Below are 56,439 nucleotides of genomic sequence, written 5' to 3' on the forward strand. Positions count from 1 at the left end.
TAGCTAAATGACGAAGCCAATCCCCAAAAGTCCGTTCTACCCCAAAAGCCACCTCGTGGCCGCCAGCGGGGTGGCCGCACTCTTGAGTCTGGCCTTGCTCGTGTTTCCCTCTCAGCAGGTCGAGGCGAAACGCACTTCCATCAATCTGGATGTTGAACAGGACGCCCGGCGCGTCGTGCAGGGTCAGGATGACCTGAGGGAGCAAGTGCTCGCAGATACTCAAGCCGCGGACACCCAGTCCCCCTCCCCCTTTGCCCAGGTCGCCCCTGAGCAGACGGAAGCTCAGACCGCCGAGGAAGCGCCTGCCGAAGAGGAAGTTGCCGCCACCGAGAGCGTCGAGCCGCAGTGGAAGACCGAAACCGTGCGCAAGGGCGACACCCTCTCGACCCTGTTCGAGCGGGCTGGCCTTGCCGCTGCCGTGGTGCACGAGGTGCTGGCCAGCAGCAAGGAAGCCAAGAAGCTGACCCGCCTGCGGGTGGGCCAGAAAATCGAGTTCCAGCGTGATCACTCAGGTGACCTGCTGGCGGTGCGCACCAAGCTCACCGCGCTGCAGACTCTGTCGCTGGTCAAGTCCGACCAGGGCTATGAGGTCGAGCACAAGACCGTTACCCCGGACATCCGCAAGGCCTATGCCCAGGGTCGGATCAGCAGTTCGCTGTTCGCCTCGGCGCAGAAGGCCGGACTGTCCCATGACATGACCATGGCGCTGGCCACCATCTTCGGCTACGACATCGACTTCGCGCTGGACATCCAGGAAGGCGACGAATTCGAAGTGGTCTACGAGGACAAGGTGGTCAACGGCAAGCACGTCGGCTACGGCAACATCCTGGCCGCCCGCTTCGTCAACAAGGGCAAGGCCTACACGGCCGTGCGCTACACCGCCAAGAACGGCACCACCAACTACTACACGGCGGAAGGCGGCAGCATGCGCAAGGCCTTCATCCGTACCCCGGTGGAGTTCTCGCGGATCAGCTCGCGCTTCACCATGGGCCGTTTCCACCCGGTGCTGAACAAGATGCGCGCGCACAAGGGCGTCGACTATGCCGCGCCCACCGGTACGCCGATCCATGCCACCGGCGACGGCAAGATCGCCAAGTCCGGTCGCGAGAATGGCTACGGCAACGTGGTGATGATCCAGCACGGCAAGACCTACACCACCGTCTATGGCCACATGAGCCGGATCGCCAAGGGCATGCAGGCCGGCGCCTCGGTGAAGCAGGGCCAGGTGATCGGCTACGTGGGCATGACGGGGCTGGCTACCGGTCCGCACCTGCACTACGAATTCCGCATCAATGGCAACCACGTCGATCCACTCGGGGTGAAACTGCCGATGGCCGATCCCATCGCCAAGAACGAGATCTCGCGCTTCCTGGCCCAGAGCCAGCCGCTCATGGCCCGCATGGACCAGGAGCGGGCGTCGCTGCTCGCGATGAACAAGCGCTGAGATGGAGCGCTACCTGGGGGTGATGTCAGGCACCAGTCTGGATGGACTGGATATCGCCCTGATCGAGCAGGATGAGCGGACCCGTTTCGTCGCTGCCCTGGGCGTGCCCATGCCGGACGCGCTCCGCCGCGAGCTGCTGGCGCTGTGCGCGCCCGGCGACAACGAGATCGAGCGCATCGCCCGGGCCGAACAGGCCTGGGTCGGGCTGGCTGCCCAGGGTATCGCCGAACTGCTGGCGCAGCAGGGACTGACGGCCGCGGATATCCGCGCCGTGGGTAGCCATGGCCAGACCATCCGCCATCTGCCGGCGCAGGGCTACACCCTGCAGATCGGCGATGCCGCCCTGCTGGCCGAACTGACCGGCATCGATGTCATCGCCGACTTTCGCCGCCGCGACCTGGCCGCCGGTGGCCAGGGCGCGCCCCTGGTCCCGGCCTTCCATGCCGATCTCTTCGGCCTGGACCGCCCGCGCGCGGTGCTCAATATCGGCGGCTTCAGCAATGTGACCCTGCTGGCGCCGGGTCTGCCGGTACGAGGCTTCGATTGCGGACCGGGCAATGTGCTGCTGGATGCCTGGATCCACCACAGCCAGGGGCGGCTCTTCGACGCCGATGGCGCCTGGGCCGCGCAGGGACAGGTCGTACCGGCGCTGCTGCAGGGGCTGCTGAGCGATCCCTTCTTCGTGAAAAGCGGACCAAAGAGCACCGGGCGCGAGCATTTCAACCTGCCCTGGCTGCAAGCGCATCTCGCCCAGCATGAGGCGCTGGCTTCGGCCGATGTTCAGGCTACCCTGGCCGAATTGAGCGCCCGCAGCATCGCCGACAGCATCCTGGCAGCCCAGGTGGTGGACGAGGTGCTGGTCTGTGGTGGGGGGGCGCACAACCGGGATCTGATGGCGCGTCTGGCGCGGCTACTGGCGCCGGCCAAGGTGCAGAGCACCGCAGCCTATGACGTCTCGCCGGACTGGATGGAAGCCATGGCCTTTGCCTGGCTGGCCCAGCGTTTCTGCGAGCGCCTGCCCGGCAACTGCCCGGAAGTCACCGGCGCCCGCGGCCTCCGTGTCCTGGGTGCGCTCTATCCGCACTAGGCCAGAGGCTGTGCAAGGTCAGATGGAGAAGGACTGACCGCAGCCGCAGGTGGTGGCGGCGTTGGGGTTCTTGATGACGAAGCGCGAACCCTCCAGGCCTTCCTGGTAATCCACCTCGGCGCCGGCCAGGTACTGGAAGCTCATGGGATCCACCACCAGGTGCACGCCATCGCGCTCGATGACGGTGTCGTCATCGGCGGAATCTTCATCGAAGGTGAAGCCGTACTGGAAGCCCGAGCAGCCGCCACCCGTGACGAAGACGCGCAGCTTCAGGCGGGGATTGCCCTCTTCCTCGATCAGGTTCTTCACCTTGCTGGCCGCGCCCAGGGTGAACTGCAGGGGGGTCGGGGTGAAGGTTTCAATGGTCATTGCCGTAGTCTCCCGGCTTGCGCCGAACACAATTCAGTCAGGAAATTATCCGCTTGCCCGAGCAAAAGGGTCAACTATTGCACGACCACGGGAGCCTGGCCGAGATGGCCGGAGTGAATGACTTGCCGGCAGCGCCACTCTAATATCGCGCCGCCCGATGACGCCGATTGATAAGGAGAACGCCCCGATGCTCTATCTTTGGTTGAAAGCCTTCCACCTGATTGCCCTGGTCTGCTGGTTCGCCGGCCTGTTCTATCTGCCGCGCCTGTTCGTCTATCACGCCCAGAGCAGCGACGCCGTGAGCCATGAGCGCTTCTGCCTGATGGAGCGCAAGCTGTACCGCGGCATCATGCTGCCGGCGATGATCCTGACGCTGGTGTTCGGCATCGGCCTGCTGGTGATCAACCCGAGCTGGCTGACCCAGGGCTGGATGCACACCAAGCTGGCGCTGGTGGTGGTGCTGATCGGCTATCACCATGTCTGCGGCGCCATGCGCAAGAGATTCGAGCGCGGCGAGAACAAGCGCAGCCATGTGTTCTATCGCTGGTTCAACGAGGTACCGGTTCTGGTGCTTATCGCCATCGTCATCCTGGTGGTGGTCAAACCCTACTAGGTGCGCGGTAGATCCGCCGGCGACCGGCGTTTTCCTGGAGAAAGCAGTATGCAGCGTTATGCCCTGGTAACCGGTGCCTCGTGCGGGATCGGCCTGGCCCTGGCCGAGGCCCTGGCGCGGCGGGGTCAGCCGCTGATCCTGCTGGCGCGGCGCAAGGACAAGCTGGAGAGCATCGCCGCCGAACTGGCCCAGCGCTTCGACGTGGAGGTGCTGTACCGGGTCTGCGATCTGGCGGAGCCGCTGCACCTGACCGGTCTGCTGCACGAACTGGAGCAGAGCGAGAGAGCCATCGGCCTGCTGGTCAATTGCGCCGGGATCGGCAGCGGCGGGGATTTTCTCGCCGCCGACTGGCCGCGGGTGCAGGAGCAGCTGGAGCTGAACATCCTGGCGCTCACCCGCCTGTGCCATGCCCTGGGCCAGCACATGGCGATCCAGGGGGGCGGCCAGATCCTCAACGTCGCCTCGACCGCGGCCTTCCAGCCCATTCCCTACATGAGCAGCTATGCGGCGACCAAGGCCTATGTGCTGCACTTCTCCGAGGGCCTGCGCGAGGAACTCAAGAAGCGGGGGGTGTCGGTGTCGGTGCTCTGCCCCGGCCCGACCCGTACCGCCTTCTTCAAGAACGCCGGGCTGCACACCGGGCGCATGGAGCAGGGCAAGCTGCTGATGTCCGCCGAAGAGGTGGCCCTGGCCGCGGTGCACGGACTGGAAAGACGCCAGGCGGTGATCGTCCCGGGCTGGCGCAATCGCCTGGGCAGTCTGCTGCCCCGCTTCTTCCCCCGCGCCCTGGTGCGTTCGGCCGCGGTGCGGATCGGCAAACTCTTTCAACCCGCGTAAGGGTGATCCCGCCGGCGGCACCTGACCCCGGGCGGCAGCCGCTGGTACACTCGGGGTCTATTCAGCCAGCAGGAGATCGACGTGGATTGTCTGTTCTGCAAGATCGTCGCCGGGGACATTCCGGCCAAGGTGCTCTACGAGGACGATCAGGTCATGGCCTTCCATGACATCGCCCCGCAGGCGCCCGTGCACTTCCTGGTCATTCCCAAGAAGCACATCGCGACCCTGCACGACCTCAGCGAGGCCGATGACAAGCAGCTCGCCGGCCATATCCTCTTCACCGCCCAGCGCCTGGCGCAGGAACAGGGTTGCGAGGAAGGCTTCCGCGTGGCGATGAATTGCAACGCCCTGGGTGGCCAGACGGTCTATCACATCCATATGCATGTGCTGGGCAAGCGGCAGATGACCTGGCCTCCGGGCTGAGCCACGTTCTGTCCTCCCTTCGCCCGCCAAGGAGATCACCTTGAGATCCAAGCGCCTCTACTCCCCCCTCGATCGACTGCTTATCCAGGCGGATACCGCCTTGCGTACCCTGACGCCCTTCAGTGGCGCTCCCACCCGCAGCTCGCCGGCCATTCCGCTCAAGGACGCCGAACTGAGCGACGAGGAACGCCGTCACGCGGCCGGCCTCATGCGCATCAACCACACCGGCGAGGTCTGCGCCCAGGCGCTGTACCAGGGTCAGGCGCTGACCGCCAAACTGCCGGAAGTGCGCGAAGAAATGGAAAAGGCGGCCGACGAAGAGATCGATCACCTGGCCTGGTGCGAGCAGCGCATCCGCGCCCTGGGTGAGCGTCCAAGCCTGCTCAATCCCCTCTTCTATGGCCTGTCCTTCGGGATCGGCGCCGGTGCCGGCCTGATCAGCGATCGCCTGAGCCTGGGCTTCGTCGCGGCTACCGAGGATCAGGTCTGCCGCCATCTGGACGAGCACCTGGACAAGCTGCCGGCGGCCGACGCCAAGTCCCGCGCGGTGCTGGAACAGATGCGCAGCGACGAAGAGCAGCACGCCGAACATGCCCTGGCGGCCGGTGGCTGGCGCTTCCCCGCGCCGGTCAAATACGGCATGAGCTTGGTCTCCAAGGTGATGACCAAGACCACCTACCGTATCTGACCTGCAGCTGGCGCCCACGAAAAAGCCCTGCCTTGGCAGGGCTTTTTGCTGTTCGGACGACTAGATGTCGAAGAAGACCGTTTCCTGCGGGCCCTGCAGATGGATGTCGAAGCGATAGGCCAGGCGGCCATCGATCTCGCAGCGATGCGCCAGCAGGGTGGCCCGGCGTTCCGGCTCCGGCAGGTTGTAGACCGGGCAGCGGGCGTTGGCCTCGGCTTCATCGTCGAAGTAGAGGCGGGTCTGCAGGTGGATGTTGATGCCGCGGGCGAACAGGGTGACGTTGATGTGCGGCGCCATGGGCTGGCCGCGCTGGTCCTGGACCTGGCCGGGCTTTACGGTGTGCAGCGTCCAGTCGCCGGCATCGAAGGTGGTGGCTGTGCGGCCGAAGCCGTTGAAGGCCTTTTCCACGTCGTAGACCGGATCGTAGTGGCCCTGGTGATCGGCCTGCCAGAACTCCAGGAAGGAGTCGCGCACCAGGTTGCCGTTGCCATCGAACACCTGGCCGGTGAGCAGGATGTGCTCGCCCGGCGCGCCGGGCTTGGCCAGCTGGTTCCAGATCTCGACCTCGCGGGTGGGGTTGCCGGCGGCGGCCAGGGCCAGGCCGATATGCACATAGGGGCCGGCGGTCTGGGAGGGGGTTTCCGGCAGCAGGTCGTGGCGGTTGGGGGTCATGTCGGCGTCCTCAGTGGTGTTCGAAGAACGTCTGCCGCGCGCCGCGGGTGACGATGTCGAAGCGATAGGCCAGGCAGTCCATGGGATTGGCCATGCTCATGTCCAGGCGGGCGATCAGAGTCTGGACGGCGTCGGGATCGGCGATGGACTTGACGATGGGGCACAGCGGGATCAGCGGATCGCCCTCGAAGTAGAGCTGGGTGATCAGCCGGGTGGCGATGGCCGGCCCCATGACCGAGACGTGGATGTGCGCCGGACGCCAGTCGTTGCTGCCGTTGCGCCAGGGATAGGGACCCGGGCGGACGGTACGGAAGACATAGTTGCCCTGGCTGTCGGTACGGGTGCGGCCGACGCCGCCGAAGTTGGGATCGAGCGGTGCCAGGTAGACGTCGTTCTTGTGCCGATAGCGACCGCCAGCGTTGGCCTGCCAGATCTCCACCAGGGAATTGGGCACCGGCTTGCCGAACTGGTCACGCAGGGTACCGAACAGGATGATGCGTTCGCCCTGGGGCAACTGGCCGGTGCCGAAGTTTAGCAGCAGGTCGTTGTCGTGCGGTCCCAGCGGCAGCCGCGATAAGTCCGGGCCACTGCGCTCGGAAGCCGTCTGGTGCTGCAGGCTGACCAGCGCCTGGCGCGGCGAGCGGGGAATCGAGGATTTGTAGGCGGGCGTATAGGCCTGGGGATGCCAGGTGCGATCACGGGCGACGTAGCGAACGTCGTGGGGCTTGTTATGCATTGGAATGCTCCACGGAAGGATCGGGGCCAAAGGCTGGCTGATCCCAGTGTGGCCCAGGGCGCCGCCTGGCTGAATTGAAAGCTGCGCCCTTACCCATAACCTAATGGTTAAGTGTCAACTCGCCGGCCACCTCGCGCAGGACCTCGCAGAATCTCTGGGTTGCCAACGACAGGGGCACGCTGCCATTGCGGCAGATGCCGACCGAACCCCCGGCTTCGCGCACGCCAAGCTCCACCTCCACCAGTTCGCCGCTGGCCAGGTCGCGGCGTACCGCATCGAGCGGGGCGATCCACAGGGCCTCGCTCTGGCGGACGTACTGGCGGCTGAGGGTCGGCGACAGGGTTTCCAGCCGCTGGGGACTGAGAGGAATGCCGCACTGGACGAAGAGACTCTCGGCGTGGCGGCGGATGGTGGTCCCGGGCAAGGGCAGCACCAGGGGATAGCGCGCCAGGGTCGCCAGGTCCGCCGGCAGCGCCTGGCTCAACGGATGTCCCGGGCGCACCACCAGGGTCAGGGCCTCGGTATAGAGGTGTTCGAAGTCGAGGCCATGGATGTCCGGGCTGTCGGTCATGCGGCCGACCACCAGATCCAGGTCGCCGACGCGCAATTGTCCGAGCAGATAGGCGCTGGGACCGGTGGCGACGTTGACGATCAGCTGGCGATGACGGTCATGCAGGCGCATCAGGACCTCGGGCAGCACCTGGCTTTCGACCGTCGACAGGACCCCGACCCGCACCAGGCCGCCGGCCTCGCCACCACGCACCAGTTGCATGCCCTCGCGCAGGGCCTGGACGCAGGGACCGGCGTGGCGCAGGAACAGCAGGCCCGCCTCGGTCAGGGTCACCTCGCCCTTGCCGCGCTCGAACAGGCGCACCTCGAGGATTTCCTCGAGTTCGCGGATGGTCTTGGAGATGGCCGGCTGGGACACGGCGATGGCATCGGCGGCCTTGGCGAAGCTGCGCTGCTGGGCGATCTCCAGAAAGCACAGCAGGTGGCGAAACTTGATACGGTTGTCGAGATTCATGACGCTCTCAAGGCAAGGCACGGGCCAGAGACTACCACCCGGCGGTCACGGAAAACCCTTGGAGTCAGCAGGGGCATCCTTTGCTACAGTGCCGCCTTGTCTTCCGAGATCTCTCCATGTCGATCCGTGCCCAGCAGAAGCTGCAAACGCGCCAGGCGCTGCTGGAATCGGCACGCCTGCTGATGAACAGCGGCCGCGGCTTCGGCAGCCTGAGCCTGCGCGAGGTGAGTCGCCAGGCCGGGATCGTGCCGGCGGGTTTCTATCGCCACTTCGCCGACATGGAGAGCTTTGGCCTGGCGCTGGTAGCCGAGGTGGGCGACACCTTTCGCGACGCCCTGCGCCAGGTGCGTCATCACGAACTGCAGCAGCGCGGCATGATCGAGGCCTCGGTGGAGATCTTTCTCGGCGCCGTGAGCGACAACCGCGATCAATTCCTCTTTCTCGCCCGCGAGCAATACGGCGGCTCCCTGGCCGTGCGCCAGGCCATCGCCGAGTTGCGCCAGCGCATCACCCAGGACCTGGCCCGTGACCTGCTCGCCCTGGGTCGCCTGCCCCACCTGAGTCCGTCGCAGATCGATGTCCTCGCCGACCTGGTGGTGAAGACGGTGTTCGCCACCCTGCCGGAGCTGATCGATCCCCCACCCCTGACCACACCGCCGCCGCTGTGGCCGGCGGCGAAGATGGTGCAGCAACTCAAGCTGATCCTGATCGGCAGCAAGCATTGGCGGCGCGGCGAGCGCGCAAACGCCCCAAAAGAGGGCGTTGCTCTGCTAGCCGATGCAATGGCGCACCAAATAAGAGCGACCTGAACGCCAGGTTAACTCATGGCGCCCCAGAACCAGGCGACTTGCGCGCCTTGGCAGGCACCTTGCTGTAGAGCTGGGCAAAACTGCCAAGAGTCCTGCCATGCTGGTCGTCCAAAGCCGCTGCGCGCCCCGGGATACCTGGGACGCCGAACTCCACCTCACCTACGACGCCCGCAGCAAGAGTCGCCTGAGAGCCACCACCAGCGCTGGCGAAGACGTCGGCCTGTTTCTCGAACGCGGCCAACCGCCGCTGGCCGATGGCGACTGCCTCGAAGCCCGCGATGGCCGCATCGTGCGGGTCGTCGCCCGCCCGGAAAAGCTGCTGCACGTGACCTGCGCCAGCGCCTTCGAACTGACCCGCGCCGCCTATCACCTGGGCAATCGCCACGTCGCCCTGCAGATCGGCGACGGTTGGCTACGGCTGCTGGACGACTATGTGCTCAAGGCCATGCTGGAGCAGCTCGGCGCCCGGGTCAGCGAGATCGAGGCCGGCTTCCAGCCCGAGCACGGCGCCTACGGCGGCGGTCACCATCACTCGCACCATGGCGAGGAAGGCTTCAACTACGCCCCCAAACTGCACCACTTCGGCGTGCGCACGTGAATTCGCCCTTCGCGCTGCTGCGCCTGGCCAGTCCCCAGTTGCCAATTGGCGGCTACAGCTATTCCCAGGGACTGGAACTGGCCATCGACAGCGGCCTGATCCGCAGCGCGGCGGAGGCCGAGGTCTGGCTGCGCGACAATCTCGAACTCAATCTGGCGCGCTTCGAAGCGCCGCTGCTGCTGGCCCATTGCCAAGCCGCCGCGGCGGGCGACTGGACGCGTCTGAGCGAGCTGGCCGACCATCATCGTGCCAGTCGCGAGACCGCGGAATTCCAGCTGGAAAGTCGCCAGACCGGCTATTCCCTGGCGCAACTGCTGCTCGGTCTGCCGGAGCTGGATGACAGTAGCCGCCGCCTGCTCGGCGAACTGGCCCCGACCTTTGCCCTCGGCTGGGCGCTGGCCGCCCGCGCCTGGGCGATCGCACCGCGAGCGGCGCTGGACGCCTGGCTGTGGACCTGGCTGGAAAATCAGCTGGCGGTGCTGATGAAAACCCTGCCGCTGGGCCAGCAAGCGGCCCAGCGCCTCACCTCCCTTCTGCTGCCGACCCTGACCGCCGTGGCCGAGCAGGCCGCTGACCTGCCCGAAGCGCACTGGGGCGGCGCCCCCTTCGGCCTGGCCCTCAGCAGCATGGCCCACGAGCGGCAGTACAGCCGCCTGTTCCGTTCCTAGGAGATCCCCTGATGACAACTCAACCCCTGCGCGTCGGTATCGGCGGACCGGTCGGTTCCGGCAAGACTGCTCTCACCCTGGCCCTCTGCCGCGCCCTGCGCGAGCGCTACAACCTGGCGGTGGTGACCAACGACATCTACACCCGCGAAGACGCCGATTTCCTGGTGCGCAACGAGGCCCTGGCGCCCGAGCGCATCCTGGGCGTGGAGACCGGTGGCTGTCCGCACACCGCCATCCGCGAAGACGCCTCCATCAACCTGGAAGCGGTGGACCAGCTCAACCGCCGCTTTCCCGGCCTGGACCTGATCCTGGTGGAATCCGGTGGCGACAACCTGTCCGCCACCTTCAGCCCGGAGCTGTCCGACCTGACCCTCTATGTCATCGACGTCTCGGCCGGTGACAAGCTGCCGCGCAAGGGTGGCCCCGGTATCTGCAAGTCGGATCTGCTGGTGATCAACAAGATCGACCTGGCCGAGCAGGTCGGTGCCTCCCTGGAGGTGATGGATCGCGACACCCGCAAGATGCGTGGCGACAAGCCTTTCGTCTTCAGCAATCAGAAGACCGGTCTGGGACTGGAAGAGATCATCGCCTTCATCGAGAAGCAGGGTCTGCTGACCGCCGCCTGAGTCCAGGAAACCATCCCAAGGAGCCCCCATGAAACACGCCAAGATCTTCGCCACCGCCGCCCTGCTGCTCGCCCCGGCCCTGGCCTTCGCCCATCCGGGTCATGCCGAGAACGGCCTGGCCGCCGGGGTGCTGCACCCCCTGACCGGTCTCGACCACCTGCTGGCCATGCTCGCCGTAGGACTCTGGGCCGCCCAGCAGCAGGGCAAGGCGCGCCTGGCGCTGCCCTGCACCTTTGTCGGCACCATGCTGATCGGCGGCCTGCTGGGCTTCGCCGGGCTGGAGCTGCCCTTGCTGGAGACCGGCATCGCTGCCTCGGTGCTGTCCTTGGGTCTGCTGGTGGCCCTGGCCGCCCGTCCGCCGGTGGCCGCCGCCGTCGGCCTGACCGCCGCCTTCGCCCTGTTCCACGGCGTGGCCCATGGTCTGGAATTGCCGGAAATGGGCAATCCCTGGGCCTATGCCGCCGGTTTCGTCGCCGCCACCGCCACCCTGCATGCTCTGGGCTATGCCGTGGTGCGCTACCTGCCCCAGGCGGCCACGCCGCTCGTGCGACTCGCCGGCGTCGCCACGGCCGTGGCCGGGGGCTGGCTGCTCGCCGCCTGATCCGTCAGGCGATCCCCAGCTGCTGGCGTAGTCGCGCCAGCACACCCTCTTCCGCCACCGCCGGCAGTTGCGCGGTATAGCCGCCAAAGCCGGCGAAGCGTGTGGCGAAATCCACCTCGAGCACGAATCTGTTGTCGAACTGCTGCGACGCCAGGGGTGCCAGCACCTCGGCCGTATAGGTGTCGCGCGGATCGCTGCCCAGCCGCACCGGCAGGTCGCCACTCTGCTGGCGATAGGCGACCCAGGGCGAATAGGTGAAGGCCTCCAGTCGGCCCCGCGCCAGGTCCAGTTCCAATAGGCGCAGCAGGCCGTTGCCGCCGGCGTATTCGGTCTGGTAGTTGATCAGCAGGAGATCCACCGGATTGCCCAGGTCATTGGTCATCCGCAGGTGACCGCTGCCGTGGTTGTGGCCGTTGAGGGTGAGGAAGATCTGGTCGTTGCGGCGGATCAGCCGATTCCACAACCGTACCCCGGTGTCGTTGCGCCGGGTGGAAAGCACCGGCTGGCCGTTCACCAGGTCGACGATGTTGTGCGAGGCCAGGATGGTCGGCAGGTGCGGATAGCGATCCAGCATGCCCTGGGCCCAGTCCAGACTCTGGTCCGAGGGGCACCAGTCCAGGGTCAGCAGCAGAAAGCCCTGCCCCAGCGCCGAGAAACGATGGGCCTCGTTGAGACCGGTGACGTCGCGTTCGATGAAGGTGGCCTGGCGCGCCGCCCGCTCACGGCCGAAATACTGGGTGAAGAGTTCGCGACCGTCACGCAGGCGGTCCTCGGTGTAGAGCTCGACGACATCATGGTCGCCGGTCATGACGCTGTAGGGCACCCCGGCCTGTTCAAGGCGTGCCATGGCGTGACTGGCCAGGGCCCACTCGCCGCGCTGCTCGGCGTTTTCCACCAGATCGCCCAGGTGCACCACGAAGGGCAGGTTCAGCGCCGCGGCGTTGTGCGCCAGCCAATGGGTCTGGGCATGAAAGGCCAGCGCCGGTGGATAGCCCAGGTGGCCATAGCGCTCCACCCGCCGGCCGTTGGGTTGCATCTCGTGGTTGTTCTCACTGTAGTACTGGGTATCGGGGAGGACGCCGAGCACGAAGCTGCTGCGCGACGGCAGCGGCGCCAGAGGAGCGAAGGCATGCCGCTCGAACCAGTGGGCGCGGTGTTCCGGCAGGCCGTAGCGCTGGGTCGGCTTGCAGGCGGCCAGCAGCGGCAGACCGGCCAGCGCCAGGCACAGCCGGCGACGTTTGAAATCGGGCGAATCGGTCATCACAGCGGCCTCAGGGCAGGTAGTAGGCCTGCCAGCGATTGTCGTTGAAGCGCCCTTCCAGCACCGGCTGGCGGCTGGCCAGCGGCGTGCCGGCCAGGGCCGCCTGGCTGTCGGCATCGAGCAGCACATAGGCGGGTCGGGTGACCTGGGCGAGCTGCCCTGCCTGGCCGATATCGATAAAGGTCGGCAGGGGCACGTCGTAGTCGAGATTCATCAGGTAGCGGAAGGCCTTGGTGTCCTGGCCCAGGCCAAAGAACACCAGTTGCCCCGGTTCACCCTGGCGCAGGCTTTCCAGGCGGGTGACGAAGGCGCGGGTGTCGTAGCGCAGCGCCTGCATCGGATCCAGCGCCAGCACCACCAGCAGCCATTGCGCCAGGGCCGCCGCGGCCAGGGGCATGCCCAGGCGGAAAGCCCCGCGCTCGCGCCAGGTGGCCACCAGGGCGAACAGCGCCAGGATGGCGAAGGCACCCAGCAGGAAACGCAGGTCCAGCTCGGGCCACCAGCCGGCGGCCTGCAGCCGGGGTTGCTGCAGCTTGACCAGCGCCCCGAGCACCAGCGGAAAGATCACCAGCAAAGGCAGGAACAGCCGCCGTACCCAGGCCAGGGCGCCCTGCCCCTGCAGCAGCACCCAGGCGCCGAGAGCCGCGCAGGCCGGAATGGCCGGCAGGATGTAATAGGGTTTCTTGAAGGTGGGAATCGACAGGGCCACCACGATCAGCGCGGCGAAGCCGGCTAGCTGGAGCAGCAGGCGACTGTCCGCCTGCGCCTGGCGCTGCCGCCAGTGGTGTCTCAGCGTCGGCAGGGCCAGCAGCGCCAGGGGAAAGGCCGGGGCGTAGCGGTAGAGGCCCAGCTGCAGGAAGTACCACCAGGGATAGCCGGCACCGTCGGTGTCGTCCAGCCGGCCAGAGACCTGCATGCGGATCACGTCCTCGACGAAGGGCATACCACCGGTACGCCAGGCCAGGCCGAACAGCAGGGCGCAGCACAGCATCAGCACCAAGGCGCCGACCAGGCCGTAGCCGAAGCTGCGCCGCCAGTCGCCCTGCACCAGCCAGTAGACGCAGACCACGCCACAGGGCTCGATCAGGCCCAGCGGCCCGCGCACGGCGAAGCCGGCGGCCATGCACAGGAACACCAGGCCGCGCCGCCAGGACAAGCCGCGCTGGTCGGCGCTCCACAGCAGATAGAAGCAGCCCAGTGCCGCCAGGGTGACGAATTGATCGAGGCAGATGGAGCGCGCCTTGGCCAGGAAGCCATTGGTGAGCAGCAGCACCAGCACCGCCAGCAGGCCCCAGGCGCGGGACCGCTCGGCCAGCAGGCGATAGAGCAGCCCGACGATGGCCGCCGAGGCCAGGGCGGTGGGAATTACCGTGGCCAGGCGATTGACCTCGCCGAACAGCTGGGCGAAGACGTCGATCAGCAGGGTGGAGGTGGCGGGGTAGTCGGGGTAAGGCTGTCCGTAGCTGGTCGGGAAGGCACTGGCGCCGTGGCGAAACATCTCCTGGGCGAAGAGTGCGAAGCGGCCGTCGAAGCCGATGAAGGGCTGCTCCCACAGACCCAGGGTGAACAGCGGCACCGCCAGCAGACACAGCGCCAGGCTTTCGAGGCGCAGGCGCGCCGGACTCGGGATGGACGACACGCGGCAGGACTCCGGCAGGCTGGGAAGGACGGGCTCGCGACCCGGCGCCACTATCGCCGAACAACCTTAGGGATCGCTGAAACCAGGCTGACGGCAGGCTGACAGAAGCCGCAGGACAGAGCGGTTCGGCCGCGAGGCGGTGGCGACTATGCCGCTGCATTGAAAATTTTTCATGACAGCTGCATCCAGGGCGTCGGCTGCCGGGTATAGCCCCTACAGTCCAGTCGACTGTGCCCCTCTCAATCCGGAGCAAGCGCATGAACAACACCTATAGCCGTTGCAGCATCCTGGCCCTCACCGCCCTGCTGAGCACCCCGCTGCTGGCGCAAGGCGAGTTGCCCGAAGCCGTCCGCGTCCCCGCCGGCAACAGCCTGATGCTGGAAACCGTAGGCAAGGGCACCATCGTCTACGAGTGCCGCGACAAGAAGGACATGCCCGGCCAGACCGAGTGGTTCTTTGTCGGTCCCAAGGCCGACCTGCATGATCGCCAGGGCAAGCAGGTGGGTCGCTACTACGGTCCGCCCGCTACCTGGGAAGCCAGCGACGGCTCCAAGGTGGTCGGCAAGCAACTGGCGATCGCCCCCGCCGGCAGCGGCAACCTGCCCTATCAGCTGGTGGAGGCCGCGCCCGCCGAAGGCAAGGGCGCCTTCCAGGGCACCACCTACATCCAGCGCACCGCGCTCAAGGGTGGCGTGGCGCCGGCCAAGGCCTGCACCTCGGCCAACAAGGGCGAACGGCAGACCGTGAATTACCAGGCGGATTATCTGTTCTGGAAGAAGGGCTAAGGTCCAGGGGACAGCCAGGAGCGGATCGGCTAGGCTCGGCTGATCCGGTCGCCACCCTGGCGTCCCCAGCCTGGCGCGCCCTCGTGACCGACCGCTCCCCTGATCCAGCCGCCCTGCTCGCCGCCTGTGCCCGGGGCGAGCGCGCCGCCCTGCAGCGGCTCTACCAGAACGAGGCGCCGCTCTTGCTGGGCATCGTCCTGCGCCTGGTGCGCGATCGCGGACTGGCCGAGGACATCCTCCACGACGCCTTTCTGCGCATCTGGCGCGGCGCCGCCGGATTCGCCCCGGAGCGCGGTACGGCCCGCGGCTGGATGTGCAGCATCGCGCGCAACCTGGCGCTCAACGCCTTGCGCGATCGCCAGCGCCTGGTGCCCCTGGCGGACGGGTGGGAACCCCTGGCCGAGTCGGCCGATCCGGCGCGAGAGGCCGACGGCCGTCGGCTGGAGGGCTGCCTGCAGAACCTGGAAGCGCCGCGGCGGGAGGCCATCCTGGCCGCCTACCTGGACGGCTGCTCCCATGGCGAGATCGCCCAGCGCCTGCAGGCACCGCTGGGCACGGTGAAGAGCTGGATCACGCGCGGCCTCAAGGCGCTCAGGGAGTGCATGACATGAACGGCGATACCCCCCTGCCCCCGGACGAAGAGCGCGAACGCCTGGCCGGCGAATACGTGCTCGGTACCCTGGATGCCAGGGAGCGCCGTCGCGTGCAAGGTGCGCTGGCGACGGATGCCCGACTGGCCGCTGCGGTGGCGCGCTGGGAGGCGCGGCTGCAGCCGCTGGCCGAGCGGGTGCAGCCCGTCGAACCCGGCACGAATCTCTGGCCGCGCATCGAGCGCAGTCTGGGTGAGGCCGACGCCAAGGCCACCACCCGGCGTGAGTCGCTGTGGCACCGCCTGGCACTCTGGCAGGGCCTAAGTGCGGCAGGGCTGGCTGCCAGCCTGGTGCTCGCGGTGCTGTTGCTGATGCGTCCGGTCCCCACGCCAAGCTACCTGGTGGTGCTGGCCGCGCCCAGCGATCGGACGCCCGGCTGGGTGATCCAGACCGCCAGCGCCCATGACCTGCAGCTGATTCCCCTGGGGCGCGACGCCGTGCCGAGCGGCAAGACGCTGCAATTCTGGACCAAGGCCGACGCCTGGCAGGGTCCGGTATCCCTGGGTCTGGTACAGCCGGGACGCACCCTGCAGGTGCCTCTGGACCAGCTGCCGCCGCTGGAAGCCAATCAGCTGTTCGAGCTCACCCTGGAAGACCAGGGCGGCTCGCCTACCGGCCGACCCACCGGGCCGATCCAGTTCATCGGCCGGGCGGTCAAGGTGCTCTAGGCCGACGTCTCAGCTCTTGCGGTGGATGTTGAAATTGCTGAACGCCTGACAGGTCGCCATCAACTGGATGCGGTTGATGTTGACGTGCTTGGGCTGGTTCAGCGTCCAGTGGATGGATTCGGCGATGTCGTCCGGTGTCAGGGGTTCGGTGCCGGCATAGACGGCATCGGCCTTGGCCTTGTCGCCCCCGAAGCGCACCACCGAGAATTCGCTTTCGGACAGCCCCGGCTCGATGTTGGTCACCCGCACCCCGGTGCCCAGCAGGTCGGATCTCAGGCTCAGGCTGAATTGCTTGAGGAAGGCCTTGGTGGCGCCATAGACGTGGCTGCCCGGATAGGGATAGTCGCCCGCCACCGAGCCCAGGTTGACGATACCGGCCCCGGCGCCATGGGCGATCAGCCGCGGCAACAGCAGGCGGGTGCAATAGAGCATGCCCTTGATGTTGGTATCGACCATGGTGTCCCAGTCGTCCAGGTCGCAGCTCTGGGCGGGCGTGTTGCCCAGCGCCAGACCGGCGTTGTTGACCAAGGCGCGCAACTGGTTGAATTCTTCCGGCAGGCCGGCGACCGCGGCTTCCACGGCGGCACGATCCTGGACGTCCAGCACCAGCGGCAGCACCTTGGCCTGACCGGACAATTCCTCGGCCAGGGCGTGCAGGCGATCCTCGCGGCGACCGGTGATGACGATCGACCAGCCGTCCTTGGCGAAGCGGCGAGCGGTGGCGGCGCCGAAGCCGGAGGTGGCGCCGGTGATGAAGATCGAAGACATGAAAGATTCCTTCTGCGAGGGAGGTTGGCCGAGGCCCACGATAGCTCAGGGGCATTGGTCAGGCGAATACCCAGATCGCCACAAATCCAGCGGATCAGTTATAACGCCTTGGTATTGCAGGGTTTTCCGCGCACTGGCGAATTTTTGAACAGTTCTCGCCAGGCCAGGCGCCCTGGGCCTCACGCCCGGCTATGCCAAGCTTATCCACAGGACGATCCACGGAATTCCTGTACAGAACTCGGACCGGGCTTCAAGTGGATAAGTCCGCTGCCACGAGCCAGGCAGGCGGTTCGGCCGGTGCCAGTCCGGTGCAGGCTGCCTCGACACAGGCAGCGAGGCCGGCGAAGCGCAGCTCGCGCCCGGTGAGGCCCGGGCCGTAGTGGGCGAACTTGCCGGAATTGGTCAGCAGGGTGCGGGCCTGGGGCGGCACCAGGGGTTCGCCAAGCATGCACCAGCAGGTGTCCCCGACCAGCTGGGCGCCGAAGACTTCCAGTTCGGCCAGGCTGCCAGAGCGCTCGGCCGCCGCGCGCACCTCGCGGCCCAGGGTGATCACCAGCGCCACCTCGGGATGCCGCTGCCGCCCGCGACAGAGTTCGGCCAGGCGCTGGCACTCCTCGGCGGAGAAATGCGGATTGCCCAGGGCCACCAGCTGCACCTCGCGCGCGACGGCGCTGTCCAGTTCGGCCCAGGCCTGGCGCAGATCGGCCAGGCTGATGTCTTCGATCTCCAGCTCGGGTGCGGCCACCGCGGCCAGGGTCGGCGCCTCGGGCGTCACCCCGACCAGATGGAACAGCGGCGCCGCCGAGGTGGTGGCGAAGGCGGCGCCAAAGGCCTTGAGATCGTCGCGACTGGGCTGGCTGTTTTCCAGCCCCAGCACCGCCGGAATCCGGGTAGGCGAGCGCAGGCCGATCCAGTAGCCGAGCAGCGGGTAGAAGGCGTCGTCATGGCCCTCGGGTACGGTGACCCGCAAGACCTTGGCCGCGCGGCGACCGCTGTCCAGGTGACAGCCGGCCAGAGGGGCCCGACCGGTCAGGGCGGTACAGATATCGAGGAAGTCGGCGTACTTCTGGGTGCGCGCGCCCAGTACGCTGTTGGCGAAGACCACGGCATTGGATTCGGCCCAGACCACCTGCTCGCCCAGGCTCGGGGCGCTGTCCAGCAGATAGGGGGCACAGGTAAAGGTGGGACGGCAGCCTAGGGCCACATAGGCCTCGGCCAGGGCGGAGGCCGGCTCACCCAACGCCGGCGCCACGCCCTGCGCGCGCCAGCGGCGTTGATCCACCGATACCGCATTGAGAGTCGTAGGTACCTGTACCCGACCGCCCCACTCCACCAGGCGCTGGGCGAAGGCCAGGCTGGCCGGACCGGTGTAGATGCAGCCGTCGATATGGGCCTGGGTGATGTCGAGCAGCTCGCGGGCACCCTGCAGGTGTGCCATGCGCACCAGGATCTTCATCGCCGCCTGGACGGCCTGACCCTCGGCGCCCGCCAGCTTGGCCTGGTCGGTCGCGCTCAGCTGCAGGTCGGCAGGGGCCTCGCTAGTGGAGTCGGGAAAGAACTCTCCCGGCGCGCCGACCCAGCCATCGTGTACCGCGATCTCATCCTGCGCGGCGAGTGCGGCGAAGGCCTCGGCGCCCAGGCTGACCACCGGCAGGGAGCGACCGAAGAGTTCTTCCGCAACGATGGCACCCAGGCTGAGGATCTCGTCCGGCTCGGCCAGTACCAGCGCTGCCGGTCCGCGTCCCGCCAGCAACAGCTCCAAGAGCACGGCGCTGCCGGTGCAGGAACCGCGTCCACTGGGAATGGCCAGGATGCGTCCGGCCAGTTCCAGGCCGTGCAGGGGATGGTGGCGATCGATCACCCGACCGCTGGCCGGATCGACGCCACCCCAGAAACTCAGGCCCAGGGGCGCCCAGGCCAGGCGTCCCCGGGCATGGCCCGCGACCAGACAGCGACCGCGGACCGCTGCCACCGCTAGTGGCCGCCCAGGTAGGCTTCGCGCACCTGGGGATTGGCCAGCAATTCCTGGCCACTGCCGCTCATGCGGATCTCGCCGGTGACCATCACATAGGCGCGGTCGGACAGGCGCAGGGCATGGTTGGCGTTCTGCTCCACCAGGAAGATGGTCATGCCGCTCTGGGCCAGCTCGCGCAGGATCTGGAAGATCTGCTTCACCACGATGGGCGCCAGCCCCAGGCTGGGTTCGTCGAGCAGCAGCAGCTTGGGTCGCGCCATCAGCGCCCGGGCGATGGCCAGCATCTGCTGTTCGCCGCCGGACATGGTCATGGCGCGCTGGTTGCGACGCTCCTTGAGCCGCGGGAAGAGCTCGAACATGCGCTGCATGTCCTCGTCCACCCAGCGGGTGCCGATGGGAATGGTGCCCATCAGCAGATTCTCCTCGACCGTCATGTCGGGGAACACATGGCGCCCCTCCGGTGACTGGGCGATGCCGTTGGAGGCCACGTAGTGGGCGTTCTTGCGGGTGATGTCCTCGCCCCGGTAGAGGATCTGCCCGTTGCGCGCCTGGGGCTGGCTGAAGATGGACATCAGCAGGGTGGACTTGCCGGCGCCGTTGGAGCCGATCAGGCTCACCGTCTCGCCCTCGTTGATGGACAGGGAGACGCTCTTCAGCGCCTGGATCGGCCCGTAGAAGACGTCGACGTTACGGAATTCCAGGATCGGCGTGGTCATGCCACCTCCTCTTCTTCGGCGCCGAGGTAGGCGGCGATGACCTTGGGATCGTTGCGGATATCGGCCGGCAGGCCGCGGGCGATGACCTGGCCATGATCCAGCACCACGATGTGGTCGGAGATGTTCATCACCATGCCCATGTCGTGCTCGATCAGCACCACGGTGATGCGGTGCTGGTCGCGCAGCAGGCGGATCATCCCGGCCAGCGCCTCGGTCTCGGCCGGGTTGAGACCGGCGGCGGGTTCGTCCAGGCAGACGATCTCCGGACGGGTGCACATGGCGCGGGCGATTTCCAGGCGGCGCTGCTGGCCGTAGGAGAGTTCGCCGGCCAGACGATTGGCGTGGTCCACCAGGTCCACCACTTCCAGCCAGTAGAAGGCCGTATCCAGCGCCTTTTCCTCGGCACGGCGATAGCCGGGGGTATTGAGGATGCCGGTGATCAGGTTGCGGTTGCACTGCATGTGCTGCGCCACCAGCAGGTTCTCCACTACCGACATCTCCTTGAACAGGCGGATGTTCTGGAAGGTGCGGGCGAGCCCTGCGCGGTTCACCAGGTGGGTGCCGCCGAACATCTTGTACCAGAGCCGGCTGCCGAACTGCACCGGATTGACGAAGTCGGTGGCCTGGAAGCGCTCGCCCATGATCTTGCCGACGCGGGTCGAACGGCCATCGGCGGTATCCAGGCGGATCTCGCCATCGGTGGCCTTGTAGAAGCCGGTCAGGCAGTTGAACACCGTGGTCTTGCCGGCGCCGTTGGGGCCGATCAGCGCGGTGATGGAGTGTCGCTGGATATCGAAGGACACGTCCGAGAGGGCCTTGATACCCCCGAATCTCATGCCCAGACCGCTGACGGTCAGAATGTTGTCGCTCACGGCGCCACTCCCTTGCGAATCGCGAAGCCACTGCGGGCGATACGGATCAGGCCACGCGGCCGCCACATCATCATCACCACCATCAGCACGCCGAACACCAGCATGCGGATGTCGCCGAATTCGCGCAGCAGCTCGAACAGCAGGGTCATGACGAAGGCCGAGACCACCACCCCGACGGTGGAGCCCAGGCCGCCCAGTACCACGATGGCCAGCACCAGCACCGACTCGAAGAAGTTGAACGAGGCCGGGTTGATGAAGCCCTGGTAGGTGGCGAAGAACACCCCGGCCAGGCCTGCGGTGGAGGCACCGATCATGAAGGCGGAAAGCTTGACCAGCACATGGTTCAGACCCATGGCGCGGCAGGCGATCTCGTCTTCGCGCAGGGCTTCCCAGGCGCGGCCGACCGGCATGCGGGTCAGGCGGTGCTTGATGTAGAGCACCAGCAGCACCACCAGGAACAGCACGGTATAGATGAAGATCATCGTCGCGTTGGGGTTGTAGCTGATGCCCAGCAGTTCGTGGATGGGCACCCCGCCCTCCTTCGCCCGGCGGCCGAATTCGATGCCGAAGAAGGTCGGCGAAGGTGCGGCGATGCCGTTGGGGCCCTTGGTCACTTCCAGCCAGTTGTTGAGCACCAGGCGGATGATCTCGCCGAAGCCGAGGGTGACGATGGCCAGGTAGTCCCCGTGCATGCGTAGCACCGGGAAGCCGAGGATCGCTCCCGCCACCGCCGCCATGACCGCCGCGAGCGGCAGCATGGTCCAGAAGCCCAGCCCGAGGTACTGGTAACCCAGCGCCAGACCGTAGGCACCGATGGCATAGAAGCCGACGTAGCCAAGGTCGAGCAGACCGGCCAGGCCCACCACGATGTTCAGGCCCAGGCCCAGCAGCACGTAGATCAGGCAGAGGATGATGACCGTCAGCCAGTACTTGGTGGCCAGGAAGGGAAAGGCGATGGCCACCAGAATGACGATGGGCAGGATGAATCTCAGGTTGGACTTGTGCCCCGGCGGCAGCACATGGACACCGCCGTCGTTGCGCTTGAAGGACTCGATCCAGTCACGGCCCTTGGCGGTCTGGCCGAACAGGCTGAGCAGGAAGCGGCCGGCCATGACCACCGCGACCATGATGCCGACGCGACCGGGCTCGAGGTTGTAGCCGTAGCCGTCGAGCACGATGCCGACGATGGGGCCGAACAGGATCAGCGAGACCAGGCCCACCATGAGGGTGTCGCGCAGCACGACCTTGAGGTCGAAGGAGGAAGACGTCTGACTCATGGATTACACCTTCGTGACCTGGGGTTTGCCGAGCAGCCCCTGGGGCCTAAAGATCAGGATCGCCACCAGCAGCGAGAAGCTGAAGACGTCCTTGTAGTCCGAGTTCACCAGGCTGGCGAACTGGGCTTCGGAGATGCCGAGGATGATGCCGCCGAGCATGGCGCCGGGCAGCGAGCCGATGCCGCCGAGCACCGCCGCGGTAAAGGCCTTGATGCCGATGATGAAGCCGGCATAGAAGTCGAAGGTGCCGTAGTTGAGGGTGATCAGCACCCCGGCCAGCGCCGCCATGGCCGCACCGATGATGAAGACGTAGGAGATCACCCGGTCGGTGTTGATGCCGAGGATCTGCGCCATCTTGCGATCTTGCTGGGTGGCCCGGCACATGCGGCCGAGGGTGGTCTTCTGGATCACGTAGGTGAGCAGGCCCATGCCGATGATGGAGGCCAGGATGATGAAGATCTTGGTGTAGGTGATGATCACGAAGCCGTCGCCGATGTGCAGGCGCAGGGCGCCGTCGAGCAGCGTCGGTACCCCCTGCTGGCGCGCGCCCTGGGCGAGCTGCACGTAGTTCTGCAGGATCAGCGACATGCCGATGGCCGAGATCAGCGGCGCCAGGCGCGTGGAGTTGCGCAGCGGCTTGTAGGCGATCCGCTCGATGGCCCAGCCGTACACGGAGGTGACCACCACGGTGAAGATCAGGGTGCCGAGGATCAGCACCGGGAAGGAATGCAGGCCGAACACGCTCAGCAGGGCGATGCCGATGGCGGCGAGATAGGCCGACACCATGTACACGTCGCCGTGGGCGAAGTTGATCATGCCGATGATGCCATAGACCATGGTGTAGCCGATGGCGATGAGTCCGTAGACCGAGCCCAGGGTCAGGCCGTTGACCAGTTGTTGCAGGAAGATACCGTCCACGTTTGCAGTCTCGCGCTGGATGGATGACGAGGGCCGCCGGCCGCCACCTCGTCCTGGGGCGGAGACGAGGCGGCGGCGGGCGGATTCACGCGAGGATCAGGGCAGCTGGTGGTACTTGCCCTTGTCGTCCCATTCGTACATCACGTAGTCGGAGACCTTGAGGTCGCCCTTGCTGTCCCAGCTCTTCTCACCCAGGACGGTGTTGACGCTGTGGGACTTCAGCCACTCGGCGGCCTTGGCGCCGTCGGTGCCCTTGATGCCGTTGAAGGCGGCGGCCACGGCCTGCAGCGAGGCATAGGAGTAGAGGGTGTAGCCCTCGGGCTCGTAGCCGGACTTGCGCAGGGTTTCCACCACGGTCTTGCCGGCGGGGTTCTGCAGCGGGTCGGCGCCGAAGGTCATCAGCACGCCCTTGGTGTACTGGGCGCCACCGGCGGTGGTGACCAGGTCGGCGGAGACGATGCCGTCGCCGGAGACGAACTTGGCGGTCACGCCCTGCTCGCGCATCTGCCGCACCAGCGGACCGGCCTCGGGGTGCAGGCCACCGAAGTAGACCACGTCGGCGCCGGAGGCGCGGATCTTGGTGACCAGGGAGTTGAAGTCCTTCTCGCCGCGGGTCAGGCCCTCGTAGAGCACCTCTTTCACGCCGCGCTTGTTGAGCTGCGCCTTGGTGGCGTCGGCCAGGCCCTGACCGTAGGTGTCCTTGTCGTGGATGATGGCGACCTTCTTGGCCTTGAGGGTATCGACGATGTAGTCGCCGGCCACGATGCCCTGCTGGTCGTCACGTCCGCACATGCGGAACACGCCGGTCAGGCCACGCTCGGTGATCTTGGGATTGGTGGACGCCGGGGTGATGGAGATGATGCCGGCTTCGTCGTAGATCTCCGAGGCGGGCATGGTGTTGGAGGAGCAGAAGTGGCCGATCACGGCCTTGACCTTCTCGGAGTCCACCAGGCGGTTGGCCACGGCCACGGCCTGCTTGGGCTCGCAGGCGTCGTCGCCCTGCACCAGCTTGATCTTCTCGCCATTGATGCCACCGGCGGCGTTGATGTCCGCCGCGGCCTGGGTAGCCCCCTTCCAGAACTGCTCGCCATAGGCGGCGCTGGCCCCGGTGAAGGGACCGGCGACACCGATCACGACGTCGGCATGCGCCAGGGAGGAGAGAGTGAACGCAGAACCGATAGCGAGAGCCAGAATGCCTTTTCTGTAAATCTTCGACATGGGAGGTTTGCTCCAGAGGGTGGTTGGCCTTTTCGCCGGAGCAAAGCCTGTGCCATCAGCCAGTTGTGTACCGGGCGCAAAGGCCATTTGCCGCTACTGCGATGAGCCAAAACCGCCGACAGCCTGCGGCGAGGGCCGCAGCCAGTGGAGCGGACCGCCCTTTAGACTTTTGTCGTAAGCGGCTCATTAGTCTGGATAATTCGGCGAAGCGGTAGCAGCGGGAGGGTTGAAACCCAGCGGTTTGTTACCAGATAGCAACCCGGTTGCACCTGTTTCGCACCAAAACGTAACACCGGCCCCACACTGTGCCACTAAAGTAACCATGATCCTGCGGTCGCAGGCCCCGGGCGGATCGGCCGTTCTCTCGACCTGCTTGCAGTGGTGGACAGCAGAAAAAAAGCGGCCGACTTGCACGGGTCGGGATGCGCAAATCGGCCGCTTCGGCGTGTTATCGCCCGGCCCGAGGGCCGGTGACAGCAGGTATGGCGGGGTCGCTAGAGCACCACGCGCAGGCATTGCCCGGCGTGATAGAGGGTGAAGCCGGCTTCGTACATCAGGCTGCGCCACTGGCCGACCGGATTGGCATCCAGCGACGCCAGGGGCAGCGGCAGGTCGTGGCGATCGCCACTGCACAGATAGCGGGCAAAGGCCTGCCCCACCACCGTGCCCGTGGTAACCCCGCGTCCGTTGTAGCCGGTCACCGCCAGCAGGCCCGGCGCCGGTTCGAACAGTCGCATCAGATGATCGGGCGTGAAGCCGATGCGGCCCGTCCAGCTGCATTCCCACTCGACCCGTCCGAGCGCGGGGAAATAGTGCCGCTGGATGCGATCGGCCCAGGCGCGGATGAAGCCGGCCGGCCGCCCCGCCATGTTGCCGAGACTGCCCAGCAGCAGACGGCCATCGGCATCGCGGCGGATGCTGCTGAGCACCGTCCGGGTGTCCCAGGAGCCACGGCCCTGGGGCAGGATGAAATCCGCCTCCGGGCCGAGGGGCCGCGAGGCCACCTGGTAGTAGTAGCCCGGGAAGAATTGCTTGCGCAGGGTGGTCCATTCGCCTTCGGTGTAGGCGTTGGAGGCGATCACCACCTGGTCGGCGGTGACCCGCCCCTGGGGGGTTTCCACCTGCCAGCGTTCGCCGATCCGCTGCAGGCGCTGCACCGAACTCTGCTCGAACAACTCGCCGCCTTCCTGGCGCAGCGCCCTGGCCAGGCCCAGGGCATACCCCATGGGCACCAGGGTACCGGCGCGATGATCGAGCAGCGCACCACTGATGTCGCGGGTACCACAGGCGCTGTAGCAGGCTTCGCCTTCCAGCAGCTCGACCCGGGCGCCGCGGCGCTGCCATTGCTCGGCACGCTGACCAAGATCGGCCAGGCCCTTGGCGCTGTGCGCCATGTGCAGGGTGCCGGCGCGGCGCGGCTGGCAGTCGATGCCATAGCGCTCGATGAGGGCGAACACCTGACTCGGCGCATCGCCCATCACCCCCAGCAGACGCTCGCCGACCTCCGGTCCCAGGGTGGCCACCGCCTCGTCCGGCGGGATCCACATGCCGGCATTGACCAGCCCGACATTGCGCCCGGAGCCGCCATGGCCGACGCCATGGGCCTCCAGCACCACCACCCGCCGCCCGGCCTGCGCCAGGTGCAGGCCGGTGGACAGGCCGGTGTAACCACCGCCGATGACGCAGACCTCGGTGTCACGCTCGCCCTGCAGCGGTGCGTCCGGCACCGCCGGATACAGCCGCTCCCATAGGCACTCTTCACGCAACTGCATTCTCTGCGCTCCTGGCGGATCCACTCAGTCGAAGACGATGCCCTGGGCCAGCGGCAACTGGCGGGAGTAGTTGACGGTGTTGGTCTGGCGGCGCATGTAGGCCTTCCAGGCATCGGAGCCGGATTCGCGGCCACCGCCGGTTTCCTTCTCGCCACCGAAGGCGCCACCGATCTCGGCACCGCTCGGTCCGATGTTGACGTTGGCGATGCCGCAGTCGCTGCCGGTCGCCGACATGAAGGCCTCGGCCTCGCGCACGTCGGTGGTGAAGATGCAGGACGACAGGCCCTGGGGCACGGCGTTGTTCAGCGCCACCGCCTCGTCGAAATCGTCATAGGTCAGCACATAGAGGATGGGCGCGAAGGTCTCGTGACGCACCGCCTCGCTCTGCTCGGGCATCTCGACGATGGCCGGCGCCACATAGTAGGCCTCGGGATACCTGTCGGCCAGCTGGCGCTCGCCGCCGTAGACCACCCCACCCTCGCCACGCGCCTGCTCCAGCGCGCCCTGCATGGCCTGGAAACTGGCCGCGTCGATCAGCGGACCGATCAGGTTGCCCTCCAGCGGATGACCGATGCGGACTTTGGCATAGGCGGTCTTGAGTCGGGCGACGATCTCGTCCTTGACCGAACGATGGGCGATCAGCCGGCGCAGGGTGGTGCAGCGCTGGCCGGCGGTGCCGACGGCGCTGAACAGGATGGCACGCACCGCCATGTCCAGATCGGCGCTCGGTGCGAGGATCATGGCATTGTTGCCGCCCAGCTCGAGGATGCTGCGGCCGAAGCGCGCCGCAACCCGGGGTCCTACCTCGCGACCCATGCGGGTGCTACCCGTGGCGCTCACCAGTGCCACCCGCGGATCGTCCACCAGGGCTTCACCGGCGGCGCGATCGCCAACGATGACCTGACTCAGATCGGCCGGAGCATCGCCAAAGCGCGCCAGGGCCTTCTCGAACAGCGCCTGGCAGGCCAGGGCGGTCAGCGGGGTCTTTTCCGAGGGCTTCCAGATCACCGGATTGCCACAGACCAGGGCCAGGGCGGCATTCCACGACCAGACCGCCACCGGGAAGTTGAAGGCACTGATGATGCCCACCACCCCCAGCGGCTGCCAGGATTCACGCATGTGATGACCAGGGCGCTCGGAGGCAATGGTCAGACCATAGAGCTGACGCGACAGGCCAACGGCGAAGTCGCAGATGTCGATCATCTCCTGGACTTCGCCCAGGCCTTCCTGGGTGATCTTGCCGGCTTCCCAGGACACCAGCTCGCCCAGATCGGCCTTGTGCGCGCGCAGCTCTTCACCCAGCAGCCGCACCAGTTCGCCACGCCGCGGCGCCGGCACCGCCCGCCAGGCCTGGAAGGCCCGCTCGGCACGGGAGATCTTCTGCTCCACCTCGGCGGCGCTTTCCAGGGCGACGCTGCCCAGTTGGCTGCCATCGATGGGGGAATGCACCCGGTGCTCGCCTTGGGTGTAGTGCTGGGCAGGAACGCCGAGGCGTTCCAACAGGGCCTTGCTCATGCTGAGGTCTCCGCAGAGTGGGAATCGTCCCTGAGTATGGTCAGCCCAGCGGCGCCGGACAACCGACCTTTGCTCGGCATATCATTCCCTTTTTTCATGCCGCGAGTCCGCTCATGCAACGTCGCCACCTGCCGTCCATCACCGCCATGCAGTGCTTCGAGGCGGTCGCGCGTCACCTGAGCTTTACCCGCGCGGCCGACGAACTGGCCCTGACCCAGAGCGCCGTCAGCAAGCAGGTCGCCCAGCTCGAGGACCTGCTGCAGCACAGCCTCTTTCGCCGGGTCCGCCGTCGCCTGCAACTCACGCCGGCGGGCGCGCTCTACCTGGCCGAGGTGGACAAGATCCTCAACCAGCTGGAGATGTCGGCGCGCTACCTGAGATCCTATGGCGGCGAGACCGAGGTGCTGCGCGTGGCCACCCCGCCGACCTTCGGCGAACGCTGGCTGGTGCCACGGCTAAAGGGCTGGCGCCTGCGCTTTCCCAACATCCACCTGGACGTCTCCAGCGCCCTGGAACCGGTGGACTTCCGCGATCCCCGCCATGACGTGGCGCTGTTCTATGGCCACGGCAGCTGGCCGGGTGCCGAGTGCGAACTGCTGCTGCACGAGCATATGGTCGCGGTCTGCGCGCCGGACCTGCTGCCCACCGAGGGCATCGCCGGACCGGAGCAACTGGTGGACTTCGTCCTGCTGCAGAACACCACCCGCCCGGAGTCCTGGCACGACTGGTACGCCAGCCTCGGCCGCGAAGAAGTCCACAGCCATCACGGCCCGCGCTTCGACACCTTCACCCTCTGCGCCCGCGCCGCCCAGGAAGGCTGCGGGGTAGCGCTGCTACCGGAATTCCTGGTCGCCGAAGAACTAGCCTCCGGCCGCCTGGTGCTCGCCTGGCCACATCGTCTGGCCAGCCCCCACGCCTATTGGCTGGCCTATCCGGAACAGATGGCCGAGGTACCCAAGGTGCGCAGCTTCATCGAATGGATTCGCGAGAAGGCGTAATGCCTGGGCCAATCGCGGCCATGGGTCGCTCCTACAGCGGGAGGCACGCCGGTTTATCGCGATCTTGCCGGGGCTAATGCCAGCTCGGATAACCCCCTCTCCCTCTGGGAGAGGGCCGGGGTGAGGGTAGGACCCGCGATGAACTCTTCAGTGGAAAAGGCTGCGCCCTTTTCCACGCTACGGGTGTATTCCTATAGCGATAGGACAGTTGCCCCCCCTGGAGAAGCGGTCGCTACGGCGCACCGGCATGGCCGCGATACAAAGGTACCCGGCACCCGTACCCCAAACGAAAAAACCCGGCCGAAGCCGGGTTTTTCTCATGCGGGGTCGTCTCAGACGCCGGAGGCTTCCGCCGCCGCCACGTCCTTGATCGACAGCTTGATGCGACCGCGGTTATCCACGTCCAGCACCAGTACCTTCACTTCCTGACCTTCCTTGAGGACGTCGGTGACCTTCTCGATGCGCTGATCGCTGATCTGCGAGATGTGCACCAGACCGTCCTTGCCCGGCAGGATGTTGACGAAGGCGCCGAAGTCGACGATGCGCTCCACCTTGCCGACGTAGATCTTGCCGATCTCGGCCTCGGCAGTGATGCCCAGAACGCGCTGCTTGGCCGCTTCAGCCGCTTCGCGGGTCTCGCCGTAGATCTTGATGGTGCCGTCGTCTTCGATGTCGATCGAAGCCTTGGTCTCTTCGCAGATACCACGGATGGTGGCGCCACCCTTGCCGATCACGTCGCGGATCTTGTCCTGGTCAATCTTCATCGCCAGCATGGTCGGGGCGTTTTCCGACAGCTCGGCGCGGGACTCGGAGATCACCTGGTTCATCTGACCCAGGATGTTCAGACGCGCTTCCAGCGCCTGCTCCAGGGCGATCTCCATGATCTCTTCGGTGATGCCGTTGATCTTGATGTCCATCTGCAGGGCGGTAACGCCCTTGGCGGTACCGGCCACCTTGAAGTCCATGTCGCCCAGGTGATCTTCGTCACCCAGGATGTCGGTCAGGACGGCGAACTTCTCGCCTTCCTTGACCAGACCCATGGCGATACCGGCAACCGGGGCCTTGACCGGCACACCGGCGTCCATCAGCGCCAGAGAGGCACCGCAGACCGAGGCCATGGAGCTGGAGCCGTTGGACTCGGTGATCTCGGAGACCACGCGGATGCTGTAGGGGAAGGCTTCCTGGGTCGGCAGCATGGCTTGGATGCCACGACGGGCCAGGCGGCCGTGACCGATCTCGCGACGGCCCGGGCTGCCCATGCGGCCGCACTCGCCGACCGAGAAGGGCGGGAAGTTGTAGTGCAGCATGAAGCTGTCACGACGCTCGCCTTCCAGGGTGTCCAGCAGCTGGGCATCGCGGGCGGTACCCAGGGTCGCGGTGACCAGGGCCTGGGTTTCGCCACGGGTGAACAGCGCCGAACCGTGGGTCTTCTTCAGGGTGCCGACTTCGATCTGCAGCGGGCGAACGGTGCGGGTGTCGCGGCCGTCGATACGCGGCTTGCCGTCGACGATGTTCTGGCGCACGGTGCGGTATTCCAGCAGACCGAAGGTCTCCTTGACCTCGGCTTCGCTGTACTGACCGTTCTCGCCGGCCAGCTTGGCGATGGCCTGGTCACGCAGGGCGCCCAGGGCCGCATAGCGGTCCTGCTTGATGGTGATGGTGTAGGCACGGGACACGGCCTCGCCGACCTCGGCCTTGACGGCCTCGACCAGGGCGGTGTTCTCGGCGGGTGCCTGCCAGTTCCAGGTCGGCTTGCCGGCTTCGGCGGCGAACTGGCTGATGGCCTCGATGGCCACCTGGAATTCTTCGTGGGCGAACAGCACGCCACCCAGCATCTGGTCTTCGGTCAGCTCGTCGGCTTCGGATTCCACCATCAGCACGGCGTCACGGGTACCGGCCACGACCATGTCCAGGCTGGAGCTCTGCAGCTGCTCGTAGCTGGGGTTCAGCAGGTAGCCCAGTTCGCTGTGGTAGCCCACGCGCGCAGCGGCGATGGGACCGGCGAAGGGAATGCCGGAGATGGCCAGGGCGGCGGAGGTGCCGATCATGGCGGCGATGTCCGGATCGGACTTCTTGTTGGTGCTGACCACGGTGCAGACCACCTGGACTTCGTTGAGGAAGCCTTCGGGGAACAGCGGGCGGATCGGGCGATCGATCAGGCGCGAGGTCAGGGTTTCCTTCTCGGAAGGACGGCCTTCACGCTTGAAGTAGCCACCGGGGATGCGGCCAGCGGCGTAGGTCTTCTCCTGGTAGTGCACGGACAGCGGGAAGAAGTCCTTGCCGACGGCGGGCTGCTTGGCACCGACCACGGTGACCAGCACGCTGACGTCTTCGGTGGAGACCAGCACGGCACCGGTCGCCTGGCGCGCGATGCGGCCGGTTTCCAGGGTGAAGGTCTGCTCACCGAACTTGAATTGCTTGATTACTGGATTCACAGTCTTTCCTTCTCTTTATTGCCTTGGGGGAAACGGGGGCGACCAGAGGGATTCGGACCCTCGCTGATCTCCGGGTGACGCAGGCCGATTCTGTCGGCCTCTCAAGCAAAAAAGCCGGAGGCCGGCGCGAGCCGACCTCCAGCTTCAGACTGCTTGCAGCAGGTCTGCATCGTATTAACGACGCAGGCCCAGGCGAGCGATCAGTGCGCTGTAACGAGAGGTGTCCTTGGACTTCAGGTAGTCCAGCAGCTTACGACGCTGGTTGACCATGCGGATCAGACCACGACGGCTGTGGTGATCTTTGCCGTTGGCCTTGAAGTGACCTTGCAGCTTGTCGATGTTGGCGGACAGCAGGGCAACCTGCACTTCCGGGGAACCGGTGTCGCCTTCGCTCTGCTTGAACTCGTTTACGATCTGGGCTTTGTCTTCAACGCTCAGTGCCATGATAGGGCTCCTCTGAGGAACAGGCCGGGATGGATCCCGTGCTTAAGGAAAGAGGTGTGACCGTGCCTGCTGACAGCCACCCTCGGTATCGGTCTAGGACCGAATCAGTCTACGGGGAGCAACCTGCCCCTCGTCGTCAATCTCGCCGATGCCGATGAAACGACCCTGGTCGTCCTGCACCCGCATCAAGCCGAATTTCGGTGCATTGGCCGCCCGAACGGGCTGACCGTGCAACCAGTAGTAGGCGCTGTGCTGCGTCAACTGCACCAGCGGCCAGTGCTCCAGGCCACTGTCGACCGGCAGCAGGAAGCGATCCAGCGCTTCGGAACCGCCTTCGGCGTGCGCCGCCTCCAGCTCTTCCAGGCTGATGGCCTGCGCCAGGCCAAAGGGGCCGGCCTGGGTGCGGCGCAACTCGGCCACATGGGCACCACAGCCAAGACGGGCGCCGAGGTCTTCGACCAGGGTACGCACATAGGTGCCCTTGCTGCAGGCCACTTCCAGCGTCGCGCGATCTTCCTGCAACGCCAGCAGTTCCAGACGGGCAATAGTAACAGAACGCGCCTCGCGCTCCACTACTTCCCCGGCACGCGCCAGCTTGTACAGCGGCTGACCGTCGCGCTTGAGCGCCGAATACATCGGCGGAATCTGCTCTATCTGGCCGCGGAAGGCCGGCAGCGCCGCCTGGATGGCCGCTTCATCGACCGCGACCGCCCGTCGCTCCAGCACTTCACCCTCGGCATCGCCGGTGGTGGTGGTGACGCCCAGTTGCGCCACGGTGCTGTAGCCCTTGTCGGCATCCAGCAGGTACTGGGAAAACTTGGTGGCCTCGCCGAAGCACAGTGGCAGCACGCCGGTGGCCAGGGGATCCAGGCTACCGGTGTGTCCGGCCTTCTCGGCATTGAGCAGCCAGCGGACCTTTTGCAGGGCGGCGTTGGAGGAGAAGCCGCGCGGCTTGTCCAGCACCAGCACGCCGTGCACCTGGCGGCGAATACGCTTGACCTGGGCCACCCCTATTCCTCCCCTTCGTGGCGACGGTCTTCGGCGACCGCTCGCTCGATCAGGGCCGACAGCTGGGCACCGCGACGGATGCTCTCGTCGTACTGGAAGCTCAGTTGCGGAACGGTGCGCAGCTTCATCGCCCGGCCCAGCTGCTGGCGCAGAAAGCCGGCGGCGTCCTTGAGGATGCCGATGTTCTGCTTGATGGCGTCGGCATCGTCGTCCTTGCCCAGGACGGTGATGTGCACCTTGGCATGGGACAGGTCGCGCGCGACGTCCACACCGGTGATGGTCACCATGCCCAGTCGCGGATCCTTGATCTCGCGCTGGATCAGCAGTGCCAGTTCACGCTGCATCTGATCACCGATGCGCTGGGTACGGCTGAATTCTTTGGCCATGTCGAAACTCTCGTACGAAAGGCCGCAGACACCAGGCCTGCCAGCCATGAACCTTGGAAACGCGAACGGCAAGTCCGGACCTGGCAGGGTTCTGCCAGGTCCGCGACCTGCCGTCCTGGTGCAGGGTCGTCGTTACAGCGAACGGGCGACCTGAACCTTCTCGAACACCTCGATCTTGTCGCCGACGCGCACGTCGTTGTAGCTCTTCACGCCGATACCGCATTCCATGCCGGCACGGACTTCGGCCACGTCATCCTTGAAGCGACGCAGGGATTCCAGCTCGCCTTCGAAGATGACCACGTCTTCGCGCAGAACGCGGATCGGACGGTTGCGGTGCACCATGCCCTCGGTGACCATGCAGCCGGCGACGGCGCCGAACTTGGGCGAACGGAAGACGTCACGCACCTCGGCGATACCCAGGATGTTCTCCCGGACGTCACTGCCCAGCATGCCGGTCAGCGCCTTCTTCACATCTTCGATGATGTCGTAGATGACGTTGTAGTAGCGCATGTCGAGGCCTTCCTGCTCGACGATCTTCCGCGCCCCGGCATCGGCCCGGACGTTGAAGCCGAACAGCACGGCATTGGAAGCCAGCGCCAGGTTGGCATCGCTCTCGGTGATGCCACCGACGCCACCGCCGACCACCCGCACCTGGACTTCGTCGTTGCCCAGACCGGACAGCGAGCCCTGCAGCGCCTCGAGGGAGCCCCGCACATCGGACTTGAGCACGATGTTGAGGGTCTTCTTCTCGTCCTGGCCCATGTTCTCGAAGATGTTCTCGAGCTTGCCGGCGTGAGCGCGGGCCAGCTTGATCTCGCGGAACTTGCCCTGACGGAACAGCGCCACTTCGCGGGCCTTCTTCTCGTCGGTCAGCACGGTGAGCTCGTCACCGGCATCCGGGGTGCCGTCCAGGCCAAGGATCTCGACCGGGATGGACGGACCGGCTTCCTTGATCGGCTTGCCGTTCTCGTCGAGCATGGCGCGGATGCGGCCGAAGTTGACGCCGACCAGGGCCATGTCGCCCTGACGCAGGGTACCGTTCTGCACCAGCACGGTAGCCACCGGACCACGACCCTTGTCCAGGCGCGATTCGATGACCACGCCGCGGCCGGGTGCTTCCGGCGTGGCGGTCAGTTCCAGGACCTCGGCCTGCAGCAGGATGGCTTCGAGCAATTCGTCCACGCCGGTACCGGCCTTGGCCGAGACGTGCACGAACTGGGTGTCGCCGCCCCACTCTTCCGGGATCACCTGACGACCGGCCAGATCGTGTTTGACGCGATCCGGATCGGCATCGGGCTTGTCGATCTTGTTGACCGCGACGACGATGGGCACACCCGCCGCCTTGGCGTGCTGGATGGCTTCCTCGGTCTGCGGCATGACGCCGTCATCGGCCGCGACGACCAGGATGACGATGTCGGTGGCCTTGGCACCGCGGGCACGCATCGCGGTGAACGCGGCGTGGCCAGGGGTATCCAAGAAGGTCACCATGCCACGCTCGGTTTCCACGTGGTAGGCACCGATGTGCTGGGTGATGCCACCGGCTTCGCCCGACGCGACCTTGGCGCGTCGGATGTAGTCCAGCAGCGAGGTCTTGCCGTGGTCGACGTGACCCATGACGGTCACCACCGGCGCGCGGTGCAGGGCCTTGCCGCCCTCGAACTTGAGGGACTCGGCCAGTTGATCTTCCAGCGCGTTCTCGTTGACCAGCTTGACCTTGTGGCCCAGCTCTTCGGCCACCAGCTGCGCCGTCTCGCGGTCGAGCACCTGGTTGATGGTGGCGGGAGACCCCATCTTGAACATGAACTTGATGACTTCGGCGGCCTTCACCGACATCTGCTGAGCAAGCTCAGAGACGGTGATGGTCTCGCCTAGATTGACTTCGCGCACTACAGGTCCTGTCGGGCTCTGGAACCCGTGTTGGTTTCGCTTCTTGAGTCGCGACTTGCCACCGCGACCACCGCGCCGGCCAAAGCCTTCTTCCTCGTCGTCGCCACTGCGCACGGTACGGGGAGCTGCGACCTTGTCCTTGATCGACGGGCGATGTTGGGCGTTCTTGCGCTCGCGACGCTCGTCTTCGTCGCGCTTGCTGCTCGGCGCAGGATGCACGGGACGACGCGGCTCTTCGCGCTTGCGCTCGCCGGCCGGATCCGCCTTCTTGACCTCGGCGGCAGCCTCGGCAGCGGGTTGCTGCTCGGCCGCCACGGCCGGGGCTTCCGACGCGGCAGGCGCCGCAGCCTCGGCGGCGACCGCCTGCTGCTGCGCGGCCTGGGCAGCGGCTTCGGCCTGCTGCTGGGCAGCCGCTTCGGCGGCGCGCTGAGCTTCTTCCTCGGCACGTGCCTGGGCCGCAGCCTCGTCGGCCGCGCGCTGGGCTTCCTGCTCGCGGCGCTGTTCGGCCTCGAGTTCAGCGGTACTGCGCTTGACGAAAGTCTTCTTCTTACGCACTTCGACGCTGACTGTCTTGCTGCCGGCCACTTTCAGCGTGGTCTGGGTCTTGCGCTGCAGGGTGATCTTGCTCGGCTCGTCGAGCTGCGCCGTCCCCTTGAGATGCGTCAGCAGGGCCTGCTTCTCCGCATCGCTCACCAGCTGCTCAGCACTGCTGTGCGTCAGACCTGCCTCGCGCATCTGCTGTAGCAGACGTTCCACCGGCGTATTGACCGTTTGGGCCAGTTCTTTCACCGTGACTTGCGTCATGCACTTCTCTCCTCAGACTGCGCCGCTTACTCGAACCAATGGGCACGGGCAGCCATGATCAGCTTGCCGGCACGCTCTTCGGTCATGCCGTTGATGTCGAGCAGGTCGTCGATCGACTGCTCGGCGAGCTCTTCGCGATTCACCACGCCACGCTGGGCCAGCGCGCTGGCGAGCTGGGGGTCCATGCCGTCGAGGGTCAGCAGATCTTCGCTGGGGCTCTTCTGTTCTTCGGTCGCGATGGCCCGGGTCAGCAGGCGATCCTTGGCCCGGGTACGCAGCTCGTTGACGATGTCTTCGTCGAAGCCATCGATGTTGAGCATCTCTTCCATGGGCACGTAGGCCACTTCCTCGAGGGAGGTGAAGCCTTCTTCCACCAGCACCTGCGCCAGCTCCTCGTCGACATCCAGCTCGTCGATGAAGCGCTGGATGATGTCGCCGGTCTCGGCCTGCTGCTTGGCGTTGATGTCCGCCTCGGTCATCACGTTGAGCGTCCAGCCGGTCAGCTGACTGGCCAGGCGCACGTTCTGACCGCCACGGCCAATGGCCTGGGCCAGGTTGTCCTCGGCGACGGCGATGTCCATGGTACGGCTGTCTTCGTCGACGATGATCGAGGCGACTTCGGCCGGGGCCATGGCGTTGATGACGAACTGCGCCGGGTTGTCGTCCCAGAGGACGATATCGACCCGCTCGCCACCCAGTTCACCGGATACCGCCTGGACGCGCGAACCGCGCATGCCGATGCAGGCACCCTGGGGATCGATGCGCTTGTCCTTGGAACGGACGGCGATCTTGGCCCGCGAACCCGGATCCCGGGCGGCGGCCATGACATCGATCAGCTGCTCGGAAATTTCCGGCACCTCGATGCGGAACAGCTCGATCAGCATCTGCGGATCGGTACGCGACAGCATCAGCTGCGGACCGCGGTTCTCCGTGCGGATTTCCTTGAGCAGGGCACGCAGACGCACGCCCATGCGGAAGGTCTCGCGGGGAATGATGTGCTCGCGCGGCAGCAGCGCCTCGGCATTGTTGCCCAGGTCGACGATCACGCTGTCACGGGTGACCTTCTTGACGGTACCGGAGATGATCTCGCCGACCTTCTCGCGATAGGCGTCCACCACCTGAGCCCGCTCGGCCTCGCGCACCTTCTGCACAATCACCTGCTTGGCGGTCTGGGCGGCGATCCGACCGAATTCGATGGACTCGATCTTTTCTTCGATCACTTCACCGGCCTTGACGCCAGGATGCTCTTCCTGGGCGTCTTCCACCGTCAGATGCGAATCGGGCAGCTGATAGTCTTCGTCTTCCACCACGGTCCAGCGACGGAAGGTTTCGTAGCTGCCGTTGTGTCGGTTGATCGACACCCGCAGATCCACATCTTCTTCGTAGCGCTTCTTGGTAGCCGTGGCGAGAGCCAACTCCAGTGCCTCGAAGATGACGCCGGGTGGAACACCCTTCTCGTTCGAAACAGATTCCACTACCAGCAGAACTTCTTTGCTCATCTTACGCCTCGTATTCGCAATCCTTGGGATCCGCGGTCTCGCGCTCAAATCACTCGAAACGGGGAACGACGTTGGCCTTGTCGATCATCTCGATGGGCAGCAGATACTCATGCTCGTCCACCTGCACCACGACGTCCTGGTCTTCCACACCGCGCAGCAAACCCTGGAAATTACGTCGCCCTTCGAAGGGCGACCGAAGTTTGACCTTGACCTGTTCACCGGCGTGGGCAGCGAATTGCTCCAGCGTGAACAGCGGTCTATCCATACCGGGGGAAGACACCTCGAGGGTGTATTCATTGGTGATGGGATCTTCCACATCGAGTACGCCACTTACCTGGCGACTGACGGCCTCGCAATCTTCGACGAGAATGCCGTTGGGATGATCGATATAGACACGCAGTAGCGAATGCCGCCCTTGGGAGATGTACTCGACACCCCAGCAGACATAGCCAAGCGCCTCGACGACGGGGGCCAGCAAGGCCTGCAACTGTTCTAGCTTGCTCGACACCTGGTTGCCTCGCGTTTTTTGAGAATAAAAAATGGGCATTACGCCCATCCCTAAGAGGTCTGCGCAAGAAAGCGCGACCCGAACTGTCCAGCCAACAAAAAGCCCCTATAAAGGGGCTTTAAAAAACTGGTTGCGGGGGCTGGATTTGAACCAACGACCTTCGGGTTATGAGCCCGACGAGCTACCAGACTGCTCCACCCCGCGTCAAAGCTGGAGCGAGATTATATTCAACTGAACTCTAGGAGTCAACCTACTCTCTCGCCGCGTCCTGCAGGACGTCTTTGCTATTTGGTGCCGAAGATGGGACTCGAACCCATACAGCCTGTGGCCACTACCCCCTCAAGATAGCGTGTCTACCAATTCCACCACTTCGGCATGAAACCTTTGAAACCTACTTGGACTCCTGGGGCACGTCCCCGGAAGTACCACCCTGGGCAGCGCTAGGCTGACTCAGGGGAACATCGTTACCATCCTGCTTCGGCTGAGGAGCCTGCTGGACCGGCTGAGTGGGCAGACCCACTTCGCGCAGACTCAGCGCATGGTTCTTGGCGAAGTACGCCAGACCCAGGCTAGTCGCGAAAAAAACCGCGGCTAGTATAGCAGTAAAGCGACTCAGAAAGGTAGCAGAACCTTGGCTACCGAATACGGTACCCGAGGCGCCCGCACCAAAGGATGCACCGGCTTCGGCACCCTTGCCCTGCTGCATCAATACCAGCACGATCAGGCCAAGCGCCATCAGCAAGTGGATCACGACAACTGCAGTTTCCAACATTATCCACGTCCTGCAGCGCGGCAAATCGCACTGAACTCTTCAGCATTCAGGGAGGCTCCACCTACCAGCCCCCCATCGATATCCGGCATGCCGAACAATTCGGCAGCGTTGGCGGCCTTGACACTGCCGCCATACAACAACTGAAGGCCTTCAGCGACCCCAGCATCGGCCTCGCGCACCAGGGCGCGAATCGCCGCATGAACCTCTTGCGCCTGCTCCGGCGTCGCCGTGAGCCCCGTACCTATCGCCCAGACCGGCTCGTAGGCCACGACGGCATTGGCGAACGCTGCCACTCCAACCGCATCGATGACCGCCTTCAGCTGGCCACCCACCACGTCCAGAGTGCGCTCGGCCTCCCGCTCTTCACGGGTTTCACCGACGCAGAGCACGGGAATCATCCCGCCCTCCTGAATGGCCGCAAATTTCTTCGCCACCACCACATCATCCTCGCCCAGCAGCGCACGTCGCTCGGAGTGCCCCACCAGTACGTAGCGGCAACCGAATTCTGCCAACTGGGTCGAGGACACCTCGCCAGTCAGAGCCTTCTCGCCCGCGACGGGAGCACAGGTCTGGGCTCCCACCATCAGCGACGTTTCCGCCAACGCTTCAGCCACCCCTGGCAGATGCACCAATGTCGGAATCACCACGACATCGACACCCGCTGCGCCATCCAACCCTTTCAAGCCTGCGACCAGCGCCGACACGCCTTGCAGCGAGCCATGCATTTTCCAGTTACCGGCAACCAGGGAACGACGCATGCGTTTTACCTCAGGGAGCGAAGTGGGCGCAGATGTTACTCAATCGAAAACAGGCATGCAAGCAAATCAAGCACATACCTCGGTTATCAACTGAGCGAGGGCTTCCGCATGGGCCCGCACCTCTCGTTCGTTCTCGCCCTCGACCATGACCCGCAACAGCGGCTCGGTCCCGGACTTGCGCAGCAGCACCCGCCCCCTGCCGGCCATCTTCTCGGTCACCTCGGCACTGGCCTGCTTGACCCGTGGATGCTCCAGGGGATCCTGGCCGCCACCGAATCTCACGTTGATCAGCACCTGCGGGCACTTGCGCAGCGCCATGCGCGCCTGGGCCAGGGTCTGGCCGGCATTGCGCAGGGCGATCAGCACCTGCAGCGCGGCGATGGTGGCGTCTCCGGTGGTGGTGTACTGGCAGCAGACCACGTGCCCGGAATTCTCGCCGCCCAGCACCCAGTTGCGCTCCAGTAGTTCGGCCATCACATAGCGATCCCCGACTTTGGCGCGCACGAAGGGAATATCCAGCTCGGCCAGGCCCAGCTCGAGTCCGAGATTGCTCATCAGGGTGCCCACCACCCCACCCTCGAGGCGGCCGCAGCGCTTGAGGTCGCGAGCGATCAGATAGAGCAGCTCGTCGCCATCGACCGCCGCCCCGGTGTGATCCACCATCAGCACCCGGTCGCCGTCGCCATCGAAGGCGATGCCAATGTCGGCATGCTGGTCGAGCACTGCCTGCTGCAGCCCTTCCAGGTGAGTGGAGCCGCAATCCTTGTTGATGTTGAGTCCGTCCGGCTGCACGCCCAGCACGCTGACGTCCGCCCCCAGTTCGCGGAAGACGCTGGGCGCGATCTTGTAGGTAGCGCCATTGGCGCAATCCAGCACGATCTTCATGCCGGCGAAGCTGGTCCCGGTAGGCACACTGCTCTTGCAGAACTCGATGTAGCGCCCGGCGGCATCATTGATGCGCGAGACCTTGCCGATACGCGCCGAGTCGACCACGGTCATGGGCGTATCGAGCAGTTCCTCGATCATGGTCTCGAGTTCATCGGGCAGCTTGGTGCCGGCGCCGGAAAAGAACTTGATGCCATTGTCGTAGTAGGGATTGTGCGACGCACTGATAACGATGCCGGCGCTGGCCTGGAAGGTCCGCGTCAGGTAGGCGATCCCTGGCGTGGGCATGGGACCGAGCAGCATGACGTCGGCGCCGGCGGCGGACAGCCCGGCTTCCAGTGCCGATTCGAACATGTAGCCCGAGTTGCGGGTGTCCTTGCCGACCAGGACCCGGCAACCACCGCGGCTGCGAAAGGCGATACCGGCCGCCCAGCCCAGCTTGAGCATGAAATCCGGGGTAATGGGATACGTCCCGACCTTGCCGCGAATGCCATCGGTTCCAAAATACTTTCTTGCCATCAGTTCTGTTCCTGCCTGAAGCCTTCGACTGCGGTGATCATCTTCACCACGTCCACCGTTTCCGCCACATCATGGACCCTGAGGATCTGCGCGCCCTTTACCAGTGCCAGGGCCGCAAGGGCCAGACCGCCCGCCAGACGACCTTCCACAGGCCGCCCGGTGACCGCGCCGATCATGCTCTTGCGCGAGACACCCACCAGCAAGGGTAGCCCAAACGCGAGCAACTCGGCCTGTCGCCTGAACAGTTCGAGGTTGTGCTCGAGGGTCTTGGCGAAGCCATAGCCTGGATCCAGCACCAGCCGCTGACGGGAGATGCCGACCGCTTCGCAGCGGGCCACCTGCTCGGCGAGAAAGGCGCCTACCTCGCCTGCGACATCGGCATAGACGGGCGCCTGCTGCATGGTGCCGGGCTCGCCGCGCATGTGCATCAGGCAGATCGCCAGGTCGGTCGCGGCCGCCGTCTCGAGGGCACCGGGCCGACGCAGCGAGCGCACGTCATTGATCAGACCGGCACCCGCCCTGGCGCCTTCGCGCATGACCGCGGGCGTGGAGGTATCCATGGAAATCACGACATCGAGCTCGCGGGCGATCGCCTCGATCACCGGCACTACCCGATCGAGCTCTTCCGCTTCGGATACCGCGGGCGCCCCCGGGCGCGTGGACTCGCCCCCGACATCGATGATGGCCGCACCCGCCGACACCATTCCCTCGGCATGGCGCAGGGCGCTCTCGACCGCCGTATAGCGACCACCATCGGAAAAGGAGTCGGGAGTGACGTTGAGGATGCCCATGACTTTGGGCGCGTCAAAAACAAGAACCCGATTGCCGCAAGGCAATCGGGTCGAAGGCAGCGGATTGAACATGGGTGTTTCAGTGTTCTCCGGCCGGACCACCGATGGGGGTTTCCGGACGATCGCTACCACTCTGCGGCGCCGGAGCGTCACCGGTAGGACCGCCACGGTCATGCCAATCACGCGGCTCACGCGGGACCTTGCCGGCCATGATGTCGTCGATCTGATCGGAGTCGATGGTCTCGTACTTCATCAGGGCATCGGCCATGAGTTCGAGCTTGTCGCGGTTCTCGTCCAGCAGACGCTTGGCCGTGCCATAGCAGTCGTCGATGATCCGGCGAATTTCCAGGTCGATCTGCTTGGCGGTCTCGCCCGACATGTTGCCGGCGCCGCCACCACCCGAACGACCCAGATAGCCTTCGTTCTCTTCCTCGCCATACAGCAGCGGGCCGAGTTTCTCGGACAGGCCCCACTTGGTGACCATGTTCCGCGCCAGGGAGGTCGCGCGCATGATGTCGTTGGAGGCACCGGTGGTCACCCCCTCGAAGCCCAGGGTCATTTCCTCGGCGATACGGCCGCCGAACAGCGAGCAGATCTGGCTTTCCAGCGCACGCTTGGACAGGCTGTAGCGGTCCTCCTCGGGGAGGAACATGGTTACGCCCAGTGCGCGACCACGAGGAATGATGGAGACCTTGTAGACCGGATCGTGTTCGGGCACCAGGCGACCGACGATGGCGTGACCCGCTTCGTGGTAGGCGGTGTTGCGCTTCTCCTTCTCGGACATGACCATGGTCTTGCGCTCAGCGCCCATCATGATCTTGTCCTTGGCCAGCTCGAACTCGCGCATATCGACGATGCGCTTGTTGGCACGGGCGGCGAACAGCGAAGCCTCGTTGACCAGGTTGGCCAGATCGGCACCGGAGAAACCCGGGGTACCGCGGGCGATGACGCCGGCGTCCACGCGCTCGCCGACCGGCACCTTGCGCATGTGCACCTTGAGGATCTGTTCGCGACCGCGGATGTCCGGGAGACCGACCACCACCTGGCGATCGAAGCGGCCGGGACGCAGCAGGGCCGGGTCGAGCACATCAGGACGGTTGGTGGCAGCGATGACGATGATGCCATCGTTCATCTCGAAGCCATCCATCTCGACCAGCAGCTGGTTCAGGGTCTGCTCGCGCTCGTCGTGACCACCGCCCATGCCGTTGCCACGGTGGCGACCGACCGCATCGATCTCGTCGATGAAGATGATGCAGGGCGCGTGCTTCTTGGCCTGGTCGAACATGTCACGGACACGGCTGGCGCCGACACCGACGAACATTTCGACGAAGTCCGAACCGGAAATGGTGAAGAACGGCACCTTGGCCTCACCGGCCACGGCCTTGGCCAGCAGCGTCTTGCCGGTACCCGGCGAGCCGACCATCAGCACGCCACGGGGAATACGACCACCCAGGCGTTGGAACTTGCCTGGATCACGGAGGAATTCGACCAGCTCGGTGACTTCTTCCTTGGCTTCGTCGCAACCGGCGACATCGGCGAAGGTGGTCTTGACCTGGTCTTCCGACAGCAGTCGCGCCTTGCTCTTGCCAAAGCTCATGGGACCGCCGCGACCGCCGGCGCCTCCCTGCATCTGGCGCATGAAAAACATGAAGACGGCGATGATCACCAGGATCGGGAAGCTGGCCACCAGCAACTGAGTCCAGATGCTCTGCTGCTCGGGCTGCTTGCCGGTGATGGTGACGCTGTTGTTGACCAGGTCGCCGATCAGGCCATTGTCCTGGATCGCCGGACGGATGGTCTTGAAGGGATCGCCATCACGATGCTTGCCGGTGATGACATAGCCATCCACGGTCACGCTCTCGATCTGCCCGTCCTTCACCTGCTGGATGAAGTCGGAGTAGTTGAGCGTCTGGGGTTCGTTGGGGCTGGAGAAGTTGTTCATCACGGTGACGAGCACCGCGGCGATGATCAGCCACAGGATCAGATTCTTTGCCATGTCGTTCAATTGACTACCCTCTGCGCCGGTTTCGTGGGTAAACCGTTCGAAGCGAAACCGGCAGTGACCGGTAAGTTACTACACAAAGCCTGGCCCACGGCAGACATCGTCTGTAACGCTATATGAGTCTTCTGCCTTTGACTCTAGGGCAAGGCAGACGTTGCGGCCATCAATTCTCTCAATTGCCCCTAAAACCGCGACCCAATAGATATTGCTGGCGCGATCTGGTCCCGCGACGCGGACGGCGGCGCCAGAGCCCTGTTCGAAGGACTCATGCCATCTTCGTCCCGCAGGCCCCTGGATCGATCCGTCGCACTCAGCTCGCTCATATGGGGGCCCCATGAAAAATAACAAGGCCCTTCGATGCTCGCGACGAGGTCTTCCTGGCGCACCGACTTGACCGGAGGCCCGTCGCGGTGTTCCTTGAGCCGACCAGGCAGGCGTTGCCGGGCGCGCGGGCAAGCCTGGCGCGCTGGTAAGTTTTCGCGTATCGCTGGGCGGCACGTGGCAGCTGGGATAAACTGTCCGGCTTTTATCCGGGGTGAATTATGGCGCTCAACAACGAGCTTAAAAAGCGGTTCAAGGCGATCGGTCATCAACTCAAGCCGGTGGTCACCATCAGCGAGAACGGCCTGAGCGAAGGCGTGCTGGGCGAGCTCGACCGTGCGCTCAACGATCACGAGCTGATCAAGATCAAGCTGGCCGTCACGGAGCGGGAAGACCGCCGGGCCCTGATCGACGAACTGTGCGCGTCGAGCAAGGCGGAGCTGGTGCAGGTCATCGGCAAGATGGCGCTGATCTACCGCAAGGCGCGCGAGCAGAATCGCAATCTCTCCAACGTGGTGCGCTATACCGTCTGACTGTCCGGCGCACGCCCGGGAACGGGCTGCAGCACCAGGATCAGACCGCAGAGCAGCAGGACCAGGTAGCCGGCCAGGGCGGTCGGCCCAGTCCAGAAGCGCGCCAGTTCGTTCTGCAGCACGACGGCCAGCGCACTGGCCAGCAGCAGCTGGCCGCGCAGATCGCGCCACAGGGCGCCCACGCCGGCCCACCACACCAGCACCACGATCTGGGCAAAGACCCCACCGCCTGCGGCGCTGAGCATCATGCGCAGCAACTCTTCACGCCCGGACTGGATCAGCAGCGGTGCCCAGCCCGCCTGGGCGAGCGCCACGGGGATGCACAGGTGCAGGGCGACCAGCGGGCCGACCCAGAACACCTGGGCCAGCTGCCAGGCTGCAGCGAGCAGCCTGGCGAGCCAGCCTCCGGCGCGACGATCAGACGTGACGGACGGCGACAATTTCGTATTCGACATCGCCACCCGGGGTCTTCACCAGCACCACGTCCCCTTCTTCCTTGCCGATCAGGGCGCGGGCGATGGGCGAACCCACCGACAGCTTGCCCTGCTTGATGTCCGCTTCGTCGTCACCGACGATCTGGTAGGTCACGGTCTCGTCGGTCTCGGTGTTGGCGATCTCCACGGTGGTACCGAAGATCACCTTGCCGGTGTGCGGCAGGGCGGTCACATCGATCACCTGAGCATTCTGCAGGCGCCCTTCGATATCGCGGATCCGCGCCTCGACCATGCCCTGCTGTTCGCGGGCGGCGTGGTACTCGGCGTTCTCCTTGAGGTCACCCAGCTCACGCGCTTCGGCGATGGCCTGGGTGATCTGCGGGCGCAGCTCGGTCTTGAGGTGCTTGAGCTCGTCTTCCAGGGCACGGGCGCCCTGGACGGTCATGGGGTACTTGGTCATGCCTTAACTCCTGCATGCAGATCTTGCAGCCGGCGCACGGTCTTCTCGGCGCCGAATTTCAAAGCTTCGCAAATGGCCTGGCCGCCGGCAATGGTGGTGGTGCAGCACAGCTTGTGCTGCAGCGCGTTGCGGCGGATCGAGTAGGAATCGGCGATGGACTGCCGGCCTTCGGTGGTGTTGATGATCAGGGTGACCTCGTCGTTCTTGATCATGTCGACCACATGGGGACGGCCTTCGGTCACCTTGTTCACGCGACGCACCGGCAGACCGGCCGCCTCGATCACCCGCGCGGTACCGGCGGTGGCGACGACCTCGAAGCCGAGGCCGACCAGATCGCGAGCGACCTGCACGGCTTCGGGCTTGTCGTCGTCACGCACGCTGATGAAGGCGCAGCCGGAGTTCGGCAGGATCTCGTTGGCACCCAGCTGGGCCTTGGCGAAGGCTTCGCCGAAGCTGTCGCCAACGCCCATTACCTCGCCGGTGGACTTCATCTCCGGGCCGAGAATGGGGTCGACGCCGGGGAACTTGTTGAAGGGGAAGACCGCTTCCTTGACGCTGAAGAACGGCGGAATGATCTCCTGGGTGAAGCCGACTTCGGCCAGGGTCTTGCCGGCCATGACCCGGGCGGCCACCTTGGCCAGGGACTCGCCGATGCACTTGGAGACGAAGGGCACGGTACGGGAGGCGCGCGGGTTGACCTCGATGACGTAGATGTCTTCGCCCTGCACGGCCATCTGCACGTTCATCAGACCGATCACGCCGAGCTCCAGGGCCATCTTCTTGACCTGCTCGCGGATCTCGTCCTGGATGTGCTTGGGCAGCGAATAGGGCGGCAGCGAGCAGGCGGAGTCACCGGAGTGCACGCCGGCCTGTTCGATGTGCTGCATGATGGCGCCGATCACCACGGTCTGGCCGTCGCACACCGCATCCACGTCCACCTCGATGGCGCAGTTGAGGAAGTGGTCGAGCAGCACGGGGCTGTCGTTGGACACCTTCACCGCTTCGCGCATGTAGCGCTTGAGTTCTTCTTCCTGGTAGACGATCTCCATCGCCCGGCCGCCCAGCACGTAGGAGGGACGGACCACCATCGGATAGCCGATGTTCTTGGACAGGGCCAGGGCCTCGTCTTCGCTGCGCGCGGTGGCGTTGGCCGGCTGACGCAGGTTCAGGCGCTGCACCATCTGCTGGAAGCGTTCGCGGTCTTCGGCGCGGTCGATGGCGTCGGGGCTGGTGCCGATGATGGGCACACCGGCCTCTTCCAGGGCACGGCAGAGCTTGAGCGGGGTCTGGCCGCCGTACTGGACGATGACGCCCTTGGGCTGCTCGACGCGGACGATCTCCAGCACGTCTTCCAGGGTCACCGGCTCGAAGAACAGGCGGTCGGAGGTGTCGTAGTCGGTGGAGACGGTTTCCGGGTTGCAGTTGACCATGATGGTCTCGTAGCCATCTTCACGCATGGCCAGGGCCGCGTGCACGCAGCAGTAGTCGAACTCGATGCCCTGGCCGATGCGGTTGGGACCGCCGCCGAGGATCATGATCTTGTCGCGACCGCTGGGCTTGGCCTCGCACTCTTCCTCGTAGGTGGAGTAGAGGTAGGCGGTATCGGTGGCGAATTCGGCGGCGCAGGTGTCCACCCGCTTGTACACCGGCAGCACCTTGAGCTTGTGGCGATGGGCCCGCAGGTTCTTCTCGGTGACGCCGAGCAGCTTGGCCAGGCGCGCATCGGAGAAGCCCTTGCGCTTGAGCTTGCGCATCAGGTCGTAGTCGAGGTCGGCCAGACCCAGGGTCTTGATGCGCTCCTCGTCCTTGATCAGGTCTTCGATCTGCACCAGGAACCAGGGATCGATGCGGGTCAGCTCGAAGACCTTGTCCAGGCTGTAGCCCTGGCGGAAGGCGTCGCCGATGTACCAGATGCGATCGGCGCCCGGCACGGTCAGCTCGCGCTTGAGGGTGCCGTCGGCTTCGGGATCGGCCGGATCCAGCTTGGGATCGAAGCCGACCACGCCGACTTCCAGGCCACGCAGGGCTTTCTGCAGGGATTCCTGGAAGGTACGGCCGATGGACATGACCTCGCCCACGGATTTCATCTGGGTGGTCAGACGGGCATCGGCCTTGGGGAATTTCTCGAAGGCGAAGCGCGGGATCTTGGTGACCACGTAGTCGATGGCCGGCTCGAAGGACGCCGGGGTACGACCGCCGGTGATGTCGTTCTGCAGCTCGTCCAGGGTATAGCCGACCGCCAGCTTGGCGGCGATCTTGGCGATGGGGAAGCCGGTGGCCTTGGAGGCCAGTGCCGAGGAACGCGATACCCGCGGGTTCATCTCGATCACTACCATGCGCCCGGTGTTGGGGCAGATGCCGAACTGGACGTTGGAGCCGCCGGTCTCGACCCCGATCTCGCGCAGCACCGCCAGGGAGGCGTTGCGCATGATCTGGTATTCCTTGTCGGTCAGCGTCTGGGCCGGAGCCACGGTGATGGAGTCACCGGTGTGCACGCCCATGGGATCGAAGTTCTCGATGGAGCAGACGATGATGCAGTTGTCCTTCTTGTCGCGGACCACCTCCATCTCGTATTCCTTCCAGCCGATCAGGGATTCGTCGATCAGCAGTTCGTTGGTCGGCGACAGATCCAGACCACGGGTGCAGATTTCCTCGAATTCCTCGCGGTTGTAGGCGATGCCGCCACCGGTGCCGCCCATGGTGAAGCTCGGCCGGATGATGCAGGGGAAGCCGACCTTCTCCAGCACGCCGTAGGCTTCTTCCATGCTGTGGGCGATACCCGAGACCGGGCAGGCGAGGCCAATGTCCTTCATGGCCTTGTCGAAGCGCGAACGATCCTCGGCCTTGTCGATGGTGTCGGCGTTGGCGCCGATCATCTCGACACCGAATTTCGCCAGCACGCCATGCCGCTCCAGATCCAGGGCGCAGTTAAGCGCGGTCTGGCCGCCCATGGTCGGCAGCAGGGCGTCGGGGCGCTCCTTCTCGATGATCTTGGCCACGGTGGCCCACTTGATCGGCTCGATGTAGGTGGCGTCGGCCATCGACGGGTCGGTCATGATGGTGGCCGGATTGGAGTTCACCAGGATGACGCGGAAGCCTTCCTCGCGCAGGGCCTTGCAGGCCTGGGCGCCGGAATAGTCGAACTCGCAGGCCTGGCCGATGACGATGGGGCCGGCCCCGAGGATCAGGATGCTCTTGATGTCTGTACGCTTAGGCATGGGCTTCTCGAATGCAGGTAATCAGGTCAGGGTTGCGGTGGCCAGCTTCACACCGAACCCCACGAACAGGGCGCCGACGCCACCGGTGGCGCCCGCGCTGAGGCGACGCCGCTGACGGAACCAAGCCGCCAGGTGAACGCCGCAGAAAATCAGGAACGACAGGTAGCAGAAGCTGATCGCTTCCAGTACCGCGCCCAGCACCAGGAAGGACAGCGCCGGATGGGCATAACCGGGGTCCACGAACTGGATGAAGAAGGAAACGAAGAACAGGATCGCCTTCGGGTTCGACAGGCTCAGCAGCAGCGCCTTGCGGAACGGCTGGTGGACGTCTTCGCGCAGGGTCGCCTCGGCCTGGCCCTGGGCCGGGCTGCGCCAGGACTTGAGTCCGCCGCGCAACATGCCCCAGCCGAGGTAGAACAGGTACGCCGCGCCCAGATACTTGAGGATCTGGAAGAACAGCGGTTCGGCCTTGAGCAGCGAGGCGACGCCCAGCGCCGAGAGCAGCATCAGCACGGCGTCACCGAGGAACACGGCCGAGGCCGCCTGGTAACCGCTGCGAATGCCGCGCTGGGCACTGGTGGCCAGCACGAAGAAGGAATTGGGGCCGGGCAACAGGATGACGAACAGGGTCCCGACCACATAGGTCCAGAAGTCGATGACACCCAGATTCGCCAGCATGAGCGCTACCCTCCTCCCGTCTTAGCGGCGTGCCGCCATGGCCTGGATGAACTTGTCGAACAGCGGCGCCACGTCGTGCGGGCCAGGGCTCGCCTCGGGGTGACCCTGGAAGCTGAAGGCGACCTTGTCGGTACGCTCGATGCCCTGCAGGGTGCCATCGAACAGCGACTTGTGGGTGGCCCGCACATTGGCCGGCAGGCTGGCCTCGTCCACGGCGAAACCGTGGTTCTGGCTGGTGATCATCACTACGCCGCTGTCGAGATCCTGCACCGGATGGTTGGCGCCGTGGTGACCGTTGGGCATCTTCACCGTCTTGGCGCCGGAAGCCAGGGCCAGCAACTGGTGGCCCAGGCAGATGCCGAACACCGGAATCTCGGTTTCGAGGACGTCCTGGATCGCCTTGATGGCGTAGTCGCAAGGTTCGGGATCGCCCGGGCCATTGGCTAGGAAGATGCCATCGGGTTGCAGCGCCAGGGCTTCGCTGGCCGGGGTCTGGGCCGGCAGCACGGTAATGCGGCAGCCGCGGGCCACCAGCATGCGCAGGATGTTCAGCTTGACGCCATAGTCGAAGGCCACCACGTGATAGGGCAGCTGCTCGGCCGGGATCTCGGCGTGGCTGTCGGTTTCCAGCGACCAGACGCCGGAGCGCCACTCGTAGCGCTCCTTGACGCTGACTTCCTTGGCCAGGTCCATGCCCTTGAGGCCGGGGAAGGCGCGGGCCAGTTCCAGGGCGCGCTCCTCGGTGGCGTCTTCGCCGGTAAGGATGCAGCCATCCTGAGCGCCCTTCTCGCGGAGGATGCGGGTCAGTCGACGCGTGTCGATACCGGCGATGGCGATGGTGCCGTTCTCCTTGAGATAGTCCGGCAGCGACTGCTTGTTGCGCCAGTTGCTGGCCAGCAGCGGCAGGTCGCGGATGATCAGCCCGGCGGCCCACACCTGGGCGGCCTCGCCATCCTGCGGCGTGGTGCCGGTGTTGCCGATGTGCGGATAGGTCAGGGTGACGATCTGCTTCGCATAGGAAGGATCGGTCAGGATTTCCTGGTAGCCGGTCATGGCGGTGTTGAACACCACTTCGCCGACCGTGTGGCCGTCGGCACCGATGGATTCACCGCGAAAGATGCTGCCATCGGCAAGTGCGAGTATGGCTGGCTTAGTCAAGAAGACCTCCGAAAATCAAGCCTTGGCGGGCAAACGCAGGGTGCAAAAAAACGGGATGACATCTCGAAGAGTCATCCCGTTTTAATGTTGTGATTTCATTCTGCGCTAGCTTTTAGTGGATACACTAAAGCTGCATTGTACACGAATTGATCACGGCTGGCACCCCCGCAAGGGGATCAGCGCAACTCCAGCACGTCCTGCATGTCATATAGCGCCGGCTGTTTGTCCTTGAGCCAGAGGGCCGCGCGCACCGCGCCCTTGGCGAAGGTCATGCGGCTGGAGGCCTTGTGGGTGATCTCGACCCGCTCGCCTTCGCTGGCGAACAGCACCGTGTGATCGCCCACCACGTCGCCAGCGCGTACGGTGGCGAAGCCGATGGTCTGGCGGTCGCGGGCACCGGTCTGGCCCTCGCGGCCATAGACGGCCACTTCTTCAAGGTCACGACCCAGCGCCTGGGCAACGACCTCGCCCATGCGCAGGGCGGTCCCCGAAGGCGCATCGACCTTGTGCCTGTGGTGCGCCTCGATGATCTCGATGTCGACCTCGTCACCCAGCACGCGGGCGGCGGTGTCGAGCAGCTTGAGGCAGAGATTGACGCCGACGCTGAAGTTGGCGGCGAAGACGATGGGAATTTCCTTGCTCGCTTCCAGCAGGGTCAGCTTCTGCTCGGCGGTGAAGCCGGTGGTGCCGATCACCATGGCCTTCCTGGCCTTGCGGCAGAGCGCCAGATTCTGCAGGGTCACGTTGGGATGGGTGAAGTCGATGAGCACATCGAAATCATCCAGCACCCGCGCCAGATCGCCCGACAGCATCACTCCGTTACGGCCGATACCGGCGAGTTCGCCGGCGTCGGCACCTACCAGACTGCTTTCCGGGCGATCCACCGCGGCGGTGAGACCGGCAGCGCCCTGGGTCTGCTGGACCGCTTCGATCAGGGTCTTGCCCATGCGCCCCGCGGCGCCCATTACAGCTATACGTCGCATCATCAGCTCCAGGCTGCTGGCCGGGCGCCGCCTCGCGACGGCGCCCCTGCCGGTTTAGAGGTCGTCGAAGAAGCGCTTCATGCCGTCGAACCAGCCACTGGCCCGGGGCGAATGGGAGCTGTCGCTCTGCAGGGTGTTACGGAACTCCTCGAGCAGCTCGCGCTGGCGCCGGCTCAGGTTGACCGGAGTCTCCACCACCACCTTGCACATCAGGTCGCCGGCGCCGCCACCGCGCACAGGCGTCACGCCCTTGCCGCGCAGGCGGAACATCTTGCCGGTCTGGGTGCCCTCGGGAATCTTCAGCTTGACGCGGCCATCCAGGGTCGGCACTTCCAGTTCGCCACCCAGGGCGGCGTCGGTGAAGTTGATCGGCACCTCGCAATAGAGGTGCTTGCCGTCGCGCTGGAAGATCGAGTGCTCGCGCACATTGACCACGACATAGAGGTCGCCGCTGGGGCCACCCAAGGTTCCAGCCTCGCCTTCGCCGGTCAGGCGGATGCGGTCGCCGGTGTCGACGCCCGCGGGCACCTTGACCGACAGGGTCTTCTGCTCTTCCACGCGCCCCTGACCATGACAGGCGTTGCAGGGCTCGGGAATGATCTTGCCGCTGCCGTGGCAGCGCGGGCAGGTCTGCTGGACCGAGAAGAAGCCCTGCTGCATGCGCACTTGGCCGATGCCACCGCAGGTGGGGCAGGTGGACGCCGAGGTACCCGGCTTGGCGCCATTGCCATCGCAGACCTTGCACTCGACCAGGGTGGGCACGCGAATGGTGACCGTGGTCCCACGCACCGCCTCTTCCAGATCCAGGTCCAGGGTGTAGCGCAGGTCGGCACCGCGCTGCGGGCCGCCGCGTCCACCGGCGCCACCGCGCCCACCGAAGAAGTCGCTGAAGACGTCGCCGAAGATGTCGGAGAAGCTCGCGCCACCCGCCGCGCCACCGAAACCGCCGCCGCCCATGCTCGGATCGACGCCAGCATGGCCGTACTGGTCGTAGGCCGAGCGCTTGCCCGCATCGGACAGCACTTCGTAGGCCTCGGCGGCCTCCTTGAACTGCTCTTCGGCAGCCGCGTCCCCCGGATTGCGATCCGGGTGGTATTTCATCGCCAGGCGTCGGTAGGCCTTCTTGAGCTCGGCTTCGCTGGCGCCGCGCTCGACCCCGAGCACCTCATAGTAATCACGTTTGGCCATAGACTTTCTGCACCTTAAATTTTCTCACCCTCCAGACACGCCAACGCGGGAGCAGGCTCCCGCGTGGCGGATCCGACGGGCCGAAGCCCGCCAGGTGCGGTAAGCACGGGGCTTACTTGTTGTCCTTCACTTCCTCGAACTCGGCATCGACCACGTCGTCGCCGGGCTTCTTGGCATCACCGTCCGCCTTGGCCGATGCGCCTTCGGCACCGGCGCCAGCGCCCTGCTCGGAATAGAGCTTCTGGGCCAGCGGCGCGGAGGCCTGGGACAGGGCATTCATCTTGGCTTCGATGGCGTCCTTGTCGTCACCGCGTACGGCGGTTTCCAGTTCGCCAATGGCCTTCTCGATGGTGCTCTTCTCTTCCGCGGTAGCCTTGTCGCCCGCCTCGGTCAGCATCTTGCGGGTACCGTGCACCAGGGCATCACCCTGGTTGCGGGCCGCGGCCAGCTCTTCGAACTTGCGATCCTCGTCGGCATTGGCCTCGGCGTCACGCACCATCTGCTGAATCTCTTCCTCGGACAGACCGGAGGACGCCTTGATAACGATGGACTGCTGCTTGCCGGTAGCCTTGTCCTTGGCGGACACGTTGAGGATACCGTTGGCGTCGATGTCGAAGGTCACCTCGATCTGCGGTACGCCACGCGGCGCCGGCGGGATCTCGGCCAGGTCGAACTTGCCCAGCGACTTGTTCTGCGCGGCCTGCTTGCGCTCGCCCTGCAGCACGTGGATGGTCACGGCGCCCTGGTTGTCGTCGGCGGTGGAGAACACCTGCGACTTCTTGGTCGGGATGGTGGTGTTCTTCTCGATCAGCGCGGTCATCACGCCACCCATGGTCTCGATGCCCAGGGTCAGCGGGGTGACGTCCAGCAGCAGCACGTCCTTGACGTCACCTGCCAGCACGGCGCCCTGGATGGCGGCACCGATGGCGACGGCTTCGTCCGGGTTGACGTCCTTGCGCGCTTCCTTGCCGAAGAAGTCGGCCACGCGCTTCTGCACCAGCGGCATGCGGGTCTGACCGCCCACCAGGATGACCTCGTGGATGTCGGAGACGTCCAGACCGGAGTCCTTCAACGCCGTGCGGCAGGGCTCGATGGTGCGCTCGACCAGCTCTTCCACCAGGGACTCCAGCTTGGCGCGGGAGACCTTGACGTTCAGGTGCTTGGGACCGCTGGCATCGGCGGTGATGTAGGGCAGGTTGACGTCGGTCTGGGTAGCCGAGGACAGCTCGATCTTGGCTTTTTCCGCAGCTTCCTTCAGGCGCTGCATGGCCAGCGGGTCACCCTTGAGGTTCATGCCGCTTTCTTTCTTGAATTCCTCGACGAGGTAGTCGATCAGGCGGATGTCGAAGTCTTCGCCGCCCAGGAAGGTGTCGCCATTGGTGGCCAGCACCTCGAACTGATGCTCACCGTCGACCTCGGCGATCTCGATGACCGAGACGTCGAAGGTACCGCCGCCCAGGTCATAGACGATCACGGTATGGTCGCCCTTGGCCTTGTCCAGGCCATAGGCCAGGGCAGCCGCGGTGGGCTCGTTGATGATGCGCTTGACGTCCAGACCGGCGATGCGACCGGCATCCTTGGTGGCCTGGCGCTGGCTGTCGTTGAAGTAGGCCGGGACGGTGATGACCGCTTCGGTCACGGCTTCGCCCAGGTAGTCCTCGGCGGTCTTCTTCATCTTCTTCAGGACTTCGGCAGACACCTGCGGCGGCGCCATCTTCTGGCCCTTGGCCTCGACCCAGGCGTCACCGTTGTCCGCCTTGACGATCTTGTAGGGGACCATCTGGATGTCTTTCTGCACGACGTTTTCTTCATAACGCCGGCCGATCAGACGCTTGACCGCGTACAGGGTGTTCTGCGGATTGGTCACCGCCTGGCGCTTGGCTGGCTGGCCAACCAGGGTCTCGCCGTCGTTGGTGTAGGCGATGATGGACGGCGTGGTACGGGTGCCTTCGGCGTTTTCCAGTACCTTGACGTTGCCGTTTTCGAGGATCGCGACGCAGGAGTTGGTGGTCCCCAGGTCGATACCGATGATCTTGCCCATGTAGTCTTCTCCAGAAATCTCAGATTCCGCGCGGCCCGCTCAGGGGGCCTTTGATGTTCGCTTGCCTACCAGATGGGGCCGAGCGAAAGAATTTCAAGCCTTTTCGTCGATGCTCGGCTGCTGCGCTGCAGGTGCCTTGCTGACGACCACCATCGCCGGCCGCAGCAGGCGACCATTGAGCAGATAGCCCTTTTGAAACACCTTGAGGACGCTGCCCGGCTCGGCGGTGGCGCTCTCCTCCATGGCCATGGCCTGGTGGTGTTCCGGATTGAAGGGCGCGCCGTGGGGATCGACGGCCTCGACCTGATAGCGCTTGAGGGTGTCCTGCAGCATCTTCAGGGTCAGCTCCATGCCTTCACGCATGGGCTTGAGGGTCTCGTCGGTGGCGTTGGACAGCTCCAGGCCACGCTCCAGGCTGTCGAGCACCGGCAGCAGGTCGCCAGCGAATTTTTCCAGGGCGAACTTATGCGCCTTCTCCACATCCTGCTCGGCGCGACGACGCACGTTCTGCAGTTCGGCGACGCTGCGCAGCGACTGGTCCTGGGCCGCGGCGAGCTGCTCTTCGAGCGTGGCGACGCGGGCGGCGAGATCCTCGTGCTGGACGTCGCCCTGGGCGGCTTCGTGCTCGGGGGTCTGGGAGTTCTGTTCGTCGGCCATGGAGTCCTCCTGTGATATTGCCGGTGGGCGCGCCCTCTAATGGACATCGCCTTGATCGATGGCGCCTATATGGGGCCGCCGGCCGGCGCTTCAAGAGCTGTATGGATTGCCAGTGCCCGAGAGGCACTGTATAAACAACCAGAAAACCGCCTTCGGAGATCGTCGCATGCTGGTGCATCTGTCCGTCCGCAATTACGCCATCGTCGAACACCTCGACCTCGACCTCGAGCGCGGCATGACCGTGATCACCGGTGAAACCGGCGCCGGCAAGTCCATCATGCTGGACGCCCTCGGCCTCACCCTGGGCGATCGCGCCGACAGTGATGCGGTCAGACCCGGCGCCGACAAGGCCGATGTCCTGGCCAGCTTCGACACCACCGATATCCCCGAAGCGCGCCAGTGGCTCGCCGAGCGCGACCTGGAGCAGGACGGCCCCTGCCTGCTGCGCCGCGTCATTACCCGCGAAGGGCGCTCGCGCGGCTATATCAATGGCTCGCCCTGCCCGCTGGCCGATCTCAAGACCCTCGGCGGACTGCTGATCGATATCCACAGCCAGCACGAGCACCAGTCACTGCTCGGCCTCGACACCCATCGCCGCCTGCTGGACGAATACGCCGGCGCGGGCGAGCTGGTCCGCCAGGTGCAGCTCGCGGCCCAGCGCTGGCGCCAGGTGCGCCAGACCCTGGAACGCCTGACCCGCAACGGCGACGAGCAACGCGCCCGCCATCAGCTGCTCAGCTACCAGCTCGAAGAACTCGACAACCTCGCCCTGGCCGAGGGCGAGTTGCAGGCCCTGGAACAGGAGCAGAGCGATCTGGCGAGTGCCGAGCACATCCTGCTGGCCTGCCGCCAGGCCCTGGACCTCTGTACCGAAAACGAGCAGGGCAATGCCCTGTCGGCGCTCAATGCCAGCGTGGCGCGCCTGACCGCCTTCGACCGCCCGCCGGCGCAGATCCAGGAGGCCAGCAACCTGCTCGCCTCCGCCCAGATCCAGATCGAGGAGGCGATGAACGAACTCAATCGCTTCGTCGATCATTTCGAAGCCGACCCGGAGCGCCAGCAGGCGGTGCAGGAGCGCCTGGACAGTGTCTACAGCCTTGCCCGCAAGCACCGGGTCCAGCCCGAGGCCCTGCTGGAGCTGCACGAACAGCTGCGCAACGAATTGCAATCCCTGGACGCCGACGACGTCGCCCTGGAGCGCCTGCAGGAAGAACTGACGGCCTTCGAGCGCCACTACCAGGAGAAGGCCGGCGAACTGAGTCGTCTGCGCGAGCAACGGGCGCCGGAGCTCGCGGCCGCGGTCGAGACCGAGATGCAGCGCTTGGGTATGCCGGGTGGCCGCTTCAGCATCACCCTCACGCCAGGCAGTACCGGCGAACCCCAGCCGCTGGGCAACGAGGGCGTCGAATTCCGCGTCAGCGCCAACCCGGGCCAGCCCCTGCGCCCGCTGGCCAAGGTCGCCTCCGGTGGTGAACTGTCGCGTATCAGCCTGGCCATCCAGGTCATCACCGCCCAGACCTCGCGCACACCCACCCTGGTGTTCGACGAGGTGGACGTGGGTATCGGTGGCCCCACCGCCGAGGTGGTCGGCCAGCTGCTGCGGCAACTGGGCGAGCGGGGCCAGGTGCTGACGGTGACCCACCTGCCCCAGGTGGCGGCCCAGGGTCATCAGCACCTGTTCGTGCACAAGGAGCGCGGCACCGACGAGACGCGTACCGCGGTGGCCAAGCTCGACCGCGCACGGCGCGTGGAAGAGGTGGCGCGCATGCTGGGTGGTGTCGACCTGACCCGTGAATCCCTGGCCCACGCTCGCAAGCTGGTGGTGAGCCGCTAGACGCAGGCA

53 protein-coding genes and 2 tRNA genes are annotated in these 56,439 nt (G+C 65.4%); 17 read left to right on the forward strand and 38 right to left on the reverse strand.

The genetic code is table 11. The features are described 5' to 3' along the window. Positions 1 to 7: 7 nt before the first annotated feature. Positions 8 to 1,444, forward strand: a complete 1,437-nt coding sequence (locus ACZ5R1_RS20425) for a peptidoglycan DD-metalloendopeptidase family protein (RefSeq protein ID WP_181902088.1) — start codon at positions 8 to 10, stop codon at positions 1,442 to 1,444. 1 nt (position 1,445) lies between these two features. After that, a complete protein-coding gene (locus tag ACZ5R1_RS20430; RefSeq protein WP_115947118.1) occupies positions 1,446 to 2,531 on the forward strand; it encodes an anhydro-N-acetylmuramic acid kinase in 1,086 nt (361 codons plus the stop codon). 18 nt (positions 2,532 to 2,549) lie between these two features. Here the strand turns inward: ACZ5R1_RS20430 and erpA are convergent, their stop codons facing one another. Then, complete coding sequence (gene erpA, locus ACZ5R1_RS20435) at positions 2,550 to 2,900, reverse strand: iron-sulfur cluster insertion protein ErpA (RefSeq protein ID WP_007162616.1); 351 nt, start codon at positions 2,898 to 2,900, stop codon at positions 2,550 to 2,552. Positions 2,901 to 3,087: 187 nt separating this feature from the next. On the opposite strand from erpA, the gene hemJ reads away from it, so the two are divergent. From hemJ to coq7, 4 genes are all read left to right on the forward strand, one after another. Further along, a complete protein-coding gene (gene hemJ / locus ACZ5R1_RS20440) occupies positions 3,088 to 3,513 on the forward strand; it encodes a protoporphyrinogen oxidase HemJ (protein WP_007162617.1) in 426 nt (141 codons plus the stop codon). Positions 3,514 to 3,561: 48 nt separating this feature from the next. Next, the gene (locus ACZ5R1_RS20445; protein WP_007162618.1) at positions 3,562 to 4,350 is read left to right on the forward strand and encodes an SDR family NAD(P)-dependent oxidoreductase; all 789 of its coding nucleotides are present in this window, start codon (positions 3,562 to 3,564) and stop codon (positions 4,348 to 4,350) included. A gap of 81 nt (positions 4,351 to 4,431) precedes the next feature. Continuing rightward, positions 4,432 to 4,773 (forward strand): histidine triad nucleotide-binding protein, encoded by a 342-nt coding sequence (locus tag ACZ5R1_RS20450; protein ID WP_017642985.1) that lies wholly within the window; start codon positions 4,432 to 4,434, stop codon positions 4,771 to 4,773. 40 nt (positions 4,774 to 4,813) lie between these two features. Further along, positions 4,814 to 5,461 (forward strand): 2-polyprenyl-3-methyl-6-methoxy-1,4-benzoquinone monooxygenase, encoded by a 648-nt coding sequence (gene coq7, locus ACZ5R1_RS20455; RefSeq protein WP_007162620.1) that lies wholly within the window; start codon positions 4,814 to 4,816, stop codon positions 5,459 to 5,461. A 60-nt stretch (positions 5,462 to 5,521) separates the two neighbouring features. Here the strand turns inward: coq7 and pcaG are convergent, their stop codons facing one another. The 3 genes from pcaG to pcaQ all read right to left on the reverse strand — a co-directional run bounded on the left by pcaG (position 5,522) and on the right by pcaQ (position 7,893). Beyond that, on the reverse strand, positions 5,522 to 6,133 hold the full coding sequence (gene pcaG / locus ACZ5R1_RS20460; RefSeq protein ID WP_115947117.1) for a protocatechuate 3,4-dioxygenase subunit alpha: 612 nt from the start codon (positions 6,131 to 6,133) through the stop codon (positions 5,522 to 5,524). Between the two features lie 10 nt (positions 6,134 to 6,143). Then, positions 6,144 to 6,869 carry a protocatechuate 3,4-dioxygenase subunit beta gene (gene pcaH / locus ACZ5R1_RS20465; protein ID WP_027599094.1) on the reverse strand — a complete coding sequence of 242 codons (726 nt, stop codon included), beginning with the start codon at positions 6,867 to 6,869 and terminating at the stop codon, positions 6,144 to 6,146. A gap of 100 nt (positions 6,870 to 6,969) precedes the next feature. Beyond that, the gene (gene pcaQ / locus ACZ5R1_RS20470; protein ID WP_115947116.1) at positions 6,970 to 7,893 is read right to left on the reverse strand and encodes a pca operon transcription factor PcaQ; all 924 of its coding nucleotides are present in this window, start codon (positions 7,891 to 7,893) and stop codon (positions 6,970 to 6,972) included. 116 nt (positions 7,894 to 8,009) lie between these two features. On the opposite strand from pcaQ, the gene ACZ5R1_RS20475 reads away from it, so the two are divergent. From ACZ5R1_RS20475 to ACZ5R1_RS20495, 5 genes are all read left to right on the forward strand, one after another. After that, positions 8,010 to 8,702 (forward strand): TetR family transcriptional regulator, encoded by a 693-nt coding sequence (locus ACZ5R1_RS20475; protein ID WP_027599096.1) that lies wholly within the window; start codon positions 8,010 to 8,012, stop codon positions 8,700 to 8,702. Positions 8,703 to 8,799: 97 nt separating this feature from the next. Beyond that, complete coding sequence (gene ureE, locus ACZ5R1_RS20480) at positions 8,800 to 9,300, forward strand: urease accessory protein UreE (protein WP_027599097.1); 501 nt, start codon at positions 8,800 to 8,802, stop codon at positions 9,298 to 9,300. After that, positions 9,297 to 9,968 (forward strand): urease accessory protein UreF, encoded by a 672-nt coding sequence (locus ACZ5R1_RS20485; protein WP_027599098.1) that lies wholly within the window; start codon positions 9,297 to 9,299, stop codon positions 9,966 to 9,968. Before ureE ends, ACZ5R1_RS20485 begins: the two co-directional genes overlap by 4 nt. Positions 9,969 to 9,979: 11 nt before the next feature. Then, a complete protein-coding gene (gene ureG / locus ACZ5R1_RS20490; RefSeq protein WP_007162627.1) occupies positions 9,980 to 10,594 on the forward strand; it encodes an urease accessory protein UreG in 615 nt (204 codons plus the stop codon). 28 nt (positions 10,595 to 10,622) lie between these two features. Further along, a complete protein-coding gene (locus ACZ5R1_RS20495) occupies positions 10,623 to 11,195 on the forward strand; it encodes a HupE/UreJ family protein (RefSeq protein WP_115947115.1) in 573 nt (190 codons plus the stop codon). Positions 11,196 to 11,199: 4 nt separating this feature from the next. Here the strand turns inward: ACZ5R1_RS20495 and ACZ5R1_RS20500 are convergent, their stop codons facing one another. Together ACZ5R1_RS20500 and ACZ5R1_RS20505 are read right to left on the reverse strand one after the other, a co-directional pair. After that, a complete protein-coding gene (locus ACZ5R1_RS20500) occupies positions 11,200 to 12,456 on the reverse strand; it encodes a metallophosphoesterase family protein (protein ID WP_464712652.1) in 1,257 nt (418 codons plus the stop codon). Positions 12,457 to 12,466: 10 nt separating this feature from the next. Then, positions 12,467 to 14,095 (reverse strand): ArnT family glycosyltransferase, encoded by a 1,629-nt coding sequence (locus ACZ5R1_RS20505; RefSeq protein ID WP_258874391.1) that lies wholly within the window; start codon positions 14,093 to 14,095, stop codon positions 12,467 to 12,469. A gap of 257 nt (positions 14,096 to 14,352) precedes the next feature. Between ACZ5R1_RS20505 and ACZ5R1_RS20510 the strand changes: the two genes are divergently transcribed. From ACZ5R1_RS20510 to ACZ5R1_RS20520, 3 genes are all read left to right on the forward strand, one after another. Beyond that, the gene (locus tag ACZ5R1_RS20510) at positions 14,353 to 14,880 is read left to right on the forward strand and encodes a DUF3455 domain-containing protein (RefSeq protein ID WP_027601376.1); all 528 of its coding nucleotides are present in this window, start codon (positions 14,353 to 14,355) and stop codon (positions 14,878 to 14,880) included. Positions 14,881 to 14,963: 83 nt separating this feature from the next. Beyond that, positions 14,964 to 15,491, forward strand: coding sequence for a sigma-70 family RNA polymerase sigma factor (locus ACZ5R1_RS20515; protein ID WP_077173177.1), 528 nt, complete (start codon positions 14,964 to 14,966; stop codon positions 15,489 to 15,491). Beyond that, the gene (locus ACZ5R1_RS20520) at positions 15,488 to 16,198 is read left to right on the forward strand and encodes an anti-sigma factor (protein ID WP_037006875.1); all 711 of its coding nucleotides are present in this window, start codon (positions 15,488 to 15,490) and stop codon (positions 16,196 to 16,198) included. Before ACZ5R1_RS20515 ends, ACZ5R1_RS20520 begins: the two co-directional genes overlap by 4 nt. A 9-nt stretch (positions 16,199 to 16,207) precedes the next feature. On the opposite strand, the gene ACZ5R1_RS20525 is transcribed toward ACZ5R1_RS20520, so the two are convergent. From ACZ5R1_RS20525 to amaB, 9 genes are all read right to left on the reverse strand, one after another. Next, positions 16,208 to 16,966 (reverse strand): SDR family oxidoreductase, encoded by a 759-nt coding sequence (locus ACZ5R1_RS20525; protein ID WP_027599105.1) that lies wholly within the window; start codon positions 16,964 to 16,966, stop codon positions 16,208 to 16,210. A gap of 250 nt (positions 16,967 to 17,216) precedes the next feature. Next, a complete protein-coding gene (lhpI, locus tag ACZ5R1_RS20530) occupies positions 17,217 to 18,938 on the reverse strand; it encodes a cis-3-hydroxy-L-proline dehydratase (RefSeq protein ID WP_115947112.1) in 1,722 nt (573 codons plus the stop codon). A gap of 2 nt (positions 18,939 to 18,940) precedes the next feature. After that, complete coding sequence (locus tag ACZ5R1_RS20535) at positions 18,941 to 19,657, reverse strand: ABC transporter ATP-binding protein (protein WP_007162636.1); 717 nt, start codon at positions 19,655 to 19,657, stop codon at positions 18,941 to 18,943. Continuing rightward, the gene (locus ACZ5R1_RS20540; protein WP_027599107.1) at positions 19,654 to 20,529 is read right to left on the reverse strand and encodes an ABC transporter ATP-binding protein; all 876 of its coding nucleotides are present in this window, start codon (positions 20,527 to 20,529) and stop codon (positions 19,654 to 19,656) included. The genes ACZ5R1_RS20535 and ACZ5R1_RS20540 overlap by 4 nt, the downstream gene beginning before the upstream one ends. Beyond that, positions 20,526 to 21,806, reverse strand: coding sequence for a high-affinity branched-chain amino acid ABC transporter permease LivM (gene livM, locus ACZ5R1_RS20545; RefSeq protein WP_027599108.1), 1,281 nt, complete (start codon positions 21,804 to 21,806; stop codon positions 20,526 to 20,528). Before livM ends, ACZ5R1_RS20540 begins: the two co-directional genes overlap by 4 nt. 3 nt (positions 21,807 to 21,809) lie before the next feature. Next, positions 21,810 to 22,724: an ABC transporter permease subunit gene (locus ACZ5R1_RS20550; RefSeq protein ID WP_027599109.1), complete on the reverse strand. Its 915-nt coding sequence runs from the start codon at positions 22,722 to 22,724 to the stop codon at positions 21,810 to 21,812. Positions 22,725 to 22,820: 96 nt separating this feature from the next. Beyond that, positions 22,821 to 23,942: a branched-chain amino acid ABC transporter substrate-binding protein gene (locus ACZ5R1_RS20555; protein WP_027599110.1), complete on the reverse strand. Its 1,122-nt coding sequence runs from the start codon at positions 23,940 to 23,942 to the stop codon at positions 22,821 to 22,823. Positions 23,943 to 24,436: 494 nt separating this feature from the next. After that, entirely contained in the window at positions 24,437 to 25,714 is a 1,278-nt protein-coding gene (amaA, locus tag ACZ5R1_RS20560; protein ID WP_027601372.1) for an L-pipecolate oxidase, read from the reverse strand. 24 nt (positions 25,715 to 25,738) lie between these two features. Beyond that, complete coding sequence (amaB, locus tag ACZ5R1_RS20565; RefSeq protein WP_027599112.1) at positions 25,739 to 27,229, reverse strand: L-piperidine-6-carboxylate dehydrogenase; 1,491 nt, start codon at positions 27,227 to 27,229, stop codon at positions 25,739 to 25,741. A gap of 113 nt (positions 27,230 to 27,342) precedes the next feature. On the opposite strand from amaB, the gene ACZ5R1_RS20570 reads away from it, so the two are divergent. Continuing rightward, on the forward strand, positions 27,343 to 28,227 hold the full coding sequence (locus tag ACZ5R1_RS20570; RefSeq protein ID WP_027599113.1) for a LysR substrate-binding domain-containing protein: 885 nt from the start codon (positions 27,343 to 27,345) through the stop codon (positions 28,225 to 28,227). Between the two features lie 332 nt (positions 28,228 to 28,559). Here ACZ5R1_RS20570 and pnp read toward each other — a convergent pair whose 3' ends face one another. From pnp to ftsH, 14 genes are all read right to left on the reverse strand, one after another. Beyond that, a complete protein-coding gene (gene pnp, locus ACZ5R1_RS20575; RefSeq protein ID WP_007162644.1) occupies positions 28,560 to 30,662 on the reverse strand; it encodes a polyribonucleotide nucleotidyltransferase in 2,103 nt (700 codons plus the stop codon). Between the two features lie 174 nt (positions 30,663 to 30,836). Continuing rightward, positions 30,837 to 31,106 (reverse strand): 30S ribosomal protein S15, encoded by a 270-nt coding sequence (gene rpsO, locus ACZ5R1_RS20580; RefSeq protein WP_007162645.1) that lies wholly within the window; start codon positions 31,104 to 31,106, stop codon positions 30,837 to 30,839. Between the two features lie 93 nt (positions 31,107 to 31,199). Beyond that, positions 31,200 to 32,114 carry a tRNA pseudouridine(55) synthase TruB gene (gene truB / locus ACZ5R1_RS20585; protein ID WP_027601370.1) on the reverse strand — a complete coding sequence of 305 codons (915 nt, stop codon included), beginning with the start codon at positions 32,112 to 32,114 and terminating at the stop codon, positions 31,200 to 31,202. 2 nt (positions 32,115 to 32,116) lie between these two features. Continuing rightward, the gene (gene rbfA / locus ACZ5R1_RS20590) at positions 32,117 to 32,500 is read right to left on the reverse strand and encodes a 30S ribosome-binding factor RbfA (protein WP_007162647.1); all 384 of its coding nucleotides are present in this window, start codon (positions 32,498 to 32,500) and stop codon (positions 32,117 to 32,119) included. 132 nt (positions 32,501 to 32,632) lie between these two features. Continuing rightward, complete coding sequence (gene infB, locus ACZ5R1_RS20595) at positions 32,633 to 35,191, reverse strand: translation initiation factor IF-2 (protein ID WP_077173171.1); 2,559 nt, start codon at positions 35,189 to 35,191, stop codon at positions 32,633 to 32,635. A gap of 26 nt (positions 35,192 to 35,217) precedes the next feature. Continuing rightward, complete coding sequence (gene nusA / locus ACZ5R1_RS20600) at positions 35,218 to 36,690, reverse strand: transcription termination factor NusA (protein WP_007162649.1); 1,473 nt, start codon at positions 36,688 to 36,690, stop codon at positions 35,218 to 35,220. Between the two features lie 49 nt (positions 36,691 to 36,739). Then, positions 36,740 to 37,198: a ribosome maturation factor RimP gene (gene rimP, locus ACZ5R1_RS20605; protein WP_007162650.1), complete on the reverse strand. Its 459-nt coding sequence runs from the start codon at positions 37,196 to 37,198 to the stop codon at positions 36,740 to 36,742. A 127-nt stretch (positions 37,199 to 37,325) separates the two neighbouring features. Continuing rightward, a tRNA-Met gene (locus ACZ5R1_RS20610) sits at positions 37,326 to 37,402 on the reverse strand. Positions 37,403 to 37,487: 85 nt separating this feature from the next. Then, a tRNA-Leu gene (locus tag ACZ5R1_RS20615) sits at positions 37,488 to 37,573 on the reverse strand. Between the two features lie 16 nt (positions 37,574 to 37,589). Continuing rightward, on the reverse strand, positions 37,590 to 37,970 hold the full coding sequence (gene secG / locus ACZ5R1_RS20620) for a preprotein translocase subunit SecG (protein ID WP_027601368.1): 381 nt from the start codon (positions 37,968 to 37,970) through the stop codon (positions 37,590 to 37,592). Then, positions 37,970 to 38,728, reverse strand: a complete 759-nt coding sequence (tpiA, locus tag ACZ5R1_RS20625) for a triose-phosphate isomerase (protein WP_027599117.1) — start codon at positions 38,726 to 38,728, stop codon at positions 37,970 to 37,972. The genes secG and tpiA overlap by 1 nt, the downstream gene beginning before the upstream one ends. Positions 38,729 to 38,794: 66 nt before the next feature. Next, the gene (gene glmM / locus ACZ5R1_RS20630) at positions 38,795 to 40,132 is read right to left on the reverse strand and encodes a phosphoglucosamine mutase (protein ID WP_464712653.1); all 1,338 of its coding nucleotides are present in this window, start codon (positions 40,130 to 40,132) and stop codon (positions 38,795 to 38,797) included. Beyond that, positions 40,132 to 40,995, reverse strand: coding sequence for a dihydropteroate synthase (gene folP, locus ACZ5R1_RS20635; RefSeq protein ID WP_027601366.1), 864 nt, complete (start codon positions 40,993 to 40,995; stop codon positions 40,132 to 40,134). The genes glmM and folP overlap by 1 nt, the downstream gene beginning before the upstream one ends. 7 nt (positions 40,996 to 41,002) lie before the next feature. Beyond that, entirely contained in the window at positions 41,003 to 42,919 is a 1,917-nt protein-coding gene (ftsH, locus tag ACZ5R1_RS20640; protein WP_027599119.1) for an ATP-dependent zinc metalloprotease FtsH, read from the reverse strand. 548 nt (positions 42,920 to 43,467) lie between these two features. Between ftsH and yhbY the strand changes: the two genes are divergently transcribed. Then, complete coding sequence (gene yhbY, locus ACZ5R1_RS20645) at positions 43,468 to 43,779, forward strand: ribosome assembly RNA-binding protein YhbY (RefSeq protein ID WP_017640628.1); 312 nt, start codon at positions 43,468 to 43,470, stop codon at positions 43,777 to 43,779. Here the strand turns inward: yhbY and ACZ5R1_RS20650 are convergent. The 9 genes from ACZ5R1_RS20650 to grpE form a co-directional block, all read right to left on the reverse strand. Next, a complete protein-coding gene (locus tag ACZ5R1_RS20650; protein WP_464712654.1) occupies positions 43,767 to 44,219 on the reverse strand; it encodes a hypothetical protein in 453 nt (150 codons plus the stop codon). The two genes, yhbY and ACZ5R1_RS20650, sit on opposite strands and share 13 nt — an antisense overlap. After that, positions 44,197 to 44,673 carry a transcription elongation factor GreA gene (greA, locus tag ACZ5R1_RS20655; RefSeq protein WP_007162658.1) on the reverse strand — a complete coding sequence of 159 codons (477 nt, stop codon included), beginning with the start codon at positions 44,671 to 44,673 and terminating at the stop codon, positions 44,197 to 44,199. The genes ACZ5R1_RS20650 and greA overlap by 23 nt, the downstream gene beginning before the upstream one ends. Then, positions 44,670 to 47,891 carry a carbamoyl-phosphate synthase large subunit gene (carB, locus tag ACZ5R1_RS20660; RefSeq protein ID WP_027599121.1) on the reverse strand — a complete coding sequence of 1,074 codons (3,222 nt, stop codon included), beginning with the start codon at positions 47,889 to 47,891 and terminating at the stop codon, positions 44,670 to 44,672. The genes greA and carB overlap by 4 nt, the downstream gene beginning before the upstream one ends. Positions 47,892 to 47,912: 21 nt before the next feature. Next, a complete protein-coding gene (leuE, locus tag ACZ5R1_RS20665) occupies positions 47,913 to 48,569 on the reverse strand; it encodes a leucine efflux protein LeuE (protein ID WP_108582853.1) in 657 nt (218 codons plus the stop codon). A 21-nt stretch (positions 48,570 to 48,590) separates the two neighbouring features. After that, positions 48,591 to 49,727, reverse strand: a complete 1,137-nt coding sequence (carA, locus tag ACZ5R1_RS20670) for a glutamine-hydrolyzing carbamoyl-phosphate synthase small subunit (RefSeq protein WP_027599122.1) — start codon at positions 49,725 to 49,727, stop codon at positions 48,591 to 48,593. Between the two features lie 176 nt (positions 49,728 to 49,903). Continuing rightward, positions 49,904 to 50,710 (reverse strand): 4-hydroxy-tetrahydrodipicolinate reductase, encoded by an 807-nt coding sequence (gene dapB / locus ACZ5R1_RS20675; RefSeq protein ID WP_007162662.1) that lies wholly within the window; start codon positions 50,708 to 50,710, stop codon positions 49,904 to 49,906. Between the two features lie 54 nt (positions 50,711 to 50,764). Continuing rightward, entirely contained in the window at positions 50,765 to 51,898 is a 1,134-nt protein-coding gene (gene dnaJ, locus ACZ5R1_RS20680; protein ID WP_007162663.1) for a molecular chaperone DnaJ, read from the reverse strand. 112 nt (positions 51,899 to 52,010) lie between these two features. Beyond that, complete coding sequence (gene dnaK, locus ACZ5R1_RS20685) at positions 52,011 to 53,939, reverse strand: molecular chaperone DnaK (RefSeq protein WP_007162664.1); 1,929 nt, start codon at positions 53,937 to 53,939, stop codon at positions 52,011 to 52,013. A 93-nt stretch (positions 53,940 to 54,032) separates the two neighbouring features. Continuing rightward, positions 54,033 to 54,596 carry a nucleotide exchange factor GrpE gene (gene grpE / locus ACZ5R1_RS20690; RefSeq protein WP_007162665.1) on the reverse strand — a complete coding sequence of 188 codons (564 nt, stop codon included), beginning with the start codon at positions 54,594 to 54,596 and terminating at the stop codon, positions 54,033 to 54,035. A gap of 166 nt (positions 54,597 to 54,762) precedes the next feature. On the opposite strand from grpE, the gene recN reads away from it, so the two are divergent. Next, entirely contained in the window at positions 54,763 to 56,430 is a 1,668-nt protein-coding gene (recN, locus tag ACZ5R1_RS20695; protein WP_464712655.1) for a DNA repair protein RecN, read from the forward strand. Positions 56,431 to 56,439 lie beyond the last annotated feature (9 nt).

The sequence above is a fragment of the Pseudomonas sp. Pso3 genome (assembly GCF_055393275.1).

Bases quoted from the DNA above. Each gene is read 5' to 3' on its own strand.
- ACZ5R1_RS20520 (WP_037006875.1), top strand. From the start codon at position 15,488: ATGAACGGCGATACCCCCCTGCCCCCGGACGAAGAGCGCGAACGCCTG.
- pcaG (WP_115947117.1), bottom strand. From the start codon at position 6,133: ATGACCCCCAACCGCCACGACCTGCTGCCGGAAACCCCCTCCCAGACC.
- rpsO (WP_007162645.1), bottom strand. From the start codon at position 31,106: ATGGCACTGAGCGTTGAAGACAAAGCCCAGATCGTAAACGAGTTCAAG.
- pcaQ (WP_115947116.1), bottom strand. From the start codon at position 7,893: ATGAATCTCGACAACCGTATCAAGTTTCGCCACCTGCTGTGCTTTCTG.
- infB (WP_077173171.1), bottom strand. From the start codon at position 35,191: ATGACGCAAGTCACGGTGAAAGAACTGGCCCAAACGGTCAATACGCCG.
- ftsH (WP_027599119.1), bottom strand. From the start codon at position 42,919: ATGGCAAAGAATCTGATCCTGTGGCTGATCATCGCCGCGGTGCTCGTC.
- pcaH (WP_027599094.1), bottom strand. From the start codon at position 6,869: ATGCATAACAAGCCCCACGACGTTCGCTACGTCGCCCGTGATCGCACC.
- leuE (WP_108582853.1), bottom strand. From the start codon at position 48,569: ATGCTGGCGAATCTGGGTGTCATCGACTTCTGGACCTATGTGGTCGGG.
- ACZ5R1_RS20445 (WP_007162618.1), top strand. From the start codon at position 3,562: ATGCAGCGTTATGCCCTGGTAACCGGTGCCTCGTGCGGGATCGGCCTG.
- ACZ5R1_RS20500 (WP_464712652.1), bottom strand. From the start codon at position 12,456: ATGACCGATTCGCCCGATTTCAAACGTCGCCGGCTGTGCCTGGCGCTG.
- ACZ5R1_RS20525 (WP_027599105.1), bottom strand. From the start codon at position 16,966: ATGTCTTCGATCTTCATCACCGGCGCCACCTCCGGCTTCGGCGCCGCC.
- ACZ5R1_RS20475 (WP_027599096.1), top strand. From the start codon at position 8,010: ATGTCGATCCGTGCCCAGCAGAAGCTGCAAACGCGCCAGGCGCTGCTG.
- dnaK (WP_007162664.1), bottom strand. From the start codon at position 53,939: ATGGGCAAGATCATCGGTATCGACCTGGGGACCACCAACTCCTGCGTC.
- ACZ5R1_RS20430 (WP_115947118.1), top strand. From the start codon at position 1,446: ATGGAGCGCTACCTGGGGGTGATGTCAGGCACCAGTCTGGATGGACTG.
- nusA (WP_007162649.1), bottom strand. From the start codon at position 36,690: ATGAGCAAAGAAGTTCTGCTGGTAGTGGAATCTGTTTCGAACGAGAAG.
- grpE (WP_007162665.1), bottom strand. From the start codon at position 54,596: ATGGCCGACGAACAGAACTCCCAGACCCCCGAGCACGAAGCCGCCCAG.
- hemJ (WP_007162617.1), top strand. From the start codon at position 3,088: ATGCTCTATCTTTGGTTGAAAGCCTTCCACCTGATTGCCCTGGTCTGC.
- rbfA (WP_007162647.1), bottom strand. From the start codon at position 32,500: ATGGCCAAAGAATTCAGCCGTACCCAGCGCATCGGTGATCAGATGCAG.
- ACZ5R1_RS20495 (WP_115947115.1), top strand. From the start codon at position 10,623: ATGAAACACGCCAAGATCTTCGCCACCGCCGCCCTGCTGCTCGCCCCG.
- greA (WP_007162658.1), bottom strand. From the start codon at position 44,673: ATGACCAAGTACCCCATGACCGTCCAGGGCGCCCGTGCCCTGGAAGAC.
- livM (WP_027599108.1), bottom strand. From the start codon at position 21,806: ATGAGTCAGACGTCTTCCTCCTTCGACCTCAAGGTCGTGCTGCGCGAC.
- folP (WP_027601366.1), bottom strand. From the start codon at position 40,995: ATGTTCAATCCGCTGCCTTCGACCCGATTGCCTTGCGGCAATCGGGTT.
- erpA (WP_007162616.1), bottom strand. From the start codon at position 2,900: ATGACCATTGAAACCTTCACCCCGACCCCCCTGCAGTTCACCCTGGGC.
- ACZ5R1_RS20425 (WP_181902088.1), top strand. From the start codon at position 8: ATGACGAAGCCAATCCCCAAAAGTCCGTTCTACCCCAAAAGCCACCTC.
- ACZ5R1_RS20555 (WP_027599110.1), bottom strand. From the start codon at position 23,942: ATGTCGAAGATTTACAGAAAAGGCATTCTGGCTCTCGCTATCGGTTCT.
- dnaJ (WP_007162663.1), bottom strand. From the start codon at position 51,898: ATGGCCAAACGTGATTACTATGAGGTGCTCGGGGTCGAGCGCGGCGCC.
- amaB (WP_027599112.1), bottom strand. From the start codon at position 27,229: ATGAGCAAGGCCCTGTTGGAACGCCTCGGCGTTCCTGCCCAGCACTAC.
- carB (WP_027599121.1), bottom strand. From the start codon at position 47,891: ATGCCTAAGCGTACAGACATCAAGAGCATCCTGATCCTCGGGGCCGGC.
- secG (WP_027601368.1), bottom strand. From the start codon at position 37,970: ATGTTGGAAACTGCAGTTGTCGTGATCCACTTGCTGATGGCGCTTGGC.
- ACZ5R1_RS20510 (WP_027601376.1), top strand. From the start codon at position 14,353: ATGAACAACACCTATAGCCGTTGCAGCATCCTGGCCCTCACCGCCCTG.
- yhbY (WP_017640628.1), top strand. From the start codon at position 43,468: ATGGCGCTCAACAACGAGCTTAAAAAGCGGTTCAAGGCGATCGGTCAT.
- tpiA (WP_027599117.1), bottom strand. From the start codon at position 38,728: ATGCGTCGTTCCCTGGTTGCCGGTAACTGGAAAATGCATGGCTCGCTG.
- dapB (WP_007162662.1), bottom strand. From the start codon at position 50,710: ATGCGACGTATAGCTGTAATGGGCGCCGCGGGGCGCATGGGCAAGACC.
- ureG (WP_007162627.1), top strand. From the start codon at position 9,980: ATGACAACTCAACCCCTGCGCGTCGGTATCGGCGGACCGGTCGGTTCC.
- ACZ5R1_RS20570 (WP_027599113.1), top strand. From the start codon at position 27,343: ATGCAACGTCGCCACCTGCCGTCCATCACCGCCATGCAGTGCTTCGAG.
- recN (WP_464712655.1), top strand. From the start codon at position 54,763: ATGCTGGTGCATCTGTCCGTCCGCAATTACGCCATCGTCGAACACCTC.
- glmM (WP_464712653.1), bottom strand. From the start codon at position 40,132: ATGGCAAGAAAGTATTTTGGAACCGATGGCATTCGCGGCAAGGTCGGG.
- ureE (WP_027599097.1), top strand. From the start codon at position 8,800: ATGCTGGTCGTCCAAAGCCGCTGCGCGCCCCGGGATACCTGGGACGCC.
- amaA (WP_027601372.1), bottom strand. From the start codon at position 25,714: ATGCAGTTGCGTGAAGAGTGCCTATGGGAGCGGCTGTATCCGGCGGTG.
- ACZ5R1_RS20535 (WP_007162636.1), bottom strand. From the start codon at position 19,657: ATGACCACGCCGATCCTGGAATTCCGTAACGTCGACGTCTTCTACGGG.